Below are 55,763 nucleotides of genomic sequence, written 5' to 3' on the forward strand. Positions count from 1 at the left end.
AAGGCCTTGAACAGGATCACCGCGCCCAGCAGGAACAGCAGGCCCGACAGCACGATCGGGAAATAGCCCGGCCCCATGCGGATCGAGGTTCCCATCTCCAGCCCCAGGGCCTGCCAGCCGAAAAAGGCCGCAAGCGCCATGAAGAACAGGCCCGCGACAATGTCGGTGTCGTCTTTCGGTTTGGTGGACATGGTGCCTCCCGCAGGTCAGATTGCCCGCCGCCAGAAACGGCGGCGGGCGCATGGATCAGTCGGCGTAGACGCCCGCAGCCTCGATCACCGGCTTCCAGCGGGCGATCTCGGATTCCAGCTTGGCCTTCAGCGCCTCGGGCGTCGCGTCCTCGGCCGCAACTGGCGTGGTTCCCAGGTCTGCCATGGCCTTGGCCACGCTCTCGCCGGCAAGCGCCTTTTGCAGCGATTGCGACAGCCGCTGGTTGATCTCGGCCGGGGTGCCCTTGGGGGTATAGATGCCGTGCCAGATGCCGAACTGCATGGACTCCAGCCCGGATTCAGCCGCGGTGGGCAGGTCGGGGAACAGGTCCAGCCGCTCGGGCGTGGTCACGGCATAGGCCTTGATCGTGCCGCCCTTGATCTGCTGGGTGGTGTTGGTGGTCTGGTCGCACATGATATCGACCTGGCCACCCAGAAGGTCGGTCATCGCGGGGCCGGTCCCCTTGTAGGGAACGGTCACCAGCGGCGCCTCCAGGGCCTGCATCAGCAGCATTCCGCAAAGGTGGCTGGCAGCCCCGATCCCGGCATTAGCCAGCGTCAGCGAATCGGCGTTCGACTTGACGTATTCGATGAAGGCCGGGAAATCCGCGGGCTCGAAATCCTGCCGGGCGGTGATGACCATCGGCACCTCGGTCACGAGGCCCACATAGTCAAAGGCGTTCAGCGTGTCATAGGCAAGGTGGCGATACAGCGTGGCCGAGGTCGCCATGCCGATGTGATGCAGCAGCACCGTGTAGCCGTCGGCTTCGGCCTTGGCGACCTGGCCCGCGCCAAGCGTGCCGCCGGCGCCGCCCACGTTCTCCACCACGATCTGCTGGCCCAGATCCTCGGACATGCGTTCGGCCACAAGGCGGGCCACGGTATCGGTCGGACCGCCAGCCGAGAAGGGCACCACCATGGTGATCTGGCGTTCGGGATAGTCCTGGGCAAGGGCGGGCGCGGTCAGGATGGTGGCCGCGAAAAGCCCGGCCATCAACTTGGATAGGGTCATGTGTCCTCCCAGACTGGTTATGCGGCGCTTCCCGGCGCCGTCATTCTGTCTACAGATTGCGTCAGCCTGCGGACCTCATACAAACCCTTTTTGCCTAAGTGGTTATCTTTTTTTCATCATCCGCTGGACGATGCCGCGAGCGGGCCCACCCGCGCCGCGTCGCAGACCGGCACGGCCTGGATCAGGACTGCTCCAGGCTGGTGCTGCCAGTATCAGGCTGGACCGGGTGATGGTCCCCGGAGGGCCCACGAGGCGGCGGTGCCCGTTCAGCGGATCACTGGATCCCGCGGATCGCCGGATAGGCTGCACGGAAAGCCTCATAGGCGGCGTTGAACCGCTCGCGCAGGGCTGCTTCGGGGGCGATCTCCTCGACCACGTCGGGCGAGGCCATGATGTCTTCGACCCCGCCGGCGCCTGCCGCCACCATGCCCAGGCGGGCCGCGCCCAGGGCTGCGCCGAATTCGCCGTCGACGGGCAGGGTCAGGGTCACGTCCAGCGTTGTCGCGATGACCTTCAGCCAGTAGCGGGACCGCGCGCCGCCGCCGATGGCCATCATTCGGTCCAGACGCGCGCCGGTGGCCTTCAGCGCCTCGTGGCTGTCGCGCAACCCGAAGGCCACGCCTTCCAGCACGGCGCGGGTCAGGTCGTCGCGGCTCGTCCCCGATCCAAGCCCCGTGAAGGCGCCCCGGATGACAGCGTCGTTATGCGGCGTCCGTTCACCGGCCAGATAGGGCAGGAAACGCACCGCGCCGGGCTTTTGCAAGGTATCGCCCAGGGTCGCGGTCAGGTCTGCCGGGCGCGCCCCGGTGATCTGCGCCAGCCAGTTGAGGCTGTCCGTCGCCGACAGCATCACCCCCATCTGGTACCAGGTGCCGGGCACCGCGTGGCAGAAGGTGTGCAGCGCCGTCGCGGGCGCCGGGTGGTATCCGTCCCGCGCCGCCAGCAGCACGCCCGAGGTTCCCAGCGAGACGAAGCCCTGGCCTTCCGCCATCGCCCCGATCCCGCAGGCCGCGGCGGCATTGTCGCCCGCGCCGCCTGCGACCACGACCGGATGCGACAGCCCCCAGGCCCGCGCCAGATCCTCGCGCAGCTGACCGGCGGGGGCAGAGCCCTCGACCAGCCTCGGCATCTGGTCGCGGCGCATGTGGCCCGCCTCCAGCAGGGCGTCGGACCAGTCGCGTGCGCCCGTATCCAGCCAGGACGTGCCTGCCGCATCCGACATGTCGGACACATGGTCGCCCGTCAGATACAGGTTCAGGAAGGCCGCGGGCAGCAGCACGCGGGCAATGCGGGCGTGGTTCTCGGGTTCGTGTTCGCGGACCCATTCCAGCTTGGGCGCGGTGAAGCCCGGAAAGACGATGTTGCCGGACAGGTCGCGGACGCCGGGCATGGCATCCAGCCGGGCTGCCTCGGCATGGCTGCGGGTGTCGTTCCACAGGATGCAGGGCCGGATCACCCGGTCATCTGCGTCCAGCAGCGTCGCGCCATGCATGTGGCCCGCGACCCCGATGCCGCGCAGGTCCAGGAATTCAGGGTGACGGTCGCGCAGTTCCGCGACCGCGCCGTCCAGCGCCGCGACCCAGTCAGCCGGATCCTGTTCCGACCAGCCGGAATGGGGATGGCTGACGGGATAATGCGCCTCGGTCGAACCGATGGGCCTGCCGCCGCCGTCCACCAGAAGCGCCCGCAGGCCCGAGGTGCCAAGATCGATTCCCAGAAAACTCATTGATGCCTCCCACGTCCGCCAGCCTTTCTTGGCCGAAAGACGGGGATCCGTCAAACGCCCGTGGTCTGCCGGTCAAGCAGCGCGTCAAGCATTCCGGCCAGGTCGGGCAGCACGGTGGCCGCCCCGGCATCACGCAACCGGCGGGCATGGTCGTCGCGCATCCCCTCCAGGTGGGTGCCGCCGGTGAAGCCCACGGCACGCGTCCCGGCGGCCACGGCGCCCGCGATGCCATGGGGCGAATCCTCCATCACCGCGCAGGCCTCGGGCGGGATGCCCAGCCGTTCGGCGGCCAGCAGGAACAGGTCGGGCGCGGGCTTGCCGCGCTTGACCTGGTCGGCGCTGAAGATGTTGGCCCCGAAACGGTCCGCCAGCCCTGCCACCTCCAGCGTGACGCCCAGCCGGCGCACGGAACTGCCGGTCGCGATCGCCACCGCGACGCCGTCCGAGGCGAGATCGTCCAGCAGGCCCGGAATGCCGGGAATCACCCGCAGTTCTGCGGGATAGCGCGCCAGCAGGCGTGCCTCGAAATCGCGCGCGAAGTCGGGCAGGTCGGGACGGTCGAGCGCCTGGCTGATCTGGCGCACGATGGCCTGGATCGACATGCCCAGGAACTTCCTTCGCAACTCGTCGGTGGTGGCGTGCAGCCCCTCGGCCGCCATCAGTTCGGCCAAGGTTTCCAGCGACATCGGCTCGCTGTCCACAAGGCAGCCGTCCATGTCGAAGATCACGGCGCGGATATCGGTCATGCGCGGCCCCCTGATTGTGCTGGCCGTCCCCTACACGCATCGGGCGCGGATGACAAATGCCGAGGCGTCGGATAGGCAGGACCCATGACCCACTCCCACCACATGCCCTTGCGAGAGCTTTACGTTTCGGACGATGCCGCCAGTGCCCTGCGGGCCGAGGCGCTGAAGCTGCCGGGCTGGAGGCTGGACGCAAGCCAGACCGGCGCGTTGACGCTGCTGATGAACGGCGGCTTCGCGCCCCTTCGCGGCTACATGTCCGAGGCAGATCATCGTGCCGCGCAGGATCGTGAGGATGGCCCTTGGCCGGTTCCGCTGGCCTTGCAGGTCGGCGCCGATTTTGCCGGCGACGTGCAGCCCGGCTGTGACATCGCCCTGCGGGACGCGGACGAAGAGGTGCTGGCGGTGATGTCCGTGACCGACAAATGGGGGGACCCCGTCCTGCTTGGCGGCAAGGTCAAGGGCCTGCGCCGCCCGGCAGGGGGCGAGACGCCCAACAGCCTGCGCGCGCTGTTCCGCGAGCGTGGCTGCACCCGTGTCCTGGCCGTCCAGCCCGACCACGCGGACCGGGTCGCGCCCGCCGCCCGGCTTGCGCGGCAGATGGATGCCGCATTGCTGATCCAGCCCCTGCCGGGCGTCGCAGTCGACCTGCCCGCAGGGGCGGTTCTGGCGCCGCTGCCGGTGATTCCGCCGCCGGGGCCGCGTTCGGTGCTGTGGCAGGGGCTTGTCGCGCGGAACCACGGGGCGACGCATGTCGTTCCGGGGGGCGATCCGGAGGCATGGGACCTGTACCGCAGGCATCAGGACAGGATCGGGGCGCAGATGGTGGTTCCCGAGGGAACCCTGTAGACGGGTCCGCAACCTTCACGATCTGCAAAGAGGCAGGCCCATGACCCCGATGCGCACAGGCGATGCCGGCTTCAACCCTTGGCTGGCGACGGTGCTGCTGCTGCTGGGCAACTTCATGAACCTGATCGATGTCAGCATCGTGAACGTGGCGCTGCCCTCGATCCAGCAGAACCTGAACGCGACCGCCGCGCAGATCGAGTGGGTCTCGGCCGCCTATGTGCTGGCCTTCGCGGCGGGGCTGCTGCCCTTTGGCCGCTTCGGCGACAAGTTCGGGCGCAAGCGGCTGTTCCTGCAGGGCATCGGGTTGTTCACGCTGGCCTCGGCGCTGTGCGGTTTCGCGCAGGACATGTCGATGCTGATCTGGTCGCGTGCCCTGCAGGGGATCGGAGGCGCGATGATGGTGCCGCAGGTCCTGGCGATCATGCATGTGATGTTTGCGCCCGAACAGAAGGCGCGCGCCTTTGCGCTGGCCGGAGTCGTGGCAAGCCTGGGCGCGGTCACGGGGCCGCTTCTGGGCGGGGCGCTGATCACCGGCAACATCGCGGGGCTGGACTGGCGGCCGATCTTCCTGGTCAACCTGCCGGTCGGGCTGTTCGTGATCGCGGCCGGGCTGCGCTGGATCCCGGTCATGTCATCCGACCGCAGGATGCGGATCGACTGGATCGGCATCGCGCTGTTTTCGCTGGCGGTGCTGCTGATCGTGCTGCCGGTGATCGAGGGCGCGCTGCTGGGCTGGCCCTGGTGGTGCGTGGCCATGCTGGCCGCGGCCCTGCCGGTGGGCGCGCTGTTCGTCTGGCGGCAGGCCTGGCTGGCGCGGCGCAAGCGGGCGCAACTGCTGCCGGTCGCGCTGATGCGCAACGGCGGCTTCCTGTCCGGCGTGGCGATGGTGATGCTGCATTTCTCGGCCATACCGGGGATGTTCCTGGTGCTGGCGCTCTATCTGCAGACCGGCTTCGGGCTTGACCCGATGCAGTCGGGGATTGCCACGGCGCCCTTTCCGCTGGGCATCATGCTGGGCAGCTATGTCACCGGGCGCTTCGGCACCAGGGTCATGTCGTGGCGGATGGCCGCCGGCGTGTCGATCATGCTGGCGGGGATGATCTTCCTGCGCCATGTCTCGGGGCACCCGCCGCAGGCCCTCACCGCCGCCACGCTGGCCGCCCCGCTTGCCGTCTGCGGCTTCGGCATGGGGCTGACGATCTCTCCGCTGTTCCAGACGGTGCTGAAGTCGGTGCCGGCGCAGGATGCAGGCGCGGGGTCGGGTGCGATGCAGGCCTTTCAGCAGGTCGGCGCGGCGACCGGCATCGCGATCGTGTCCAGCCTGTTCTTCGTGCGTCTGCATGGGCAGGGCGGCGACTATGCCGCGGCCATGTCCCACGCGCTGATCTATCAGATCTGCGCCTTTTCGGCGATCCTGGTGATCCTTGCCGCCAGAGGCGTGATGCGCGGCAGGGCAGAGCCGCCCCGCCGCGAAGCGGTCAGTGGGCGCTGACGGGCGTCAGTTCGTTCTGGCGGGCCAGCATGAAGGCCAGCGAGCGTTCCTTCACAAGCGCCAGACGCTCGCCATCGGCATCGTGGACGGCATACATGCTGACCACGCCCGGCAGTTGCTGGCGAATCTCCTGGGGCAGGGTGCTGGTCTCGACCTGCCGGATATAGACGATGTTCTCGGCGTCGATGCCGCCGAAGTCGAATTTGGTATCCATGATGATCCCCTTATTTTCGGCTGATCGGAATGGTCTGGACGACCTGCTGGGGCTGGATGCGCTTCAGGTCCACATGCAGCAGGCCGTTTTCGATCTGGGCGCCCTCGACCTCGACCCCGTCGGCCAGCACGAAGCTGCGCTGGAACGCGCGCGAGGCGATGCCCCGGTGCAGGAACACGCGGTCCGTGTCAGGCTCGGCCAGGCGGCCGCGGATGACAAGCTGGCGATCCTCGGTCGTGACCGACAGGTCTGCGTCGGAAAAGCCCGCTACCGCCAGCGTGATGCGAAAGCCATCGGGCGCGATATGTTCGATGTTGTAGGGGGGATAGCCCTCGGCGCCCTTCGCGGCCCGTTCGGCCAGACGCTCCAGCTGGTCGAAGCCCAGCAGATAGGGATGCGCCCCCAGCGAAATCTTGGTCATGATCAGCCCTCGGACGGTTAAGCGACTGTTTGGCGGGTCCCTGTCCGGCAACCCGTTGGCATTTATATGTGTCGCGGCGCCGCCCGGCGCAAGATGCGGGACGCAGCGCCACGGGGGCGGCCCGTATTTGCGTCCCTTGGTCGCGGCTGCCTGTTAACAGTGCCTGAAAGACGCGCTATGATGCTGGAAAATCAACGGTCAAACGTCCAGCCGGGCCAAACCAGATGAACATGCACCACGAAATGTCCCATGACGAGATCGCCCGCGCGCGGCTGGTGGCCCTGCGCTGCGAGCATCGCGACCTGGACGAGGCGATTGCGGCGCTGTCGGCGCAGCAGCTGACCTCGTCCCTGGCGCTGCAGCGGCTGAAGAAGCAGAAGCTGCTGCTCAAGGACCAGATCGCCCGGCTGGAGGATGAGATCACGCCAGACATCATCGCCTGATTGCGGCCCGATGCCCTGCGCGCTATTGCGGGCGCAGAAAATCGGTGGCCGGGATCGGGACGAATGATGGACAAACCTGTCGGGATCATCATGGGCAGCCAGTCGGACTGGCCGACCATGAAAGAGGCTGCAACGATCCTGGACGAACTTGGCGTCGGATACGAGGCCCGGATCGTCAGCGCGCATCGCACGCCCGACCGGCTGTGGGACTATGGCAAGACGGCGGTAGAGCGCGGGTTGAAGGTGATCATCGCAGGCGCGGGCGGCGCGGCCCATCTGCCGGGCATGATGGCCTCCAAGACCCGCGTCCCGGTGATCGGCGTGCCGGTGCAGACAAAGGCCCTGTCGGGGGTCGATTCGCTTTATTCCATCCTGCAGATGCCCAAGGGCTATCCGGTGGCCACCATGGCCATCGGCGCTGCGGGGGCGGCCAATGCCGGGCTGATGGCGGCGGGGATCCTGGCCGTCAGCGACCCCGCCCTGGCCGAACGCCTGGACGCCTGGCGTCAGGCCCTGTCCGATTCGATCCCCGAGGAGCCGCGCGATGAATGACGTCCAGACCATCGGCATCCTGGGGGGCGGCCAGCTGGGCCGGATGCTGTCTGTCGCTGCCAGCCGCCTTGGCCTGCGTTGCCACATCTATGAACCGGGCGCCGCGCCGGCAGGCGACGTGGCCCATGCGGTGACGAACGCATCCTACGAGGACGAGGCCGCCCTTCGCGCCTTCGCCGAAAGCGTGGACGTGATCACCTATGAATTCGAGAATGTCCCGACCTCGGCGCTGGACCTGCTGGAATCGATCCGCCCGATCCGCCCGAACCGGCGCGCCCTTGCCGTGTCGCAGGATCGCCTGACCGAGAAGACCTTCCTGAACGAGATCGGCCTGGCAACCGCGCCTTTCGCCGATGTGCCGACGGAAGGCGACTTGGGCGGAGCCATTGACCGCATCGGCCGCCCCTCGATCCTCAAGACGCGCCGCATGGGCTATGACGGCAAGGGGCAGGTGCGCGTCGGGGACGGCCCCGCCGAATGGACCGGCGCGCCCTCGGTCCTGGAGGGCTTTGTCGATTTCTCGGCCGAGATCAGCGTGATCGTCGCGCGCGGTGCGGACGGGCAGGTCGCTGCCTTTGATCCCGGGCTGAACGTCCATCGCGAAGGCATCCTGCGCACCACCACCGTTCCCTGCGGCTTGGCCGGCGCTGTCACGACCGATGCGGTTCTGATTGCCGCGCGCATCGTCAGCGCGCTGGACTACATCGGCGTCATGGGGGTCGAGCTGTTCGTGACCCCGCGGGGCCTGATCGTGAACGAGATCGCGCCGCGTGTCCATAATTCGGGGCACTGGACGCAGGCGGGCTGCGCGGTGGACCAGTTCGAACAGCATATCCGCGCGGTGGCGGGCCTGCCTCTGGGCGACGGCAAGCGCTACGCGGACGTGGTGATGGAGAACCTGATCGGCGACGACCTTGGCCGGGTGCCCGATCTGCTCAGGGCGCCGAACACGCAGGTCCACCTTTATGGCAAGGGCGCGCCGCGTCCTGGGCGCAAGATGGGCCATGTGAACCGGATCACCGGATGAAACCGCCCCGGCTGGCCGTCCGCGCGGCAATCCTGCGCGACGACCGTCTGCTGCTTGTCAATGCCTATCCGGGCCAGCAATCCGACCTGTGGTGCCTGCCCGGCGGCGGGGTCGAACCCGGACAGTCGCTGCCCGAAAACCTGATCCGCGAAGTGGCCGAGGAAACCGGCCTCGCCATCGCCGTCAGCGCCCCGATCCTGGTGAACGAATTCCACGACCCCGAGCGAGGCTTCCACCAGGTCGAGATCATCTTCCGCGCCTCTCTGAACGGCGATGCCGGGATCATCCTCGAAGACCCCGAAAAGGTGGTCAACCGCTTCTGCTGGGCCACCCGCCCCGAACTGTCGAAGCTGCGCCACAAGCCCGAAATGCTGGCCCGCGCGGTCTGGGGCCAGCACGCCGCCTGGTACGACCCGCTGGAGCGGATCGTCCGCTAGTTCTTCTTCGCCGAAAGATCCTCGGGGCTTCCGAGCGCCCGGGAAAAGGTCCAGTGGACCTTTTTCAGCGAAGAAGGGGCCGGCAGGCCCAACCGGGGGCAGACAGCCCCCGGCTTACTCCGCCGCCTCGTTTATCGCCGTCTCGGATCCCGCCTTCATGCGGAAGCCGCGCTCCAGCTGGTCGAAGGGTGCCACCGGGTAATCGCCCGAGAAGCAGGCGTCGCAATATTGCGGGCAAGCCTTGTTGCGGCCCTCGGCCTCGCCCACGGCGCGATAAAGGCCGTCCAGCGACACGAAGGCCAGGCTGTCGACGCCGATCCAATCGCGCATTTCCTCGGGGGTCATGTTGGCGGCCAGCAATTTGTCGCGGTCGGGCGTATCCACGCCATAGAAGCAGGGCCAAGCGGTGGGGGGGGATGCGATGCGGAAATGCACCTCGGCCGCGCCCGCGTCCAGGATCATGTCCTTGATCTTGCGGCTGGTGGTGCCGCGCACCACGCTGTCGTCGACCAGCACCACGCGCTTGCCCGCGATCAGCGACCGGTTCACGTTCAGCTTCAGCCGCACGCCCATGTTGCGGATCTGCTCGGTCGGCTCGATGAAGGTCCGGCCCATGTACTGGTTGCGGATGATCCCCATGCCATAGGGGATGCCAGATTCCTGGGCGAACCCGATGGCCGCGGGCGTGCCACTGTCGGGGACGGGGCAGACCAGGTCGGCCTCGATCGGCGCCTCGCGGGCCAGTTCCACGCCGATCTGGCGGCGGGTTTCATAGACCGACCGGCCGCCGATGATCGAATCGGGGCGCGAGAAATAGACATGCTCGAAGATGCAGAACCGGCCTTTGGAGGGTCCGAACGGGCGCGACGACTCGACCTCGCCTTTCGTGATCACCACCATCTCGCCGGGCTCGATCTCGCGGATGAAATCGGCGCCAATGATGTCCAGCGCGCAGGTTTCCGAGGCCAGCACGAAGCCGTCCTCGCCCACCTTGCCCAGGACCAGCGGGCGCACGCCCAACGGGTCGCGCACGCCGATCAGCTTGGTCCGCGTCATGGCGATGACGGAAAACGCACCCTCGACCCGGCGCAGGGCGTCCTTCATGCGTTCGGGAATGTTGCGCTGGATCGACCGCGCCATCAGGTGGATGATGCATTCGCTGTCGCTGGAAGACTGGAAGATCGAGCCGCGCTCGATCAACTCGCGCCGCAGGGCGGCGGCATTGGTGATGTTGCCGTTATGGGCGATGGCGCAGCCGCCCATGTGGAATTCGCCGAAGAAGGGCTGCACATCGCGGATCGCGGTCGCGGCCTTGGTCCCGGCGGTGGAATAGCGCACATGCCCGATGGCCAGCGGCCCCGGCAGGGTCGACATCACGTCGGCCTTGGTGAAGTTGTCGCGGACATAGCCGAAGCGATGGGCGCTGTTGAAGCCGCTTTCCGGGTCATGGGCGACGATGCCGCCGGCTTCCTGCCCGCGATGCTGCAGCGCGTGCAGCCCCAGGGCCACGAAATTCGAGGCATCGGAGACCCCGATGGCCCCGAAGATGCCGCATTCTTCGTGCAGGCGGTCCGAATCGAACGGATGGGCCAGGAATGGTTGCATCGCGGCGGTCCTGAATGGCTTTGGGCTGTCCCGCGCTATGTAGTGCGGACGGGCCGTAAAGTCACGCCCCCGCAAGGCAACGGGGGCGGTTTTTCGTCACGGAAGCGTCATGACAAGGCAGTCATGCGGCCCCTGCCATGTCGCGCGCCTCAGTTCGCGGCGGGGGGCGTTTCCTGGGCCGAGGGGGCCGCGGTCGCCGTGCAGCCCGCCACCATCTGCTCGTAGCGGCCGACGATCCAGCCCGGCGCATCGTCGGGGACCTGCTGGTCCAGTTGGCCGCGCATCCGCTCGAACACCTGTGCGCTGCGGCTGTTTTCCACGACCGCGACCTGCTGGCTTGTCATCACGCGGTCATAGACGATGAAGGCGATGGCAACCAGCAGGATCCCGCGCGCCACCCCGAACAGGAAGCCCATGCCCTGATCGACCCCACCCAGGGCCGAGCGCTGCACGACCGAGGAAAACAGCGGCGTGATGATCGAGAAGACCACAAGGGCCAGCGCGAAGACCACGGCAAAGCCCGCGATCGTGGCCAGTTCGCAACTGTCGCCCAGGAAGCGGTCCAGCACGGGAAGCTGCGCGATCAGCGGGCGCATGGCGGCGGCGAAGATGAAGGCCAGGATGGCCGCGCCGATCCAGCCCAGGATCGCCAGCGATTCGCGCACGAAGCCGCGCGACCAGGCCAGGATGGCCGAAAGGATGATGACTGCCGCCACCACCGCGTCGATGATCGTGAATCCGTCCATGGTTCTTGCCCTCGCGCCGGTTATATTTTCAAGTCAAGCACTTCAGCCGGCGCCGAAGACCTCGCCCACGAATCCTGTCAGGTCGGCGATGCGGCTTACGCCCATGCCACCCGCGCCCTCGACCTTCTGGCTGTCGGGCAAAATCGCTTGTGAAAAACCAAGTTTCTGCGCCTCTTTCAACCTGTTTTCCGCCTGCGCGACAGGACGCAGCGCACCGGACAGGCTGATTTCGCCAAACAGCACCGCCTCGGGGGGCAGGGCGCTGTCCTCGCGGGCAGACAGCAGCGCCCCGGCGATGGCCAGATCCGCCGCCGGTTCGTTGACCCGCATCCCGCCCGCGACGTTCAGGAACACATCCAGCCCCGCGAACGGAATGCCGCAGCGCGCCTCGAGCACCGCCAGGATCGTGCTGACCCGGCCGCTGTCCAGGCCCACCACGGTCCGGCGCGGCGATGCCAGCGTCGAAGGCGCCACAAGCGCCTGCACCTCGGTCAGCACTGGACGCGTGCCCTCGATCCCGGCGAAGACCGCGCTGCCGGGAACCGGCTGGCCACGTTCGGAAAGGAACAAGGCCGACGGGTTCGCCACCTCGGCCAAGCCTGCGCCGGTCATCTCGAAGACGCCGATCTCATCCGCCGGGCCGAAGCGGTTCTTGACCGACCGCAGGATGCGGAACTGGTGGCCGCGCTCGCCTTCGAAATAGATGACGGTATCGACCATGTGCTCGACCACCCGCGGACCCGCGATCTGGCCTTCCTTGGTCACGTGGCCCACCAGGAAGATCGCCACGCCCTTGCGCTTGGCAAAGGTCACCAGCTCGTGCGCGGCGGCCCGCACCTGGGCCACGCTGCCGGGCGCGGCCTCGACCTGGTCGGACCACAGCGTCTGGATGGAATCGATGATCGCCAGGTCGGGACGTTCAGCGTCCAGCGTGGTCAGGATGTCGCGCAGGTTCGTCTCGGCGCCCAGCCGGACCGGCGCATCCGCCAGCCCCAGCCGCTGGGCGCGCATCCGCACCTGGGCACTGGCTTCCTCGCCGCTGATATAGACCGCGCTCGCCCCGCGCCGGGCAAAGGCCGCGGCGCCCTGCAACAGCAGCGTCGATTTACCGATGCCGGGGTCGCCGCCGACCAGCACCGCGCTGCCGGGCACAAGACCGCCGCCCAGCACACGGTCCAGCTCCTCCATCCCCGACAGGCTGCGGGGGGGCGGGGCCTCGGTCGTGGCCAGGCTGGACAGCGGCACGGTGCGGCCCTTGTGGGCCCCAAGGCCGCGACCCGGACCCTGGGACAGGGGCGCTTCCTCGACAATGGTGTTCCAGGCCCCGCAGGCGTCGCAGCGCCCGGCCCATTTCTTGTGGGAGGCACCGCAGGCGGTGCAGGTGAAAGCATTGGTGGATTTTGCCATGCCCTTCATGTGGCATCTGCGGCCAGCCGCCGCAAGTTGGCGCGGTCACGCCATTGTCGGCTTGATCTTTGGGGGCAGCGGGGTCAGGTTCCCCGCGCAAATCCAAGGCATCCCGCATGGCAAGTCCACGACCGTTCTCCCGCTATGAATTCACCATCGCCTGGCGATACCTGCGCGCCCGCAGGGCCGAGGGCGGGGTCAGCGTCATGACCTGGATCAGCCTGATCGGCATCGCGCTTGGCGTGATGGCGCTGATCGCGACACTGGCGGTGCGGGCGGGTTTTCGCGCCGAATTCGTGGACACGATCCTGGGCGCCAATGCCCACACGACCGTCTACATGGCCCCGCAGCGGATCGAGAACGAGTTCACCGAGGATGTTTATGTCGTCCCCGGCCGGATCGCCGATTACGACGCCAAGGCGGCCACGCTGGCGGAGGTTCCGGGCGTCACTCGGACCGCGCCGGTCATTCGCGGGCAGGTCATGGCCACCGCCAACGACAGTTCGAACGTGGCCGAGGTTTTCGGCGTAAGCCTTGACGATCTCAAGGCAATGCCCCGGATCGTGGACCCGGAAACCTCGACCGGCAACCTTGAGGATTTCGACCGCGGCATCGCCATCGGCTCGGGCATCGCGCGCGAACTGGCCGTGGGCCTGGGCGACAGGATCCGCCTGATCGCGCCCGAAGGCGCGCGCACCGCGATCGGCACCACGCCGCGCGTCAAGGCCTACGAGGTCACCTATATCTTCAGCGCCGGGCGCTACGACATCGACCGGACGCGCATCTACATGCCCATGGCCGAGGCGCAGTCCTATTTCAACCGCGAGGGTGTCGCCGACGAGATCGAGGTCTTTGTCGCCGACCCCGAGAAGGTGGACGACTGGACGGTGCCGCTGCTGCAGGCGGCGGGCGAGGGGGCGCAGGTCTGGAACTGGCGCGACTCCTCCGGCAGCTTCCTGGCCGCGCTGGACATGGAGGACGACGTGATGTTCGTCATCCTGTCGGTGCTGGTCCTGATCGCGTCCATGAACATCACATCGGGCCTCATCATGCTGGTCAAGAACAAGGGGCGCGACATCGGCATCCTGCGCACCATGGGCCTGACCGAAGGCGCGGTGCTGCGGGTCTTCTTCCTGTGCGGGGCCTTCACGGGCGTCATCGGCACCATCGCCGGCGTGATCCTGGGCGTGTTGCTGGCGCTGAACGTGGACAACATCATGGCGGCGCTGAACGCGCTGACCGGCGGCGGCGCCTGGCAGCCCGAGGTGCGCGGCATCTATCGCCTGCCCGCCGAATTGCGGGCCTGGGACATCTTCCGCGCCGTGGCGCTGTCTCTGTTCCTGTCCTTCGTGGTCACCATCTTTCCCGCGCGCCGCGCCGCGCGCATGAACCCGGTCGAGGCGCTGCGCTATGAATGACGTGTTGCGCCTGGAAGGGGTCGGCAAGACCTATGGCAAGGACGGCCCGGCACCCGTGCCGGTGCTGCGCGGGTTCGATCTGGCGGTGGCGCGGGGCGAGGTGGTGGCCCTGGTCGCGCCCTCCGGCGCGGGGAAATCGACGCTGCTGCATATCGCCGGGCTGCTGGACACGCCCGATGCCGGACGGGTGATCCTGCAAGGCCGGGACATGACGGGCCTGCCCGACAAGCCCCGGACCGAGGCGCGGCGGGCGGACCTGGGCTTCGTCTACCAGTTCCACCACCTGCTGCCCGAATTCAGCGCGGCGGAAAACATAATCCTGCCGCAGCTGGCCAACGGCGCTCCGCAACGCGACGCCGCCGCGCGTGCCGCCGACCTGCTGGGCCGCGTAGGCCTGTCAGCCCGCGCGGATCATCGCCCTGCGGAGCTGTCGGGGGGCGAACAGCAGCGCGTCGCCTTCTGCCGCGCGCTTGCCAACCAGCCCGCGCTTCTGCTGGCGGACGAACCGACCGGCAACCTCGATCCCGAAACCTCGGACCGGGTCTTCGACATGCTGATGGCGCTTGTCCGTGACACCGGGCTTTCGGCGCTGATCGCCACGCATAACCACGATCTCGCCCGGCGCATGGACCGGATCATCCGCCTTGATCGGACGGTTGCGTGACCCGGGCAGCCGGGGCAAACTTGGGCAAACTTGGGCAAACCATCAGGAGGGGCAGCGATGAAGGCAACATATGGGGCGGTCCTGACCGGGCTGGCGATGGCGGGCCTGATCGCCGCCTGCGCGCCGCAGGCGTCCGACCGGGCGCAGGCGCGCAACGACTTTAACGCGCTCTGCGTCGATTGCCACGGCGCGGATGGCCGGGGCGGCGGGGCAGCGGCTGCGGGGATGACGCCCGCGCCGGTCGATCTGACCCAGGTCGCCGCCAGGAACGGCGGGGTTTTCCCGCGCCTTCAGGTGATGGGCCATATCTATGGCTTCACGCCGGGGCGCAGCGAATCGCCGATGCCGGAATTCGGGGATCTGCTGGACGGCCCGACCATCCCCTATGACGCGGGCGACGGTGTTCCCACGCCGACGCCCGTGCGGCTGGTCGCCCTGATGGAATATGTCGAGGCGATGCAGCAGTAAGCGATGGCCAGGACGATCCTGTCGGCTGCGGCCCTTGCCGCGGCCCTGGCGCAGCCCGCCGCGGCCGATCCCTTCGAGGATTTCGGCACGGCGATGAAATACGGCCTGCCCGTGGCCGCAGCCGTCTGCGCCGCCCGCGACGACCGGCTGGAGGATTTCGCGGTCCGCGGGGCGCTGCAGGCGGCCGTCGTTCTGGGCCTGAAAACCTGGCTGGACGGTGCCCCCGTATCGGTCCGCCCCAGCGGAGAGGGCAGGGGCTTTCCGTCCGGCCATTCCGCCGCGGCGGCCTTTGGCGCGGCGGACCTTGCGGGCAAGTGCTTTCCCGATGACCGCGCGGCGGGGATCGGACTTTACGGCGCGGCGGGTCTGACGGCGGCCAGCCGCGTCCATGCGGGCGAACACACGATGCAGCAGGCGCTGACGGGGGCGCTGATCGGCTTCAGCTTCGGCGCCGCCGATTTCGGCATCGGGACCGAGGGCGCGAGCTTCAGCGTCGGGATGCGCTTCTGAGCCGCCCGCAACGGTCCAGCCAGGCATTGATCGCAGCCAGCGATTCCGGCTCGTCCAGCCAGGGCACATGGGCACGGTCCGGGACCTCGGCAAAGATCGCATCGGGACGGCGGCGCAGCATCTCGGCGGCGGCGCCAGCCGACAGAAGGTCCGAATTCGCGCCCCGGATCAGCGCGACCGGCAAGCCCGCAGTCGCATCCCACAAGGGCCAAAGGTCGGGCGCATCGCCCTTGAAGGCTGCCAGGAAAGCCTCGCGCAGGGCAGGGTCATACCTGATCCGCAGCCCCTCGGGGGTTTCCTCGTAGTGCTTCCGGGCGTCGGCCAGCCAGCGGCCCTGGGGCACATCGGCAAACCCCGCCATCGCGGCATCCAGCCGCCTGGCCAGCAGGTCATGGGTCCGCGCCGCGGGATTGCGTCCGACATAGTCGAAGATCCGCTCCAGCCCCGTCTGCTCGATCACCGGCCCCACATCGTTGAGGCACAGCCCCAGCAACCGGTCATGCGCGACGGCGGCCAGCAACAGCCCGATCAACCCGCCCCGCGAGGTCCCAAGCACCGCCGCCTGGCCGATCCCCAGGTGATCCAGCAGCGCCAGCGCATCCTTGCCCTCCTGCGGGACGGTATAGGTGGCGGCCCCGGTCCAGTCCGACTGCGCCCGCCCGCGGTAATCCATGCGGATCAGACGCACCCCAGCCAGATGCGGCGCGACATAGTCGAAATCGCCCATGTTCCGCGTCAGTCCCGCAAGGCACAGGACCGGCAGCCCCTCGCCCTCGTCGGAATAGGCCAGCCGCGCGCCGTCATTCGCCGTGAAGAACTCGACCATGTCCTGCCTTGGACCTCAAATATCCCACAGGGGGTCCGGGGGACGTGAAGTCCCCCGGCGCGACATCACAGATTCTCGCTCTGCGGCATTCCCAGCACGTGATAGCCGCCATCGACCAGCACGACCTCTCCGGTGGTGCAGGCGCCCCAGTCGGACAGCAGCCAGACGGCGGTGCCGCCGATCGCCTCCAGCGTGGCATTGGCACGCAGGGGAGCATTGGCCTCGGTATGGCGGAAGGTCTTGCGCGCGCCGCCGATGGCAGCACCCGCCAGCGTCTTCATCGGGCCGGGGCTGATCGCATTGACGCGGATCCCGTCGGGGCCAAGGTCATTGGCCAGATAGCGCACGGTGGATTCCAGCGCCGCCTTGGCGACACCCATGACGTTGTAGAAGGGCGTCACCCGGTTCGACCCGCCATAGGTCAGCGTGACCACCGACCCGCCCTCCGCCATCAGCGGATGGGCGCGCCGCGCCACCTCGATCAGCGAATAGCACGAAATCTCCAGGCTGTGCTTGAAGTTCGCGCGGCTGGTGTTCACGAACCGCCCGGTCAGTTCGTTCTTGTTGGAAAAGGCGATGGCGTGGATCACGAAGTCCAGCCTGCCCCAGCGTTCGGTGATCGACGCGAAGGCCGCGTCCAGCGACGCATCGTCGGTCACGTCCACGTCCAGCAGGAAGTCCGACCCCACCGAGGCGGCCAGCGGCTGGACCCGCCTGCCGAAGGCATCCCCCTGATAGGAAAACGCCAGTTCGGCACCCTGGTCGGCCACCGCCCTTGCGATGCCCCAGGCGATGGAATGGTCATTGGCGACCCCCATCACAAGCCCGCGCTTGCCCTTCAGAAGATCGCCCATTACTGCCCCCGTTCTTATTCTTTGTAACGCGACATCAGCAGGGTGGCGTTGGTGCCCCCGAACCCGAAGCTGTTCGACAGCACCGAGTCGAGCCCGGCATTGTCCACCCGGCTGGTGGCAATCTCGCCCGGCTGGATTTCGGGATCCAGTGTCGTCACGTTTGCAGAGGCTGCAATGAAGTCATTTTGCAACATAAGCAGGCTGTAGATCGCCTCGTGCACGCCCGTCGCGCCCAGGGAATGCCCGGTCAGCGACTTGGTGGAGCTGATCGGCGGCGTGTTGCCCTCGCCCCAGATGCGGCGGATCGCCTTGACCTCGCCGATGTCGCCCACCGGGGTCGAGGTGCCATGCGCGTTGATATAGCTGACGGTGCGCCCTTCGGGCAGCGTCGAAAGCGCCAGCCGCATCGACCGCTCGCCACCCTCGCCCGAGGGGGCGACCATGTCATAGCCGTCGCTGGTCGCGCCATAGCCGGTGACCTCGGCGTAAATCTTGGCGCCGCGGGCCAGTGCATGGCTCAGTTCCTCCAGCACCACGACCCCGCCGCCACCGGCGATCACGAAACCGTCCCGGGTCGCGTCATAGGGGCGCGACGCGGTCTGCGGCGCGTCGTTGTATTTCGACGACATGGCGCCCATGGCGTCGAACAGGCAGGACAGAGTCCAGTCCAGTTCCTCGCCGCCGCCGGCGAAGACGATGTCCTGCTTGCCCATCTGGATCTGCTCGACCCCGTTGCCGATGCAATGGGCCGATGTCGAGCAGGCCGAGGTGATGGAATAGTTCACGCCCTTGATCTTGAAGGGCGTGGCCAGCGTGGCCGAGTTGGTCGACGACATGCAGCGCGTCACCATGAAGGGCCCCATGCGCTTGGGGCTGCCCTTCTCGATGACGGTCTGGTGCGCCTCGAAGAAGTTCGACGTGGACGGCCCGCCCGATCCCATGATCAGGCCGGTGCGCGGGTTCGACACGTCACCTTCCTCAAGGCCGGAATCCTTGATCGCCTGTTCCATGGCGATGAAGTTGTAGGCCGCGCCCGGACCCATGAAGCGCAGGTTGCGCTTGTCGATGTGATCCTCCAGCTTGATCTGCGGCATGCCGTGGATTTGGCTGCGGAAGCCGTGTTCGGCATATTCCGGCGCGAAAACGATGCCCGAACGGCTTTGCTTCAGGCTTTCCGTCACCTCCTCGGCGTTGTTGCCGATGGGCGAGACGATGCCAAGGCCGGTGATGACGACGCGTCGCATGGGCCTTCTCCTTTGTATCAGTTGGCCGACAGGGCGACCTTCATGTCCTTGACTTGATAGATGGTCTCGCCATCCGCCTCGACCCGGCCATCGGCCACGCCCATGGTGAGGCGCCGGGTTTGCACGGCCTTGGTGAAATCGACATGGTAACGCAACAGCTTGCGGTCGGGGCGGACCATGCCGGTCAGCTTGACCTCGCCCACGCCCAGGGCATAGCCGCGCCCCTGCCAGCCGCGCCAGCCCAGGTTGAAGCCGGTCAGCTGCCACAGCCCGTCAAGGCCAAGGCAGCCCGGCATGATCGGATTGCCGGGGAAATGGCAGGCGAAGAACCACAGATCGGGCGTGATGTCGAACTCGGCCACCACATGACCCTTGCCATGGGCGCCGCCATCCTCGGAAATGTCCGTGATGCGGTCCATCATCAGCATCGGCGGTTCGGGCAACTGCGCATTGCCGGGGCCGAACAGCTCGCCCCGCGCGCAGGCCAGAAGGTCGTCGCGGTCGAAGCTTGTCTTGTCCATCGCCATGCGGTCTTGCCTTTCCTGCAGGCCATCCGGCCCCGTCCAAATCGACGCTTCGTCTATCACTTGGGGCGACGCGCGTGCAAGTCAATGCGACGGGGCGGCTTGCATCCCGCAAGGCAGCGGGCGACAAGCGTCCCAAATCCGATGGAGGATCCCCATGAGCCTGTATGTCGCCCTGCAGATGGACCCGATCGAGGATGTCTCGGTCATCGCCGACAGCACCTTCCGCATCGGGCTCGAGGCCGAGGCGCGTGGCCACAGGCTGTTCCAGTACACCGTTGACCAGCTGCGCTATGACGAGGGCCGGGTGATCGCCCGCGGCCGCCCCGTGACCCTGCGCCGCGAGCAGGGCAACCACGTCACCTTCGGGGACTGGGCCGAGGCGGACCTGTCCGACTTCGATGTGGTCTGGCTGCGCCAGGATCCGCCCTTCGACATGGCCTATGTCACCTCGACGCATCTTCTGGACCGGGTGCATCCCGGCACGCTGGTGGTCAACGATCCGTTCTGGGTTAGGAACTGCCCGGAAAAGCTGATGGTGCTGGACTTTCCCGACCTGACGCCGCCCACCATGATCGCCCGCGACCCCGCCGCGATCAGGGCCTTCCGCGACCGGCACGGCGACATCATTGTGAAGCCGCTTTACGGCAACGGCGGCGCAGGGGTCTTCCACCTGGACCCCGAGGATCGCAATCTCTCGGCGCTCCTGGAGCTGTTCTCGGGCATCAGCCGTGAGCCGATGATCGCGCAGAAATACATCCACGCGGTCAGCAAGGGCGACAAGCGCATCATCCTGGTCGATGGCGAACCCGTGGGCGCGATCAACCGCGTGCCGCAGACCGGCGAGGCGCGGTCGAACATGCATGTCGGCGGCCGGGCCGAGAAGATCGGTCTGACCGAACGCGAATACGAGATCTGCAAGCGCATCGGGCCGACCCTGCGCGAAAAGGGCCTGATCTTCACCGGCATCGACGTGATCGACGGCTGGCTGACCGAGATCAACGTGACCTCGCCCACGGGCATCCAGGAACTGGAACGCTTCGACGGCATCAACGCCGCCGAAGCGATCTGGCAGGCGATCGAGCGACGCGTCGCCGCCGCCTGATCTTCTTCATCCAAATATCCTCGGGGGTCCGGGGGGCGAAGCGTCCCCGGTCCTTATCCCGCCTCGCGGACGCGTTCCTCGACGATCTCGAAGGGCACCCCCGGCTGATCCTTCGCCGCCCGGATCACCAGAGAGGTCTTGACGCTGGCGACATTCGGCGCGGCGGTCAGCGATTGCGTCAGGAAGCGCTGGAAGGTTGACAGGTCGGGCGAGACGCATTTCAGGATGAAGTCGATCTCGCCGTTCAGCATGTGGCATTCGCGGACCAGGGGCCAGCCCTGCACCAGCGCTTCAAAGGCCGAAAGGTCGCGCTCGGACTGGCTCGCCAGGCGGACCATGGCAAAGACCTGCACCTCGAAGCCCAGTTCGCGCGCGTCGATATCGGCGTGATAGCCGCGGATGAAGCCCGTCTCCTCCAGCGCGCGGACGCGGCGCAGGCAGGGCGGGGCCGAGATGCCCACCCGGCGGGCCAGTTCGACATTCGTCATCCTGCCATCGGCTTGAAGTTCGGCCAGGATCTTGCGGTCAATGTCGTCCAGTTTTGCGCCGGCCATGCTGCTCTTTCTTGATCGGGTATTTGGCGTTTCCGGAAACTACAACGCAGCACCCTTCCGCGCAATATTCTTTCCGGGCGCGTGTTGCGTTGCAGAGTCCGACGGGAAGGACTACCTCATGCACAAACACGGAATGGGACGCAAGATGATGGAGCAAAAGTTGACGGGCAGCACGCATGTGAAACTTCTGATCGTGGGATCCGGCCCCGCGGGCTATACCGCTGCCGTCTATGCCTCTCGCGCCATGCTGAAGCCGATGCTGATCCAGGGGATGCAGCCCGGCGGACAGCTGACCATCACCACCGAGGTCGAGAACTGGCCGGGCGAGACCGAGATCCAGGGTCCCGAGCTGATGGTCAAGATGGAGGAGCACGCCCGCGCGATGGGCGCCGACATCGTGGTCGACCTGGTCACGAAGTTGGACTTGCAGCAGCGCCCCTTCGTCGCCACCTGCGACAGCGGGCGCGTTGTGACGGCCGACGCCGTGATCCTGGCCACCGGCGCGCAGGCCCGCTGGTTGGGCCTTCCGTCCGAGGAGAAGTTCAAGGGCTTCGGTGTTTCCGCCTGCGCGACCTGCGACGGCTTCTTCTATCGGGGCCGCGAGGTCCTGGTGATCGGCGGCGGAAACACTGCGGTCGAGGAGGCGCTGTTCCTGACAAAGTTCGCCAGCAAGGTGACGCTGGTCCACCGCCGCGACGCCCTGCGGGCCGAGAAGATCCTGCAGCAGCGCCTGTTCAAAAACCCCAAGGTCGAGGTGATCTGGGATCATGAACTGACCGAGGTTCAGGGCACCGACACTCCGGCGGGCGTCACGGACGCGGTCCTGACCTCGACCAAGGACGGCAGCACGCGCACCGTCCCGGCGGATGGCGTCTTCGTCGCCATCGGCCATGCCCCCGCCAGCGAGCTGGTCAAGGACCAGTTGGAGCTGCACAACGGCGGCTATGTGAAGGTGGAACCCGGCAGCACGCGCACCTCGATCCCCGGCGTCTTCGCGGCCGGCGACCTGACGGACCACATCTATCGCCAGGCGGTGACCAGCGCGGGCATGGGCTGCATGGCGGCGCTGGACGCCGAACACTGGCTGGCGGAACATGACGCCGCGGGCGAGCCCGACCCGTCGCATGGCGAACTGCCCGAGGTCGCGGCGGTCTGAACGAAAAAGGGGCGCGGTGATCCGCGCCCCTTCTTCCTGTCGGCCCGTGATTACTGCGACAGCGTGAACGGCGCGGTCATCTGGTTCACGTTGTCCTTGTTGATCAGCACGCAGTCGAAGAGCTGCTTTTCGGTATCCACGCCGGTCGAGCCGTTCTTGATGAAGTTGTCGGCCTGGCGCACGGCTTCTTCGGCAAAGACGGCGACGGGCTGCAGGACGGTGTATTGCAGTTCACCGGCCTTCACCGCCTCGACCGCGTCGGGCGAACCGTCGAAGCCGCCGACCTTCACCTGCTCCAGCTTGCCGGCCTCTTTCAGCGCGGCGATCGCGCCCAGGGCCATCTCGTCATTGCCCGAGATCACGCCGATGATGTCGGGATTGGCCTGCAGCAGCGACTGCATCTTCTGGTAGCCCTGGGTGCGGTCCCAGTTGGCGACTTCCTGGCCCGCCTTCACCAGATCCGGATATTGCGACAGCACGGTCTCGTAGCCGTTCGAGCGGGTCTGGGCGTTGTTGTCCGACGGCGCGCCGAACAGTTCGACATAGTTGCCGGTATCGCCCACGGCCTCGACCCAGGCCTGCGCGCCAAGGGCCGCGCCCTGGGCATTGTTCGACACCAGCTGCGCCTTGGCCAGGCCTTCCTGGTTGATCTCGGCGTTGACCAGGAAGACCGGGATGCCCGCATCGACGGCCTTCTGCACCGCGCCCACGGAACCGTCGGCATTGGCCGGATCCAGGATCAGCGCCACCGACTTGTTGGTGATCGCCGTATCGACCAGGGTGCTTTCGGTGTTGGTGTCGCCCCGGTGCGCGGCCACGTTGGCGGTATAGCCCAGCTCCTCGGCGGTCTTCTTGGCGACCTCGCCCTCGGTGAACCAGTAGGGGTTCGCCGGGTCGTTGACGATGATGGTGATCAGCCCCTCGGCCTGGGCCGCGGCCGCCATCAGCGGCAGCGAGGCAGCGGCGGCAAGCAGCGCGCGGCGGGTCATCTTGAACATAGTCTCTCTCCCTTGGGGTTGGTAAAGCTGCCGCGAATTGGCAGGGTTGCCGCCCGGGCCCCCCGGCCCGGACGGAAAGGAATGGCCGTCAGGACTTGCGCCCGCCGCGCCCGTATTGGATCGAGTTCATCAGCACGGCCAGCACGATCACCGCGCCGGTGAAGACCGTCTGCCAGTAGGAACTGACGCCGATGATCACCAGGCCCGCCGACAGAAAGCCGATCACGAAGGCGCCCAGCATGGTGCCGCGCACGCCGCCGCGTCCGCCGGTCAGCGCCGCGCCGCCGATCACGACAGCGGCGATGGCCGTCAGTTCATAGGTCGTGCCCGCCGTGGGCCCCGCCGAGGTCAGCTGAGAGGATAGCACCAGCCCGGCAACCGCCGCCAGCGCGCCCGAGATCGTGTAGACGGTGATCTTCACCCGCCGCACCGGCACGCCCGACAGTTCCGCCGCGCGCTCGTTTCCGCCCGAGGCGTAGAGCCAGCGCCCGAAGGCCGACCGCGACAGCATCAGCCCGGCCAGGACCGCCACCACCGCCAGCACGATGACGCTGATCGGGATCCCGCCCAGCCGGTTGAAGCCCAGCCAGTTGAAGCCGGTGTTGCCCAGGGCTTCCTGTCCGCGCAGGTTGTTGTAGGTCAGACCGTTCGTCATCAGCAGCGCGACGCCGCGGGCGACATACATCACGCCAAGGGTGGCCACGAAGGGCGGCACCTTGAAGAAGGCGATCAGCACGCCGTTCAGCGCGCCCACCAGGGCACCGATGGCGATGGTCAGGACCACCACGGCCCAGACCGGCGGATAAAGGATCACCCCCGCCCAGTCCAGCGTGACGCCCTGCATCATCGCGCCCGCGCAAACCCCGCACAGCGCGAGGATCGAGCCCACCGAAAGGTCGATCCCGCCGTTCAGGATCACCAGCAGCATCCCGATCGACAGGATGCCATAGATCGCCACCTGCGACGACATGATCAGGAAGTTCGAGACCGTGAAATAGTTCGGCGACAGGAACGAGAAGACCGCGATGATCGCGATCAGCGCAAAGAAGGCGCGGCCTTCCAGCAGCAGCCGGCCCAGGCTGAAGCCGCCGGACTTGGGCGCGTTGGTGGTGGTGGCAGACATGGGGTTTCCTCCCTCACTTGGGTCCGTCAGGCAGCCACGGACTCGCCCGAGGCGGCCATGATCTTTTCCTTGGTGACGGTGGAATCGAATTCGGCCGAGATCCGGCCCTTGTGCATGACGATGATCCGATGGGCGATGGACAGGCATTCGCTGACTTCGGACGTGGAATAGACGACGGCAAGGCCCTGGCGCGCGCCTTCCGCCAGCAGCCGGAAGACCTCGGCCTTGGCGCCGATGTCGATGCCGCGCGACGGTTCGTCCAGCATGATGACGCGGGGCTTCGTCGCCAGCATCTTGCCGATCACGACCTTCTGCTGGTTGCCGCCCGACAGCGACCCGATGGCCGCGCCCCCGCCCGAGGTCTTGACCGTCACGTCGCGGATGCTGTCCTCGATCAGCTTCCTTTCGGCCCGCGTGCTGGTGAACAGCCCCCGCGTGAAGTTGCGGATGGAGGCCAGCGACAGGTTCTGCCCCACGCTCATGGTCTGGACCAGGCCGTCGCGCTGCCGGTCCTCGGGGACCAGGGCCAGGCCCCGGGCGATGCGCTCGCCTATGGATAGGTGGGAAATTTCCTGGCCTTCCAGCACGATTTCGCCGCCAGTGGCGCGCAGGCGTCCCGCGCAGGTTTCCAGCAGTTCCGTGCGCCCCGCGCCCATCAGGCCATAGATGCAGACGATCTCGCCCGCCTTCACGTCCAGGGACAGGTCGCGGACCAGATCCTTGCCCGTCGAATCGGGCACCGACAGGTTGCGGATCGACAGGGCGACCTCTCGCTTGTCGCTGTCGGGCGGGCTGCCCAGGTCGTAGTTCTCGCCCACCATGTTGCGCACGATCCAGTCGAGGTCGATGTCCGCGCGCGGCGCATAGGCCGTCATGGTGCCGTCGCGCAGCACCACCGCGTGGTCGGTGATCGTCAGCGCCTCTTCCAGGTGGTGAGAGATATAGACGATGGACACGCCCCGCGCCGTCAGGTCGCGGATGACCTTGAACAGCACCTCGACCTCGCTGGCGGACAGGGCGCTGGTGGGTTCGTCCATGATCAGGATGCGGCTGTCCACCGACAGGGCGCGGGCGATCTCGACGATCTGCTGCTGGCCGAGGCGCAGTTCCTCGACGGGGGTGAGGGGGTCGATCTCCTCCTCCAGCTCCTCCATCAACCGGCGGACCTGGCGTTCCTCCTCGGCGAAGTCGACGCCCATGGGCCCGCGCAACTCGCGGCCCATGAAGATGTTGTCGCGCACCGACAGGTTCGGGGCCAGCGACAGTTCCTGGTGGATGATCGAGATGCCACGGTCGCGCGCCTCGTTCGCATTGGCGAAATTGACCGGCTGGCCGTCCAGGATGATCTCGCCCGAGGTGGGCTGGATCACGCCGGACAGGATCTTCATCAGCGTGGACTTGCCCGCGCCGTTCTCGCCGAACAGCGTCGTGACCTGGCCGCGATGGATGTCGAAGTTCACGCCCTTCAGCGCGTGGACATTGCCATAGGACTTGGAGACGTTGCGCGCCGCCAGCACGACTTCGCGCACGTCGGGATTGCCTTCGGTCTGGCGCGTCATTGGACCGCGACCTCGACCGGAGTGATCATCCAGTTCTTGGGGTTGATCAGGCGGAAGGCGCCGGTGACGGTGACGGTCTTGCCGGACAGGTTGGCCGTGTCGATCCCGTCCAGCACGGCGGCCTTCATGGCGCGGTTGATGCCCGATCCCGCGTCCTGGTATTCGATCTGGTTCTTGAAGCTGCCGAAGGCGATATCGCCCGGCGCGTCGCGCAGGTCCGTGCCGTTGATCGCGGGGCCAGTCTGGACGCGAACGGTGATGTCTTCGGGCACGCCCTGGGCCTGGAGGGGATAGACGCCCGACTTCGCCTCGCCCGCCACCCCGGTCACGGTCACGAACATGATCGCGCCGGTCGAGGATGCGGTGCCATATTTCTCGGCCGCCTCGTTCTTGTCGGCCAGCACCTCGGGCGCGAGCGTCGCGGCATCCACGGCCTTTTCCTTCACGAACGCCTGGATGCGCGGGAATTCGGCCTGGCCATAGGTGTCCGGCGAGAATGCCTGCGCGCGCACATCGGATTCGGATCCGATGGGGACAACGGTCGTATCGAACGCGATGGCGCCGACAAGAAGAACGGCCGCCGCCACGCCGATCAGGATGCCGCGCCGCGACGGTGCAGCGGCCTTGGGCGCGGGAGAGGTCGGGGCGATGCTTTGCGTCATGGATGAGGGCCCTGGCAGATGTGAAGGGGGTCGGCGGTCGTCAGGCTGCCGCATGGAACCTTGCACCATCGCCACGCATTGGCGGCTTGCTTGTCCGGCATGGCCGATCCCCCCGTTACGTTCCTTTCGCCAGGCCGCGATCATTGACCACACGGACCCGGCGGCAGGGTGCCTCCTCTGACAATCCCTGCTCTGGCTCCGACCTTATCTGAAATTAATTTCTATGTCTGCAAAAAAATGCATTCACGATCCCTGTTCTTTCGTGTATGGATTTTCGGACGGGGCGTGGTGCTGCAGTGACCATGCAGGAGGATACGGAAATGACTGCCGACGCATTCGGCCCAACGCATGGGGGCCTTGGCCATGTCCGGCCGTGACATCCTGATCGGCATCGACGCGGGCACTTCGGTCATCAAGGCGGTGGCCTTCGACCTGGGCGGCCGGCAGATCGCGGCGGCATCCGTGCCCAATTGCTATCATTCGGGCGCCAATGGCGTGGCCACGCAATCGCTGGCGCAGACCTGGGACGATTGCGCGGCGGCGCTGCGCGGCCTTGGCGCCAAGGTCGAGGGGCTGGCGCGCCGGACGGCGGCGCTGTCGGTGACGGCGCAGGGCGACGGAACCTGGCTGGTCGGCCGCGACGGGCCGGTGGGGGATGCCTGGCTGTGGCTGGACGCCCGCGCCGCGCCGACGGTCGCGCGGCTGGCGGGCGGTCATGCGAACCGCGCGAGGTTCGAGGCCACGGGTACGGGGCTGAACACCTGCCAGCAGGGCAGCCAGATGGCGCATATGGACGCGCATGCGCCCGAACTTCTGGACGGCGCGCAGGTCGCGCTGCATTGCAAGGACTGGCTGTATCTGAACCTGACCGGCGTTCGGGCGACCGACCCGTCCGAAGCCAGCTTCACCTTCGGCAATTTCCGCACCCGCCAATACGACGACGCCGTGATCGAAGCGCTTGGCCTGACGCATCGCCGTTCCCTGCTGCCTGACATCATCGACGGGACCCAGGTCACGCATCCTTTGACGGAGGAGGCCGCACGCCAGACCGGGATTCTGGCGGGGACGCCGGTGAGCCTCGGCTATGTGGACATGGTGATGACCGCGCTGGGTGCGGGCGTCTATGGCGGGGCTGCGGGCGACGTGGCCTGCTCGACCGTGGGTTCGACCGGCGTGCATCTGCGGGCCGTGCGCGCGGAAGACGTGCATCTGAACGACGAAGGCACCGGCTATGTGATCTGCCTGCCGATCCCCGGCATCGTCACGCAGGTCCAGACGAACATGGCCGCGACATTGAACCTGGACTGGGTTCTGGGGATCGCGGCGGGCATCATGTCCGACATGGGCCAGTCGGTCACGCATCGCGACCTGGTGGCCCATATCGAGGGCTGGCTGGCGCAGGCGAAGCCCGGCCAGATCGTCTATCACCCCTATATCTCGGACGCGGGGGAACGCGGGCCGTTCGTCAATGCCGATGCGCGGGCGGGCCTCATCGGTCTGTCGGCGGGCCACCGATACCCCGACCTGATCCGCGCCGTGGCCGAGGGCCTGGGGATGGCCATGCGCGATTGTTATGCCGCGATGGGCCCGCTGCCGGGCGAACTGCGCCTGACAGGCGGCGCGGCGAGGTCGCGTGGCTTGCGCGGGATCCTGTCCGCCAGCCTGAACGCGCCTGTCCGCGTGTCCGGGCGCGACGAGGCCGGTGCCGCCGGCGCCGCCATGATGGCCGCCGTCGCCATCGGCGCCTATCCGGACATGGAGGCGTGCATTTCCGAATGGGTGACGCCGCTTCTGGGGCAGGCAGAATCGCCCGACCCGGCGCTGGTTGCCGCCTATGACGCGCTGTTTCCCGCCTTTGCCGCTTCACGCCGGGCCTTGACGCCCGCATGGGACGCCCTGGCCGCGGCCCGTTCCCTGAAAGGACATTGAGATGACCCCTGAACCCGACATGATAGACCTTTTCGTCATTGGCGGCGGCATCAACGGCGCGGGCGTGGCCCGCGACGCCGCAGGGCGGGGTCTGAAGGTCGTCCTGTGCGAAAAGGACGACCTGGCGCAGGGCACCTCGTCACGGTCGGGCAAGCTGGTCCACGGGGGCCTGCGCTATCTGGAATATTACGAATTCCGTTTGGTCCGCGAGGCGCTGATCGAGCGAGAGGTCCTGCTGGCGGCCGCCCCGCACATCATCTGGCCGATGCGCTTCGTGCTGCCCCATTCGCCCGAGGATCGGCCCGCCTGGCTGGTCCGCCTTGGCCTGTTCCTTTACGACCACCTGGGCGGCAGGAAGAAGCTGCCCGGCACCCGCACTCTGGATCTGCGCCGCGACCCGGAAGGCGCGCCGCTGCTGGACCAGTATCACAAGGGCTTCGAATACAGCGACTGCTGGGTCGATGACGCCCGCCTTGTCGTGCTGAACGCCGTGGGCGCCGCCGAGAAGGGCGCCGAGGTCCTGACCCGCAGCCCCTGCATCTCGGCCCGGCGCGAGAACGGCGCCTGGACCGTCCAGACCCGCAGCAGTGTGACGGGCGAAATCCGCACCTTCCGCGCCCGCTGCATCGTCAACTGCGCGGGACCCTGGGTTTCGCAGGTGATCAACAACGTCGCGGGCTCGAACTCCAGCCGCCAGGTCCGGCTGGTCAAGGGTAGCCATATCATCGTGCCGAAATGGTGGTCGGGCCAGCAGGCCTATCTGGTCCAGAACAAGGACAAGCGGGTCATCTTCATCAACCCCTATGAAGGCGACAAGGCGCTGATCGGCACCACCGACATCCCGTGGGAGGACCGGGCCGAGGACGTGGCCGTCTCGGACGAAGAAATCGACTATCTGCTGGCCGCCGTGAACCGCTACTTCAAGGAAAAGCTGCGCCGGTCCGATGTGCTGCACGCATTCTCCGGCGTGCGGCCGCTGTTCGACGATGGCGCGGGCAACCCTTCGGCGGTGACGCGGGACTATGTCTTCGACCTGGACACGACCGGCGGGGCGCCGCTGCTCAATGTCTTCGGCGGCAAGATCACCACCTTCCGCGAACTGGCCGAGCGCGGGATGCACAAGCTGCGCGACATCTTCCCGAAGATGGGTCCCGACTGGACCGAGACCGCGCCCCTGCCGGGCGGCGAGATCGCCAATGCCGACTTCGAATCCTTCCTGAACCTGCTGCGCGAGTTGCACCCCTGGATGCCGCGCAAGCTGGTCGTCCATTACGCCCGCCTTTATGGCGCGCGGACCAAGGACGTGGTGGCCGGGGCCATGAGCCTCGACGGCCTTGGCCGTCACTTCGGCGGCAACCTTTACGAGGCCGAGGTCCGCTATCTGGTCGCCAGGGAATGGGCGCAGCAGCCCGAGGATGTCCTCTGGCGGCGCACCAAGCATTACCTGCACCTGACGCCGCAGGAACGCGACGCCTTTGCCGACTGGTTCCACCAATCCGATCTGGCGCAGGCCGCCTGAAGGACAAGCCGATGCCCTTGACGCTTTCGCTGAACACCAATCCGCTGGTCAACCGCTTCGCCGATCCCGACGATCTGATCGACACGGTCGCGCGCGACCTGCGCATCCGCGACCTGCAACTGACGCACGAGTTCATCAACCCAAGCTGGCCCGCGCCGGTGATCCGCCGCCTGACGCGCCAGATGGCTGCTGCGCTGGAGCGCACCGGCGTGCGCGTCACCAGCGGCATGACCGGGCCTTACGGGCGGCTCAACCACTTCGGCCATCCCGACCGCGACGTGCGGCGCTATTACGTCGATTGGTTCAAGACCTTTGCCGACATCATCGGCGACCTAGGGGGCACTTCGGTCGGCACGCAGTTCGCGATCTTTACCTATCGGGACTATGACAACCCGACACGGCGCGAGGAGCTGATCCAGATCGCCATCGACGCTTGGGCCGAGGTCGCGGACCACGCCAAGGCCGCCGGGTTGTCCTATGTCTTCTGGGAACCGATGAGCGTGAGCCGCGAGTTCGGCGAGACGATCCAGGCCTGCATGGATTTGCAGGACCGGCTGACGGCGGCGAACATGGCCGTGCCGATGTGGATGATGGCGGATATCGACCACGGCGACGTGACCAGCCCCAATCCTGACGACACCGACCCTTATGCCTGGGCGCGCGCGGTACCGAAGGTCAGCCCCATCATCCACATCAAGCAGTCGATGATGGACAAGTCCGGCCACCGCCCCTTCACCGCCGAATACAACGCCAAGGGCGCCGTCCAGCCCGAACCGCTGCTGGCGGCCTTTGCCGAAGGGGGCGCGGTGGACAACGAGATCTGCCTGGAGCTGTCCTTCAAGGAACGCGAGCCGAACGACCGCCAGGTGATCGCCCATATCGCCGAAAGCGTGGCCTTCTGGGCGCCGCATATCGACAGCGGCGCGGACAGCCTGCGGGTCTGACATGGTCCAGCCCTTCGCCTTTGCCACGGCCACCGAGATCCTGTTCGGCAGGGGCCAGGCGGGCCTGGCGGTGGCCCGGGTGGTGGGCCTGGGGCGGCGGGTCCTGCTGGTCCATGGCCGCGACAGCGCCCGCGCGGCATGGCTGGCCGATGGACTGGCCGGGCAGGGCTGCGCGGTCGCGGGCTTCGCCGTCCCCCGGGAACCGGACATCGCGCTGATCGAGGACGGCATTGCCGCGGCAGGGGGTGCCGAGGTTATCGTCGCCATTGGCGGCGGGGCGGTCATCGACGCCGGCAAGGCCATTGCCGCGCTGGTCCCGGCTACGCGGCCCATGCTGGATCATCTCGAGGTGGTGGGGCAGGGCCTGGCCCTGGATCATCCGCCGCTGCCTTTTGTCGCCATCCCCACCACCGCAGGCACCGGGGCCGAGGTCACGCGCAACGCCGTCATCGGCGTCCCGGAACACCGCCGCAAGGTCAGCCTGCGCGACGCCCGGATGCTGCCCCGCCTTGCCATCGTGGATCCGGCGCTGACACAGGGTTGCCCGCGCGCGGTGACGCTGGCCTCGGGGCTGGACGCCATCACGCAGGTGATCGAGCCTTACGTTTGCACCCGCGCCAATCCCCTGACGGATGCGCTGTGCCGCGATGCGATCCCGCGCGGGCTGGCGGCGATCCGCCAGCTGATGGAGGGCGAGGACGCCGATGCCCGCGACGACATGGCCTGGGTGTCGCTCTGCGGCGGGCTGGCCCTTGCCAATGCGGGGCTGGGGGCGGTCCACGGCCTTGCCGGGCCGCTTGGCGGATTGACCGGCGCCCCGCATGGCGCGATCTGCGGCGCGCTGTTGCCCCCGGTGCTGCTGGCCAATCGCCGCGCGGCGACCGACCCGGACACTGTCGAGCGTCTCGACCAGGTGGCGCGCTGGATCGGCGCGGCCTTTGATACGCCCATGGCCTCGATGGCCGAGGCTGCGCGCGTCCTGGCCGATTGGTCCCATGGCGCGGGCCTGCCTGCCCTGTCGGCCCTGGGCATCGGGCCGGAGGCGCAGGCGGCAGCGGCCGAAGCCGCCGCAAGCTCGTCCTCGATGAAGGCCAATCCTGCAGCGCTGACCCCCGGAAGCCTGCGGCGCATCATGGAGGACGCGGGCTGATGGCGCGGCGAGGCGGAATCGACCCGGAACAAAGCCTCGCCCTCCGCGCGGCCTGGCTGCACTACGCGGGCGGGCTAACCCAGGCGGCGGTGGCCAAGCGGCTGGGCGTCACCGGCGTCAAGGCGCATCGGCTGATTGCGCGCGCCGTGGCCGAGGGCGTCGTCAAGGTTTCCATCGACGGCGAGATCGTCGAATGCGCCGTGCTGGAGGACAGGCTGTGCCAGCGTTACGGCCTTGCCTTCTGCGAGGTGGCCCCCGACCTGGGCGAAGAGGGAATGCCCCTGCGCGCCCTGGGCCTGGCAGGGGCCAGCTTCCTGCGCCGCGAAATCGAGCGCGGTGAATACAAGGTTATCGGCCTGGGCCACGGGCGCACGCTGGCGGCGGCGGTCAACGAGTTGCCGCGTTTCGATGCGAACGGCACCCGCTTCGTGTCCCTGCTGGGCGGGCTGACGCGCAACTATTCGGCCAATCGTCACGACGTGATGCACCGCCTGGCCGAAAAGACCGGCGCGCAGGCCTATGTCCTGCCGGTGCCGTTCTTCGCCAATTCCGAATCGGACCGCGCGGTGCTGCTGGCCCAGCCCGGCGTGCGCGAGATCTTCGATCTGGCCAATGGCGCCGGTTTGAAGATCGTGGGCATGGGCACGGTCGATCCCGGAGCGCAGCTTGTCGCCTCTGGCATGATCGAGCCGCGGGAGATCGATGAAATCCGCGCCGCGGGCGGCGTCGGCGAGATGATGGGGCATTTCTTCGATGCCCAGGGCCATGTGCTGGACACGACCCTGACCGCGCGCACCCTGTCGGCATCGCTGGACGAACCGGGCGACAGCCGCCTGGTGCTGATCGCGGGGGGCGCCGACAAGGTCGAGGCAATCCGCGCCGCCCTGCGCAGCGGTCGGCTGAAGGGCCTGATCACGGACGAGATCACGGCACGCGCCCTGGCCGAGTAGCCGGAACGCAAAACGGGTCGGGCAAGGCCCGACCCGGTCGCTGTCGCTGGACCCCGCGCGCGCTGACGCGCGCAGGCCTGTGGCTATTTCCCCGTCAGCGCCTTGGCCCGCGCGACGATGGCGTCGGTGGTGATGCCGAACTCCTGATACAGGCGGTCGATGGGGGCGGATGCGCCAAAGCCGTTCATGCCGATCACGTCGTCTTCGCTCGCGACATAGCGCGTCCAGCCGAACTTGCCCGCGGCCTCGACCGCGATGCGCGGCGCGTCGCCCAGGGTCGCCTTGCGATACTCCTCGGGCTGGGCGTCGAACAGCTCCCAGGAGGGCATGGATACGACGGCGACGTTCAGCCCATCGGCGTGCAGGGCCTCGGCGGCCTGGACGGCCAGTTGCACCTCGGTCCCCGTGGCGATCAGGGTCACGTCGCGGCCCTCACCGAACTGGCGGATCACATAGGCGCCTTTCGCGGTCAGGTTCTCGTCGCCCGCTTCCAGCCGCAGTTGCGGCACGTCCTGGCGCGACAAGGCCAGCAGCGACGGCACGTGGCGGTTGCGGATCGCGATGTCCCAGGCTTCCAGCGTTTCCACCGTATCCGCCGGGCGCAGCACCGTCAGGTTCGGGATGGCGCGCAGGGATGCCAGATGCTCGATCGGCTGGTGGGTCGGGCCGTCCTCGCCCAGGCCGATGCTGTCATGGGTCATGACATAGATCGTGCCGACCCCCATCAGCGCCGACAGGCGGATCGCGTTGCGGGCATAGTCGGAAAACACCAGGAACGTCCCGCCGTAGGCGATGAAGCCGCCATGCAGGTTGATGCCGTTCATCGCGGCGCACATGCCGAATTCGCGCACGCCATAGCCGATATAGCGGCCCGGCGCCTGGCGCGTGTACTGGCTGTCCACGGCCTTCACGCGGGTCAGGTTCGACCCGGTCAGGTCGGCGGACCCCCCGATCATCTCGGGCAGGGCGGCGGTCAGCGGTTCCAGCGCCATCTGGCTGGCCTTGCGGGTCGCGGCCTTCTTGGGTTCCGCGAACAGCGCGTCGCGCGCGGCCTTGACGGCAGCGTCATAGCCCTCGGGCAGGGTGCCCGCCTGGCGGCGGTTGAACTCGTCCCGGACCTCGGCCGGCTTCGCGGCAAGGCGCGCTTCCCAGGCTTGGCGGTCCGCGGCGCCGCGCGTGCCGATGGAGCGCCATTCGGCGGCCAGATCCTCGGGGATCACGAAAGGATCATGGGCCCAGCCGATGGCCTCGCGGGTCAGCAGCGCCTCGTCCTTGCCCAGGGGCGAGCCGTGGACCGAATAGGTGCCCGCCTTGTTGGGCGAGCCGAAGCCGATCACCGTCTTCATCGCGATCAGCGAGGGCTTGCCGGTTTCCGCCTTGGCCGCCGCGATCGCTGCATCCAGGGCCTTGCCGTCATGGCCGTCGCATTTCTGCACATGCCAGCCGCAGGCCTGAAAGCGGGCCGGAACGTCCTCGGAAAAGCTGATCGAGGTCGGGCCGTCGATGGTGATGTCGTTGTCGTCGTAAAGCACGATCATCTTGCCCAGGCCCAGATGGCCCGCGAGGCTGATGGCTTCCTGCCCGATGCCCTCCTGCAGGCAGCCGTCGCCCACGAAGACATAGGTGTGATGATCGACCAGATCGTCCCCGAATTCAGCCGCCAGGGCCCGTTCCGCAAGCGCCATGCCCACGGCGGTGGCAATGCCCTGGCCCAACGGCCCCGTGGTAGTTTCCACGCCCTTGGCATGGCCGTATTCCGGGTGGCCCGCGGTGATGGAGCCCCACTGGCGGAAGTTCTTCACCTGCTCAAGCGTCATGTCCTCGTAGCCGGTCAGGTGCAGCAGGCTGTAGAGCAGCATCGAGGCATGGCCGTTCGACAGCACGAACCGGTCGCGGTTCGGCCAGTCGGGGTTCTTTGCATCGAATTTCAGGTGGTTGCGGAACAGCACGGTGGCCGCGTCCGCCATGCCCATGGGCGCGCCCGGGTGGCCCGAATTCGCGGCGTTCACCGCGTCGATGGACAGCGCCCGGATGCAGTTGGCCAGGGCGAAGTTCTGCGGGTCCAGTTCGGCCTTTGCGGCGATCTTGGGGTCTTTGGGCGAATCTAGGGGCATGTGGTCCTCCGACGGGTTTGGGGGTGAATAACCCGGCATGGGGCAGATCACAACAATAATCACAAATGGACATCACAATGTCACATATTTCATGTTGATAAATCTGCTGCCGATGTTACATATGGCTTGGAAAGCGGAGGATCAGGTGAAGCGCGAGGAACGCAGGCAGGCGATCATGGATCTTCTGGTCGGCGCGCGTGCCGTGGACCTGGACGATCTGGCCGACCGCTTTGCCGTGTCGCGCATGACCATCCACCGCGACCTGGACGACCTGGAGCAGGCGGGCCTTTTGCGAAAGGTTCGCGGCGGCGCCACCATCGAGGCAGGCACCCAGTTCGAAAGCGACTTCCGCATCCGCGCCCTGCAGGACAGCGACGCCAAGGCCCGCATGGCCCGCGCGGCGCTGGATCTGGTGGAACCCGGCATGACGGTCATGGTCAATGACGGATCCATGGCGGCGCTGCTGGGCGCCAACTTGGTCAACAAGGCGCCGCTGACGGTCATCACCAACAACGCCGCCGTCATCGAGCGGCTGAAGGATGCGCCGCGCGTCACGCTGATCGCGCTTGGCGGCACCTACAGCGCCAAGTTCAACGGCTTCTTCGGCGTCGTGACCGAGGATGCGCTGTCGCGGCTGCGGGCCGATCTGGCCTTTATCTCGACCCCCGCCGTGGCCGGGCTGCGCGCCTTTCACATGGACGACGCGGCGGTCCGCGCCAAGCGCGCCATGATCGCCGCCGCGGACCGCGCCGTGCTGCTGGTCAACCACACCCGCTTTGGCCGGTCGGCGCTGCACGCGCTGGCCGACCTGGCCGACTTCGATGCCATCATCACCGATGCCGCCCCCGCGCCCGAAGATCGCGCCGCGATCGACCGCGCCGGGCTGCGGCTGACCATTGCCCGCGACTGAACTGAGGACTGACATGACGGATTTCTGGATCGGCACAAGCTGGAAGATGAACAAGACGCTGGCCGAGGCGCGCGTCTTTGCCGAAGGGCTGGCCGCTGTGGACAGCGACCGCGACCCGCGCATCCAGCGCTTCGTGATCCCGCCCTTCACCGCCGTGCGGCAGGTCAAGGAATGGCTGGCCGGGACCAGCGTCAAGGTCGGCGCGCAGAACATGCACTGGGCCGACGAGGGCGCCTGGACGGGCGAGGTTTCGCCGGTGATGCTTAAGGATTGCAACCTCGACATCGTGGAACTGGGCCACAGCGAACGCCGCGAGCATTTCGGCGAAACGGACGAGACCGTCGGCCTCAAGACCGAGGCCGCCGTCCGCCACGGGCTGATCCCGCTGATCTGCATCGGCGAAACACTGGCCGAACGCGAGGCGGGTCGCGCGCAGGACGTCCTGGAAACCCAGGTGCGGGGCGCGCTTGGCAAGCTGTCCGGCGACCAGAAGGCCGCTGAAATCCTGCTGGCATACGAACCCGTCTGGGCCATCGGGGTCAACGGGATCCCCGCGACCTCGGACTATGCCGATGCGCGCCAGGCCGAGATCATCGCGGTGGCCGGCGATGTGCTGGGGCGCAAGCTGCCCTGCCTTTACGGCGGCTCGGTCAATCCGGGCAACTGCGAGGAACTGATTTCCTGCCCGCATATTGACGGGCTGTTCATCGGCCGGTCCGCCTGGAACGTCGAAGGCTATCTCAACATCCTGGCGCTTTGCGCCGCCAAAATCTGAAGGAGAAGACATCATGAAACTGGCAATCGCAGGCGACAGCGCGGGCGAGGGTCTGGCCAAGGTCCTGGCCGATCACCTGAAGGACAAGCACGAGGTGTCGGAAATCAGCCGCACCGACGCCGGCGCGGACGCGTTCTATGCCAACCTGTCCGACCGGGTGGCAAGCCAGGTCAAGGACGGCACCTTTGACCGTGCCATCCTGGTCTGCGGGACCGGCATCGGCGTCTGCATCGCGGCCAACAAGGTTCCCGGCATCCGCGCCGCGCTGACCCATGACACCTACTCCGCCGAACGCGCCGCGCTGTCGAACGACGCGCATATCATCACCATGGGCGCCCGCGTCATCGGCCCGGAACTGGCCAAGGCCATCGCCGACAAGTGGCTGGCCGAAACCGACAACTTCGACAAGGCGGGCAAGTCGGCAGGCAACGTGAACGCCATCGACGCGGTCGATGCGAAATACAACAAGGCCTGAGATGCTGAAACTGCCGAACGACGGCCCGGCAACGGGCCGCCTGCTGTCGCAGGTGCTGACGGGGGATGGCCCTGCCGCGATTGTCCACGCGATTGCGCGGGCGCAGGCGCCTTTGATGCAGCGCCTTGCCGCGGGCCGCCTGCATGGCGATCCGACCGAGATCGTCGGTCTGAACGACACCGGCGACAAGCAGAAGGCGCTGGACGTGGGCGCGCATCACCACATGATCGCGGCCCTGCGCGATGCGGGCGTCCGCCAGGTGCTGTCCGAGGAAGCCGAGGCGGTCATCGAGCTGAACCCCGACGGGGCCTGGGACGTGGCGATGGACCCCATCGACGGGTCGGGCAGCATCGGCATCGGCGCGCCGCTGGGAATGCTGTTCAGCGTCCTGCCCGCCGCGCCGGAAGGCTTCCTGCGCACGGGTGAGTCGGTCGTGGCGGCGGGCTATACCTCGTTCGGCCATTCGATGGACTTCGGCTGGTCCCTGGGCGACGGCACCCATATCGCGGGCTGGGACGCCGAAGCGGGCGAGTTCCGCCTGGTGCGCGAGAATGTCACGCTGAAGCCGACCGCCTCGACCATCGCCTATAACGCGTCCAACGAGCGCCACTGGGAGCCGGGCCTGCAACGCTGGGTCGCGGATCTCCGGGCGGGCAGGGATGGGCCGCGCGGGCGCGACTTCAACATGCGCTGGCTGGCCGCCGCGGTGGGCGAATTGCACCGCATCCTGCTGAACGGCGGCGCTTTCCTGTATCCCGCCGACCGGCGCAAGGGTTACGAGAACGGGCGGCTGCGGCTGGTCTATGAATGCATGCCTATCGCCTTCCTGGTCGAACAGGCGGGCGGGCTGGCATCGGATGGCACCCAGCCGATCCGTTACCGCAAACCGTTTGCGCTACACGACATGACGCCCCTGATATTCGGCGCTAAGGACGAGGTCGAGACGATCCTCGGCTATCTTGCCGGGCCAAGCAAAGGATAAGATTTCATGGCTATGATTACCCTGCGCCAGCTTCTCGACCACGCGGCCGAGAATGGCTACGCAGTCCCCGCCTTCAACATCAACAACATGGAGCAGGGCCTGGCGATCATGACCGCGGCTGCGGCGACGAAATCGCCGGTGATCCTGCAGGCCAGCCGGGGCGCGCGCGCATACGCCAACGATCTGGTCCTGGCCGGGCTGATCCAGGGCTTTGCCAAGGCCTTCCCGGACATCCCGCTGTGCATGCATCTGGACCACGGCAACGGCCTGGCCACCTGCGCCACCGCCATCCAGAACGGCTTCACCAGCGTGATGATGGACGGCAGCCTGAAGGCCGACGGCAAGACGCCCGCCGATTACGACTATAACCGCGACATCACCGCCAAGGTGGTCGAGATGGCCCATGCCTGCGGTGTCTCGGTCGAGGGCGAACTGGGCGTGCTGGGCAGCCTGGAAACCGGCATGGGTGACCAGGAGGACGGCCACGGCGCGACCGAGAAGCTGGGCCACGACCAGCTGCTGACCGACCCCGACGAGGCCGTGCGCTTCGTCAACGACACCAAGGTGGACGCGCTGGCGATCGCCATGGGCACCTCGCACGGGGCCTATAAGTTCTCGCGCAAGCCCGACGGCGACATCCTGGCGATGAACGTGATCGAGGAAATCCACACCCGTCTGCCCAACACCCACCTGGTGATGCACGGGTCGTCCTCGGTCCCCGAGGATCTGCAGCAGATCATCAACAGCTATGGCGGCGACATCAAGCCGACCTGGGGCGTCCCGGTCGAGGAGATCCAGCGCGGCATCAAGCACGGCGTGCGCAAGGTCAACATCGACACCGACAACCGCTTGGCCATGACCGCCGCGATCCGCAAGGTCTTTGCCGAGGAACCCTCCGAGTTCGACCCGCGCAAATACCTCAAGCCCGCGATGCAGATGATGTCGCAGGTCTGCAAGGACCGCTTCGAGGCTTTCGGGACGGCCGGCAATGCCGACAAGATCGTGCCGCTGCCGTTGTCGGTGATGGCCGCGCGGTACTGACCGACCCCGCTGAGCGAAAGAACGGCCACCCCTGGCGGGTGGCCGTTTTTCGTTCAGCCTGACGCGGGCGCGTTATCCCCGTGCCGGTCAGGCCAGCGGCCGCGCCGCCTTAGCCCGCCTGCTTCGCCAGCGCCGCCTCGCGCATCTGCGACAGGGTCTGGCGCGGCGTCAGCGCCTCGGGCGAGATGTCCAGGTCCAGCAGCGCGCCGGTTTTCGACCGCACGGCCCGGTCAAAGGCCGCCGCGAAATCGGCGGTCGTGGCGACCCGTTCGGCATGGAAGCCATAGGCCTGCGCCAGCATGACGAAGTCGGGGTTCTGCATCGTCGTGCCGGACACGCGCGTCGGATAATGGCGTTCCTGATGCGCGCGGATCGTGCCGTAGATGCCGTTGTTAAGCACCAGCACGATGGGCTGCGCGCCTGCCTGCATGGCGGTCGCGAGTTCCGCGCAGGTCATCTGGAAATCGCCGTCGCCCGCGAAGCAGACGGCCATCCGCGACGGATGCGCGACCTTGGCGGCGATGGCGGCAGGCAGGCCATAGCCCATGGCGCCGGATTGCGGGGTCAGCAGCCGGGCGCGGGGGCCATAGGCAAGGAACTTGTCGGGCCAGACGGCGAAATTGCCCGCGCCATGGGTGATGATCGCATCTTCGGGCAGCACCGCCCGCAGGTGGTCCATCACCGCCACCATGTCCACGGGCGAGGGTTGGGCTGGCGCCTGCATCGAGGCCAGATAGCCCGCCCGCGCGGCCTTGCGCCAGTCGGACCAGGGGCCGGATACGGGCCGCAGCCCTTCCGCGAAGGCATTTGGCCCCGCCTGGATGCCAAGGCGCGGCTGATAGATCTTTCCGATCTCCAGATCCGAGGCGTGGACATGGATCAGCGCCTGTTCCGGCTGCGGCACCGACAGCAGGCTGTAGCCATCGGTCGTCATCTCTCCGAAGCGGACATTGACGGCCAGCAGCAGGTCGCATTCCGCAATCAGGCGGCGGACATGGGGCGGCATCCCGACGCCCGCCTCGCCCGCATAGACGGGTGAATGGTTGTCGAAGCAGTCCTGAAAGCGGAAGGCGGCAAGGACGGGGATGTCCGACGCCTCGGCAAAGCCCTGCAGCGCGGCCTTGCCCTGCGCTGTCCAGGTGCAGCCGCCCGTCAGGATCAGGGGGCGCCGCGCGGCGGCCAGCATTGCCAGCGCCTTGTCCAGCGCGGCGGGCAGGGGACCGGGCTCGGCGATCTCGGCCGGGGCGGACAGGGGCGGGGTGTCGGTCAGGGCGGTCAGCACATCCTCGGGCAGGGCGATGACCACCGGGCCCGGGCGCCCGGTGGTGGCAGTCTTCCAGGCCCGGGCGATGATCTCGGGGATCCGCTCGACCCGCTCGATCTCGACCGCCCATTTCGCCATGCTGCCGAAGACGGCCGCATAGTCGAGTTCCTGGAACGCCTCGCGCCCCGTCATGTCTGTGCCGATCTGGCCCACGAAGACCAGCATCGGCGCGCTGTCCTGCATGGCCGTGTGGATGCCGATCGCGGCATTGGTCGCGCCGGGGCCGCGCGTCACCAGGCAGATGCCAGGCGCGCCAGTCAGCTTGCCCCAGGCGGCCGCCATGAAGGCTGCGCCGCCCTCGTGCCGGCACAGCACGAAATCCAGCCTGCCTTGCGTGTCGTGCAGCGCGTCCAGCACTGCCAGATAGCTTTCGCCGGGAATGCCGAATGCCTTGGTCGCGCCAAGCGCCATCAGGCAATCCACCAGAAGAACCCCGCCATTCCGTGCCATGCCGCCCCCTCGGATCGTTTCGGAAAACCTAGCCGGCATTTGCCCCGCTCGCCAGCTTGGAGCCCTTAACATAAAGCGATTTAAGGCAAACACCCTACGTCGCGGCTTGCGGGTTTCGCCGTCCATGCCTAGGTTCCGGCGATCTTTCTGACCGGCGCGGTGTGACATGACGACAGAGCAGCTTTCCCGTTCGTGGCCCGTGGGCGGCGGCCTCTGCGGCGAGCTGGTGCGGAAATTCGACTGGTCGCGGACGTCGCTGGGGCCGATCGAGGAATGGCCGCGGCATTTGCGGATCAAGGTCAATTCGCTGGTCAACTCGCCCATCCCGCAGGTGCTGATGTGGGGGCCGGATCATGTGATGATCTACAATGACGGCTACCGCGAGATCGCGGGGAACTATCATCCCCAGGCCCTGGGCGGCACCGTGCCGGCCGTCTGGCCCGAGATCTGGGACTGGAACCGCCAGATCCTGGAACGCGGCTTCCGGGGCGAGGTGCAGGCCTACCGCGAGCAGCCGCTGGTCTTGAACCGCAACGGCATTCCGGAAAGCGTCGTCATGGACCTGTTCTACACCCCGATCCATGACGAAGCGGGCAGCCGGGTCGATGGCGTCCTGTGCACCGTCCTGGAAATCACCCACACCGTCCGCGCGCGCGAGGAACTGGCCGAAAGCCGGGCCGAGCTTTACCACCTGTCCGACGCCCTGCCGATCCTGGTCGGGTTCATGGACCGGTCGCTGACCTTCCGCTTTGCCAACCAGTGCTACCTGGAGGTGTTCGGCGTCACGCATGACCAGGTGATCGGCAAGCGGATCACCGACATCTTGGGGGCCGAGCAGGGCGCCCTGACCGAGGAAATGCTGAACCGCGCCCTGGCGGGCGAGACGGTGAACGTCGATGCGACCGTCCGCCTGCCCGGCGACCGTCCCCGCGCGTTCGAGATGCGCTGCCTTCCCCGTAAGTCGGGCGATGACCGGATCGACGGCGTCTACATGATCCTGATCGATATCGAGGATCGCAAGCAGACCGAAATCCAGTTGCGCGAAAGCAACGACCGCTTCCGCGCGGCGGTGGATGCGATCCACAGCGTCCTGTGGACCAACAATGCCGATGGCCGGATGATCGGCGAGCAGCGGGGCTGGGCGGCGCTGACGGGCCAGAGTTTCGCCGACTATCAGGGCTATGGATGGACCGATGCCGTCCATCCCGACGACCGCGCAGGCACGATCAAGGCCTGGCGGCAGGCGCTTGCGGCGCAATCGACCTATGAATGGGAACACCGGCTGCGCTGCGCGGACGGCGAATACCGCATCTTTGCGATCCGCGCCGTGCCCACGCGAGATGCCGATGGCGCAATAGCCGAATGGGTGGGCGTCCATACCGACATCACCGAGCAGCGCATGACCGAGGCGCAGCTGCTGGCCCAGGCCGAGGACCTGCAGCGCCAGATCGGCCACAGGCAGCGCGCCGAGGATCAGCTGCGCCAGCTGAACGAAACGCTGGAAGCCCGCGTCCGCGACGAGATCGAGCGCCACCGCAAGACCGAGCAGGCGCTGCACCAGTCGCAGAAGATGGAATCCATGGGCCAGCTGACCGGCGGCGTGGCGCATGACTTCAACAATCTTCTGCAGGTGATAGCCGGCAATCTTCAGATGCTGTCGAAGGATGTCGAGGGCAATGACCATGCGGGCCAGCGTGTCGAAAACGCGCTGTCGGCTGTCGCCCGCGGCGCCAAGCTTGCCAGCCAGCTTCTGGCCTTTGGCCGCCGCCAGCCGCTGGAGCCGCGGGTCGTCAAGCCCTGCCGCCTGGTGAACGAGATGGACGAGCTGCTGCGCCGCTCGCTGGGCGAGGCGATCGAGGTCGAGGTGATCGTGCCTTCGAACCTGTGGAACATCTGCGTGGACCAGGCGCAGCTGGAAAGCGCGTTGCTGAACCTGGCCATCAACGCGCGGGACGCCATGGACGGTCCCGGCCGCCTGACCATCGAGATGAGCAATGCGCAGCTGGACAATGTCTATGCCGAGGCCGCAGGCGATGTCGCGGCGGGGGATTACGTCATGCTGGCCGTGACCGACACCGGCTGCGGCATGACGCCCGAGGTGCTGGCGAGGATTTTCGACCCGTTCTTTTCCACCAAGCCCGAGGGGCGCGGCACCGGCCTGGGCATGTCGATGGTTTACGGCTTCGTCAAGCAGTCCGGCGGCCATGTGTCGGTCTACAGCGAACCGGGCGAGGGGACGACCGTGCGCATCTATCTGCCGCGATCCGAAAGCGAGGAAGAAGCTCAGGCGCCGGTCCATGACGGCCCCATCGTTGGCGGCACCGAAACCATCCTGGTGGTCGAGGACGACGAGGCCGTGCGCACGACCGTGGTCGATCTGCTGACCTCGCTTGGCTACAAGGTTCTGACCGCGCGCGATGCGCAGGCGGGGCTGGCGGTTGTGGAAAGCGGTCTGCATATCGACGTGCTGTTCACCGACGTGGTGATGCCCGGCACGCTGTCCAGCCGAGAGATGGCGCGGCGCGCGCAGGAGATCCTGCCGGGGCTGGGGGTGCTGTTCACCTCCGGCTATACCGAGAACTCCATCGTTCACGGCGGCAGGCTGGATCCCGGGGTGGAGCTTTTGTCGAAACCCTATCCGCGCGAGGCTCTGGCCCGCCGCTTGCGCCATGTCATCGCCAATGCCCGGCAGGCAGCCCAGGCGGCCGAGGCCCTGCGCGCCGCACAGCCCGCGCCGCAGCCGGTGCCTGCCAGGGACCGGCCTGTGTCGATCCTGCTGGTCGAGGACAACGCCCTGATCCGCGCCGACACCGCCATCATGCTGGAGGAGATGGGTCACACCGTCACCCAGGCCGGCAAGGCGGCTCCGGCGCTGGAAAGCCTGCAGGGCCAAAGCTTCGACCTGCTGCTGACCGACCTGGGCCTGCCCGACATGAACGGCAACGATCTTGCGCAGCGCGCGGTCGAAATCCAGCCGGGGCTGGCCGTGGTCTATGCGACGGGCGACAGCAGCCTGCCTGCCGGCCACCCCGCGCAGACGGTCCTGCTCTGCAAGCCCTATGGCGAGGATCAGCTGCGCGGCGCCGTCGAGGATGCGCTGGCCAGGATCGGCTAAGGCCCCTTGGCGAAAGGGGTATCGCGTGCTATCTAGGGATCGTTCTCAGGGCGGGGTGCAATTCCCCACCGGCGGTCACAGCCCGCGAGCGCCCTTCGGCAACGAAGGGGTCAGCAGATCCGGTGAAACTCCGGGGCCGACAGTATAGTCTGGATGAAAGAGAACCGTGGCCGCGTCCGCCCAGGGCACGGTCATGGCTCGTGCTCTGGGACCGTACGCAAGCTAACGTAAGGTTCCTCAACAGATGACTCACAAGACCCCCCGTATCGCCTTTATCAAGGCCCGCTGGCATTCCGATGTCGTGGATCGCGCTTATGACGGCTTTCTGGCCGAACAGCAGCGCCTGATCCCCGGCGCAGAGGTCGTGGCCTATGACGTGCCCGGCGCCTTCGAGATGCCGCTGCTGGCCAAGAAGCTGGCCCAGACCGGCAAGTATGACGCCGTGGTCGCCGCCGCCCTGGTCGTGGATGGCGGCATCTACCGCCACGATTTCGTTGCGACCGCCGTTGTCACCGGCCTGATGAATGCCGGACTGGAAACCGGCGTGCCCTGCTTCTCGGTTTCGCTGACGCCGCACAACTATCAGGAAACCGAGCTGCTGACCGGATTCTATCGCGACCACTTCGTCAAGAAGGGCGCCGAGGCTGCGCAAGCCGTCCACCAGATGCTGGAACTGGACGCCCGCATCGCCGCCGAGGGCCGCGCCGAGGTGGCATAAGGAAAAAGGCGCGCGGGGCAAGCTCGCGCGCCTTTTGTCATTCCACCGTGACCGATTTCGCCAGGTTGCGGGGCTGGTCCACGTCGGTGCCCTTTGCGACTGCCGTGTGATAGGCCAGATACTGCATCGGGATGGCGTAAAGGATGGACTGGAACAGCCCGCCGCCGGACGGCATCCGCAGCGTGGCCTGCACCCCGTGGCTGGCGGCGGCAAGCCCGCCCTCGTCCGACAAGAGCAGGATCTGGCCGTGGCGGGCCATCACCTCCTGCATGTTCGACACGGTCTTTTCGAACAGCGCGTCATGCGGGGCCAGCACGATCACCGGCACATCGCGGTCGATCAGCGCGATCGGCCCGTGCTTGAGTTCCCCCGAGGCATAGCCTTCCGCGTGGATATAGCTCAGTTCCTTCAGCTTCAGCGCGCCTTCGAGCGCCACCGGATACAGCGCGCCCCGGCCCAGGAACAGCACGTCGCGCGCCTGAGCCAGCCATTCCGACAATTCCCGGCAATCATCCGAAAGCGCCAGGGTCTGCTGCATCAGCCCCGGGATCGACCGCAGGTCGGCCAGATGCGCGGCCAGCGCCGCATCGTCGATGCGCCCGCGGTCATGCGCGGCCTTCAGCGCCAGGATCGCCAGAACCGTCAACTGGCAGGTAAAGGCCTTGCTTGACGCCACGCTGACCTCGATCCCCGCGCGGGTCGGCAGGGCGATGTCGGAATCCCGCGCGATGGCCGAGGTGCCGACATTCACCAGCCCCACGGTGCGGGCCACGTGGTCCTTGGCGTAATGCAGCGCCGCCAGCGTGTCGGCCGTTTCGCCCGACTGGCTGACCGCGATGAACCAGCTGCGCGGCGACAACGGCGGCTCGCGATAGCGGAACTCGGACGCCACATCAATGTCGCAGGGCAGGCCCGCCAGCTGTTCGAACCAGTATTTCGCGACATGGCCCGCCAGATGCGCGGTGCCGCAGCCGACCAGGCTGATGCGGTCCACGTCGCGAAAATCCAGCCCGTCGGGCAGGATGATCCGGTCGTCCTTGACATAGTGGCTGAGCACGTCGCCGATCACCACCGGCTGCTCGGCGATTTCCTTGGCCATGAAGTGGCGATAGCCGCCCTTGTCGATGGCGGTCGCGCCGGTGTCGATGCGCGCCTCGATGCGGTTGGTCTGGTTGCCCGCCGCATCGAAGATCTGAGCGCCCGCGCGGGTCAGGACCGCATGGTCGCCGTCCTCCAGATAGGTGATGCGGTCGGTAAAGGGCGCCAGCGCCACCGCGTCGGACCCCAGGAACATCTCTCCGTCGCCATGGCCGATGGCAAGCGGGCTGCCCTTGCGGGCGGCGATCATCAGGTCCTGTTCGCCGTCGAACAGGAAGGCCAGGGCAAAGGCCCCCTTCAGCCGCGACAGCGTCTTGCGGGCGGCCTCGACCGGCGAGGCGCCCTCGTCCATGTAATGCGCGGCCCACAGCGCCACGGTCTCGGTGTCTGTCTGCGATTGCGGCTGGATGCCAAAGCTTGCCAACTCCTGGCGCAATTCGCGGAAGTTCTCGATGATGCCGTTATGCACGACCGCGACCGGGCCGGAGCGGTGGGGATGGGCGTTCACCTCGGTCGCGGCACCATGGGTGGCCCAACGGGTATGACCGATCCCGGCATGGCCGGGCAGGGGCTCGTGGACCAGCTTGTCCGACAGGTTGACCAGCTTGCCCACGGCCCGGCGCCGGTCCAGCCGGCCTTGGGCATCGACCGTCGCCACCCCGGCGCTGTCATAGCCGCGATATTCCAGCCGCCGCAGCGCATCGACTAGCTGGGGCGAAACCTCGTGCGACCCGAGGATACCGATAATGCCGCACATCAGCGGGCCTCCTTCTTCGCGCGCAGGGCCGCCATCAGGCGGGTGGCAAGGCCGGGCTTCGTTGTCTGGCGTGCCCGGCCCAGGGCCAGGGCGCCGTCGGGCACATCCTCGGTGATCACGGACCCCGATCCGGTCATGGCGTCATCGCCCACGCGCACGGGGGCCACCAGCATGGTGTCGCTGCCGATGAAGGCGCGGGCGCCGATTTCCGTGCGGTGCTTCATCACGCCGTCATAGTTGCAGGTGACGGTGCCCGCGCCGATATTCGTGCGCTCGCCCACATGGGCGTCGCCCAGATAGGTCAGGTGGCCGACCTTCACGCCTTCGTCCAGAACGGCGTTCTTGATCTCCACGAAGTTGCCGACATGCACGTCGCCCCCCAGCTCCGTGCCGGGGCGCAGGCGGGCAAAGGGACCGACCGTCGCGCCGGACGAGATGTGGCAGCCTTCCAGATGGCAGAAGGGCAGGATCTCGGCCCCCGATTCGACGGTCACGCCGGGACCGAAGACCACGTTCTGGCCGATCACCGCTTCGCGGCCGATCACCGTGTCCAGCGCGAACCAGGTGGTCGAGGGATCGCACAGCGTCACGCCGTTCTCCATCGCCTGCCTGCGCGCGCGGTCCTGGAAGGTGGCCTCGGCAGCGGCCAGTTCTGCGCGGGTGTTGATGCCAAGCGTCTCGGATTCGTCGCAGGTGACGACATCGGTGCTGCGGCCCTCGGCGCGGGCCAGGGCCACGAGGTCGGTCAGGTAGTATTCGCCGGATGCGTTCTGGTTCGTCAGCCGCCCGATCAGCTGGCGCAGCAGCGAGGCGTCCAGCGCCATGACGCCGGAATTGCACAGGGCGATGTTGCGCACCGCCGCATCGGCGTCCTTGAATTCGACGATCCGTTCCAGCCCCCGGTTGGTCACGATCAGCCGGCCATAGCGGCCGGGATCCTCGGCCTCGAAGCCCAGGACCACGACCTCGGACGGGTGCGAGGCAAGTGCCGCCAGCGTGTCCTCGCCGATGAAGGGGGTGTCGCCGTAAAGGACGACCACCTTGCCCTCGAAGCCTTCCAGTTCAGGCAGGGCCTGGCGAACCGCATGGCCGGTTCCCAGCTGTTCGGGCTGCAGGACGATCCGCGCTTCGGGATCCATCTTGCCCACCGCCTTTGTCACCTTGTCCGCGCCATGGCCCGCGACAACGATGACCTGTTCGGGTTCCAGCGTGCGGGCGACCGCCAGCGCATGGCCCACCAGAGGCACGCCGCCCAATCGGTGCAGCACCTTGGGAAGGTCGGATTGCATCCGGCTGCCCTGACCCGCCGCCAGAACCACGATCGCCACCGGCTTGTCCGTCATGCCTGCCCCTCATTACCTGTTCAAATTCGTTGACAGGCGTTCTAATCGGGTCAGCGCGCGTGGGAAAGCCCCGCGCGTTCACCTTTGGTGTCGGATCGTTACGGGAAAAGGGCAAGGGGCATGGCGGGAACGGTGGTCTTCGATCTGGACGGCACGCTGGCCGATACCTCGGCCGACCTGATCGCGGCGGCGAATGCCTGCTTCAGGGCGCGCGGGATCGATGTCGCGCTGGACCCGGTCGCGGATGCGCTGACGGCCTTCCACGGCGGGCGGGCGATGCTGCGGGCGGGCTATGGACGGATGGGGGCGGACCTGCTGCTGCCGCCGGGGGCCGAGGATGAGGATTATCCGCGCCTGCTGGATCATTACGGCGAAAACATCGCCGTCCACACCAGGCTCTATCCGGGGGTCGAGGAGGCGCTGGACCGGCTGCAGGCCCAGGGCCATGTGCTGGCCGTCTGCACCAACAAGCCCGAGGCCCTGGCCGAGACGCTGCTGCACGCCCTTGGCGTGCGCGACAGGTTCGCCTCGATGATTGCGGCGGATACACTGCCGGTCAGGAAGCCCGACCCGCGCCCCTATAGGGCGGCGGTCGAACGGGCAGGGGGCAGCATCGCCGCGTCCTTCCTGGTGGGCGATACCGAAACCGACCGCAAGACCGCGACGGCGGCGGGGGTCAGGGTGGCGCTTGTGTCCTTCGGGCCCGAAGGCGAGGCGATCTCCCGTCTCGCCCCTGACGCGCTGATCGGGCATTTCGACGAATTGCCCGATCTCGCGCGCCGCTGGCTGGAATAGGCTATTTCGCCTCGTCGGCGGGTTTGGCGTTCAGGTGGCCATAGTTCTGCGCGCCGATCGTCTCGTAAAGCTGGATCTGGGTTTCCAGGAAGTCGATATGGCCTTCCTCGTCCTCGATCAGGTCATCGAACAGCGCCTTGGACACCTGGTCGTTGATGCTGGAGCAATATTCGCGCGCTTCCAGATACAGGGTCCGGGCATCGTATTCGGCCGCCAGGTCGGCATCCAGCGTTTCCCGCAGGTTCTGGCCGATCCGCAGCGGATCCAGCTTCTGCAGGTTCGGATGGCCTTCCAGGAAAATGATTCGCTGGATCAGCCGGTCTGCGTGGTGCATCTCCTCGATGGATTCGGCACGCGACTTGTCGGCGATGCGGCCATAGCCCCAATCTTCCTGCAGCCGGTAATGCAGCCAGTACTGGCTGACCGCGGTCAGTTCAGACCGCAGCGCCGCGTTGAGATACTCGATGACCTTTGCGTCGCCCTTCATGATGGGTGTCCTTTGCGATATCTGACTTTGCCCGCAAGATCGGCGGGGCCACGCCCAGATTATCGCAGTGACGCATCGTGTCCAGAAAGAGCGGCATGCACCCGCCGCAATCGGCGCGCTTGCCCAATGCGTGGTAGATCTTGCCCGGCGTGATGATTGTCTGAGGGTCTGCCGTTCTCATCCAGTCAATGGCCGCCTTGATCTCATGATCCGAGATTTGCGTGCAGTGGCAGACAATCATTGCATGGCTCCTGTTGGGCGGAAACATAGCGAATCCGTCGGAATTGTAAAGGCGACTTTTTTGCTTGGAGATCTCTGTCGCTTGACCACGCGGCTGGGTGGGCGCAGAAGCGCGGCCATGAAGCTGTCCGACTTTGATTTCGACCTGCCCCCGTCGCTGATCGCCACGCGCCCGGCCCGCCCCCGCACGTCGGCGCGCCTGCTGCTGGCCGAAGGCGGCGGGATCGCCGACCGGCGCGTCAGCGACCTGCCGGAGATCCTGTGGCCCGGCGACGTGCTGGTCCTGAACGACACGAAGGTCATCCCGGCGCGGCTGACCGGAACCCGGACGCGCGCCACGCCGCAGGGCGAGGCTGTCGCACGGATCGAGGTCACGCTGCTGGAACCCGCCGCCGATGGCTGGCGCGCGATGGCCAAGCCCCTGCGCAAGCTGCGCGAGGGCGAGGTGATCCGCTTTGGCGACGCCCTGTCCGCCGAGGTGGCCGAGATCGCGGAAGGCGAGTTGCGCCTGCGCTTCGACGCGCAAGGCGACGCCTTCGACCGCGCGCTGGCGCAGGTGGGCGCGATGCCGCTGCCGCCCTATATCGCGGCGCTGCGGGCGCCCGATGCGCAGGACAACCAGGACTACCAGACCGTCTGGGCCGCCCGCCAGGGCGCTGTGGCCGCCCCGACCGCCAGCCTGCATTTCGACACCGCGCTGCTGGAGGCGCTGGAGGCAAGGGGGGTCGAGTTCGTCCATGTCACGCTGCATGTCGGCGCGGGCACCTTTCTGCCGGTCAAGGTCGACGACGTGACCACCCACCGGATGCACGCCGAATGGGGCGAGGTCAGCGCAGAGGCCGCCGCGGCCATCAACCGCGCCAGGGCGGACGGCCGCCGCGTGATCCCGGTCGGCACGACCGCGCTGCGGCTGATCGAATCGGCGGCCGGGACCGATGGCACGGTGCGGGCCTTCGAGGGGACGACCGACATCTTCATCTATCCCGGCTATCGCTTCCGGGTGACGGATGGGCTGATGACCAACTTCCACCTGCCGAAATCGACGCTGCTGATGCTTGTCTCGGCGCTGATGGGGCAGGACCGGATCCGGGACATCTATGCCCATGCGGTCCGGACGGGCTATCGCTTCTTCAGCTATGGCGATGCGTCGTTGCTGATCCCCTGAGGTCGCTTTACGGGTGGCCCCTGCCTGCCAGATGGGCCACAGATGGGGGCGGATCGCGACTCCCTGAACGAGACCCTCCCGATGCTTTCCGTGCTGCGAACGACATGGCCGCTGTTCCTGGGCATCCTGCTGCTGATGGTCGGCAACGGGATGCAGGGCACGCTGCTGGGCATCCGCGGCGGGCTGGAGGGGATCCCGACGCTGCAGATGTCGGTGGTCATGTCGGGCTATTTCGCGGGTTTCCTGCTGGGCAGCCTGACCGTGCCCGGCCTGATCAAGAACGTGGGCCATGTGCGCGTCTTCGCGGCGCTTGGCTCGATGATCTCGTCCGTGCTGGTGCTTTATGCCGTCGAGCCCGGCTGGATCTGGTGGACGCTGCTGCGCGGCATCATCGGGTTCTGCTTCTGCGGGGTCTACATCACCTCGGAAAGCTGGCTGAACGCCGGTTCCACCAACGAAAACCGCGGCCAGACGCTGTCGGCCTACATGATCGTGCAACTGCTGGGCATCGTGTCGGCGCAGGCGCTGCTGAACACCAGCGATCCGGGCGGCTATACGCTGTTCATCGTCGCATCCGTGCTGGTGTCCTTCGCCTTCATGCCGATCCTGCTGTCGGCCCGGCCCGCGCCGCAGTTCCAGACGATCAAGCGCATGACCTTCAGGCAGCTTTACCGCGCCTCGCCGCTGGGCTGCGTGGGGATCTTCCTGATGGGCGGCGTGTTCGCGGTGCTGTCGGGCATGTCCTCGGTCTGGGGGGCGACGATCGGGCTGTCGGTCGCGCAGATCTCGCTGTTCGTGGCGGCCAGCTATGCGGGCGGGCTGGTGCTGCAATATCCGATCGGCTGGATTTCCGACCGCTACGACCGGCGCAAGCTGGTGCTGATGCTGGCCGCCGTAGGCGCAGCCACGGGCCTTGTCGTGATCGCCGCGCAGCCGGGCACGCTGGGGCTGGTCATCGCGGGCGCGATGATGGGCGGGATCGCCAATCCGATCTATGCGCTGCTTCTGGCCTATACCAACGACTACCTGGATCAGTCGGACATGGCGGCCGCCTCGGCCGGGCTGCTGTTCATCTATGGCATCGGGTCGATGGGGGGGCCGGTCATCACCGGCTGGCTGATGGAAGTCATCGGGCCGGACGGGTTCTGGGTCTACATGGGCGTGTTGCTGGCGATGCTGACCGTCTATGCCGGGTGGCGCACGACGCAGCGCCGCGCGCTGACGCCCGAGGAGCAGGGCAACTTTGCCGTCATCACGCCGAACGCCACCACCATCGCGGTCGAGGCGGCACTGGACGAGAAGCAGTCCGACCCTGCCGACCGGCGGTCTTCCGACGCGGCATAGCCGGGCTGCTTGTCCCCTCTTCACGATTGGTTTAACGCTGAACTATCGTGACCTGACAGGGGAAACCTATGGCCCAGAATTTCGACATGGTGGTGATTGGTGCCGGGCCGGGCGGCTATGTCGCCGCGATCCGGGGCGCTCAGCTGGGCCTGAAGGTGGCCTGTATCGAGCGCGAGCATCTGGGCGGCATCTGCCTCAACTGGGGCTGCATCCCCACCAAGGCGCTGCTGCGATCGGCCGAGGTGTTCCACCTGATGCACCGTGCCAAGGACTTCGGGCTGTCGGCGCAGGGCATCGGCTTCGACCTGGAAAAGGTCGTGCAGCGGTCGCGCGGCGTCGCCAAGCAGCTGACCGGCGGCATCGGCCATCTGTTCAAGAAGAACAAGGTCACCACCATCATGGGCGAGGCGCGGCTGGTTGCCCCCGGCAAGGTCAGCGTCAAGACCGACAAGGGGACCGAGGAGGTCACCGCCAAGAGCATCGTGCTGGCGACCGGCGCGCGCGCCCGCGAACTGCCGGGGCTGGAGCCTGACGGCAAGCTGGTCTGGAACTACAAGCACGCGCTGGTGCCGCCGCACATGCCCAAGAAGCTGCTGGTCATCGGATCGGGCGCCATCGGAATTGAATTCGCCAGCTTCTTCAAAACGTTGGGCGCAGACACCACAGTGGTCGAGGTGATGGACCGCGTCCTGCCCGTCGAGGACGCCGAGATCAGCGCCTTCGCCAAGAAGCAGTTCGTCAAGCAGGGCATGAAGATCCTGGAAAAGGCCACGGTCAAGAAGCTGGACCGCAAGGGTTCGACCGTGACCGCGCATATCGAAAGCGGCGGCAAGACCGAGACGCAGGACTTCGACACGGTGATTTCCGCCGTGGGGATCGTCGGCAATGTGGAGAACCTTGGCCTTGAGGAGTTGGGCGTCAAGATCGACCGCACCCATGTCCTGACTGACGAATACTGCCGGACCGGCGTCGAGGGGCTTTATGCCATCGGCGACGTGGCGGGCGCGCCCTGGCTGGCGCACAAGGCCAGCCACGAAGGCGTCATGGTGGCCGAACTGATCGCGGGCGGGCACCCGCACCCGGTCAAGCCCAGCAGCATCGCGGGCTGCACCTATTGCCATCCGCAGGTCGCATCCGTCGGCCTGACCGAGGCCAAGGCCAAGGAACTGGGGCATCAGGTCAAGGTCGGCAAGTTCCCCTTTGTCGGCAACGGCAAGGCCATCGCCCTGGGCGAGCCAGAGGGCATGATCAAGACCGTCTTCGACGCCAGGACCGGCGAATTGCTGGGCGCGCACATGGTCGGGGCCGAGGTGACGGAACTGATCCAGGGCTATGTCATCGGCCGCCAGCTTGAAACCACCGAGCAGGACCTGATGGAAACCGTCTTCCCCCATCCGACGCTCTCCGAGATGATGCACGAGGCGGTGCTGGACGCCTATGGCCGGGCGATCCATTTCTGATCCGCGTTGCGCGGGGCGGGGCTGCAACGCCCGCCCCGTCAAGGCTGCGTTAACCGTTTGGTAACTATCCCTTCACCCATGCGCCTGCCGCGGCTGAAGGAGATAGGTCATGAACATCGCGATCACCAACGGGCTTCTGCTGATGCCGCCTGCCTTCCGGGGCGGGCTGAACGCCTGGTCCCGGGCGGACGGCACGCCGGGCAGCGCCACCTGGGCCACGGCCGACAATGGCGGGCTGGTGCCGGCGGACCAGGACTTCGGCACCTGCCTGGAGGTGATGAAGCAGCAGACCACCACCAGTATCCGCTTCATGGGCGAGACGCCGATGATCCCCGGCGTCTATCTGCGCGTCTCGGCGCGCATCAAGGCGGTGGCGGGCGCGCTGTGCAGCGCGCGCATCGCCGGATGGGCGGGCAATGGGTCGCGCGCGCATGTGAACGGCCTGGTCGAGGTCGGGCCGACCGTTCCGCTGACCACCTATGGCGAGGTGGTCGAGATCAGTGCCATTGTCGGCGTCGGATCGCGGCGGGGCGTGGACATGGCCTGGGGCACCGCCCCCGTCTATGGCCATTTCGGGCTGGATCTGGTCGGCGCCAACGGCGGAGCCTTCCGCATCGAGTCGATCCGGATCGATGATGTGACGGCGGCCTTCATCCCCTCGCTGATCGACTGGGTGGACGTGCGCGACTATGGCGCCAGGGGGGACAACGTCACCAACGACCGCGCGGCCTTTGTCGCCGCCGACCAGGCGGCCAATGGCGGCTGGATCCTGGTGCCCGAGGGAACCTTCTTCATCAGCGGCGACCTGGGCATCAACAGCCGGATCCGCTTCAAGGGCACCATCCGCACGCCCGCGAATACCAGCGTCTCATTCCTGCAAAGCTTCAACTTCCCGACTTATGCCGATGCTTTCGGGAATGAAACGCTGGGCATGAAGAAGGCGCTGCAGGCGCTGTTCGGCTATACGGACCATGTCTCGCTCGATCTGTGCGGCCGTCGCGTGGATCTGGAGGAACCGCTGGTCGTGGGTGAACTGGCCCCCGATCTGACCGGGTTTTCCAATCGCCGCGTGATCTGCAACGGCAGCCTCTGCGCCAAGGCTGGCACCGCCTGGGACACCGGCAGATGGACCAGCACCGCCACCTATGACCCCGACCAGCCCCTGCGTCTGTCCAACGTGATCAACGTCGCCGCAATCGAGATCGGCAGCCGCGTCATGGGCCCCGGCGTCGGCCGCGAGGTCTATGTGAACGCCAGGGATGTCGCGGCCAGGACGCTGACCCTGTCGCAGCCGCTTCACGGCGGGGCGGGGACGCGCAGCTACAGCTTCGAACGCTATCGCTATCTGTTCGACTTCTCGGGCGTCGAGCAGGTGGCGCGGCTGAATTTCGTCGATCTGGACCTGAACTGCGAAGGCGTCGCCAGCGGCATCATGCTGCCGCCGAAGGGCGAGATGATCGCCCTTCGCGACTGCTACATGACCAAGCCCCGGGATCGCGGCATCACCTCGATCGGGCGGGGCTGCCAGGACCTGCTGGTGGACCGCTGCCAGTTCCTGTCGAACGAGATGGACCTGCCCGCGCAGCGACGGACCACCATCGCCATCAACGTCAACGCCAACGACGTGAAGATCCGTGACAACCGCTTCGTGCGATTCGCTCATTTCATGGTCGCGAACGGCGGCGGGCACATCATCTCGGGCAACCACTGGTTCCAGGGCGACGGCTCGGGCGAGGGGCTGCGCTATGCCGGGCTGGTGCTGACGCGCCCGAACGTGCAGACGACCATCAACGGCAACTATATCGACAATGCTTCCATCGAGTGGACGAACGAGCACAGCGCCCAGCCAGATTACACCGGCAGCGAATACAGTTTCGGCGGGCTGACTATCAACGGCAACACCTGCCTGTGTTCCAACACTGCCCCGTGGTTCACCTGGTTGACGGTCAAGCCCTTTGGCACGGGCCATTTCATCCACGGACTGACCGTGACCAGCAACGTCTTCAAGGCGCTTTACGGCGAGATCGACCGGATCGAGCGTGTCGATACCTCGATCGCGGACCTGAACTACAACAACATGCGCAACCTGCAGTTCGAGGGGAACACCTTCAACGGCATCAACAACTATGT

The 55,763-nt window shown here is 67.0% G+C and carries 53 protein-coding genes and 1 riboswitch (1 of these 54 running past the window's edge); of the genes, 29 read left to right on the forward strand and 24 right to left on the reverse strand.

Going from position 1 to position 55,763, the window contains the following annotated elements:
- The 4 genes from OU682_RS14350 to OU682_RS14365 all read right to left on the reverse strand — a co-directional run.
- The coding region (locus OU682_RS14350; RefSeq protein WP_268942847.1) for a tripartite tricarboxylate transporter TctB family protein at positions 1 to 191 on the reverse strand (191 nt) is incomplete at its 3' end.
- 55 nt (positions 192 to 246) lie between these two features.
- Complete coding sequence (locus tag OU682_RS14355) at positions 247 to 1,221, reverse strand: tripartite tricarboxylate transporter substrate-binding protein (RefSeq protein WP_268942848.1); 975 nt, start codon at positions 1,219 to 1,221, stop codon at positions 247 to 249.
- A gap of 274 nt (positions 1,222 to 1,495) precedes the next feature.
- Positions 1,496 to 2,947 (reverse strand): xylulokinase, encoded by a 1,452-nt coding sequence (gene xylB / locus OU682_RS14360; RefSeq protein WP_268942849.1) that lies wholly within the window; start codon positions 2,945 to 2,947, stop codon positions 1,496 to 1,498.
- A gap of 50 nt (positions 2,948 to 2,997) precedes the next feature.
- Positions 2,998 to 3,693, reverse strand: coding sequence for an HAD family hydrolase (locus OU682_RS14365; RefSeq protein WP_268942850.1), 696 nt, complete (start codon positions 3,691 to 3,693; stop codon positions 2,998 to 3,000).
- Positions 3,694 to 3,777: 84 nt separating this feature from the next.
- Between OU682_RS14365 and OU682_RS14370 the strand changes: the two genes are divergently transcribed.
- Together OU682_RS14370 and OU682_RS14375 are read left to right on the forward strand one after the other, a co-directional pair.
- On the forward strand, positions 3,778 to 4,539 hold the full coding sequence (locus OU682_RS14370; RefSeq protein WP_268942851.1) for a bifunctional sulfate adenylyltransferase/adenylylsulfate kinase: 762 nt from the start codon (positions 3,778 to 3,780) through the stop codon (positions 4,537 to 4,539).
- Between the two features lie 40 nt (positions 4,540 to 4,579).
- Positions 4,580 to 6,031, forward strand: a complete 1,452-nt coding sequence (locus tag OU682_RS14375) for an MFS transporter (protein ID WP_268942852.1) — start codon at positions 4,580 to 4,582, stop codon at positions 6,029 to 6,031.
- On the opposite strand, the gene OU682_RS14380 is transcribed toward OU682_RS14375, so the two are convergent.
- Positions 6,018 to 6,245 (reverse strand): DUF1150 family protein, encoded by a 228-nt coding sequence (locus OU682_RS14380; RefSeq protein WP_268942853.1) that lies wholly within the window; start codon positions 6,243 to 6,245, stop codon positions 6,018 to 6,020. The genes OU682_RS14375 and OU682_RS14380 overlap by 14 nt on opposite strands.
- 10 nt (positions 6,246 to 6,255) lie before the next feature.
- The gene (locus OU682_RS14385; RefSeq protein ID WP_268942854.1) at positions 6,256 to 6,666 is read right to left on the reverse strand and encodes an Hsp20 family protein; all 411 of its coding nucleotides are present in this window, start codon (positions 6,664 to 6,666) and stop codon (positions 6,256 to 6,258) included.
- A gap of 224 nt (positions 6,667 to 6,890) precedes the next feature.
- On the opposite strand from OU682_RS14385, the gene OU682_RS14390 reads away from it, so the two are divergent.
- The 4 genes from OU682_RS14390 to OU682_RS14405 all read left to right on the forward strand — a co-directional run bounded on the left by OU682_RS14390 (position 6,891) and on the right by OU682_RS14405 (position 9,125).
- Positions 6,891 to 7,109 carry a YdcH family protein gene (locus tag OU682_RS14390; protein ID WP_268942855.1) on the forward strand — a complete coding sequence of 73 codons (219 nt, stop codon included), beginning with the start codon at positions 6,891 to 6,893 and terminating at the stop codon, positions 7,107 to 7,109.
- Positions 7,110 to 7,172: 63 nt separating this feature from the next.
- Complete coding sequence (purE, locus tag OU682_RS14395; protein ID WP_268942856.1) at positions 7,173 to 7,661, forward strand: 5-(carboxyamino)imidazole ribonucleotide mutase; 489 nt, start codon at positions 7,173 to 7,175, stop codon at positions 7,659 to 7,661.
- Positions 7,654 to 8,688, forward strand: a complete 1,035-nt coding sequence (locus tag OU682_RS14400; RefSeq protein ID WP_268942857.1) for a 5-(carboxyamino)imidazole ribonucleotide synthase — start codon at positions 7,654 to 7,656, stop codon at positions 8,686 to 8,688. Before purE ends, OU682_RS14400 begins: the two co-directional genes overlap by 8 nt.
- A complete protein-coding gene (locus OU682_RS14405) occupies positions 8,685 to 9,125 on the forward strand; it encodes an NUDIX domain-containing protein (RefSeq protein ID WP_268942858.1) in 441 nt (146 codons plus the stop codon). The genes OU682_RS14400 and OU682_RS14405 overlap by 4 nt, the downstream gene beginning before the upstream one ends.
- Before the next feature lie 114 nt (positions 9,126 to 9,239).
- Here OU682_RS14405 and purF read toward each other — a convergent pair whose 3' ends face one another.
- The 3 genes from purF to radA form a co-directional block, all read right to left on the reverse strand.
- Entirely contained in the window at positions 9,240 to 10,730 is a 1,491-nt protein-coding gene (gene purF, locus OU682_RS14410) for an amidophosphoribosyltransferase (protein ID WP_268942859.1), read from the reverse strand.
- A gap of 149 nt (positions 10,731 to 10,879) precedes the next feature.
- Positions 10,880 to 11,476 carry a CvpA family protein gene (locus OU682_RS14415; RefSeq protein ID WP_268942860.1) on the reverse strand — a complete coding sequence of 199 codons (597 nt, stop codon included), beginning with the start codon at positions 11,474 to 11,476 and terminating at the stop codon, positions 10,880 to 10,882.
- A gap of 42 nt (positions 11,477 to 11,518) precedes the next feature.
- Entirely contained in the window at positions 11,519 to 12,883 is a 1,365-nt protein-coding gene (gene radA / locus OU682_RS14420; protein WP_268942861.1) for a DNA repair protein RadA, read from the reverse strand.
- Between the two features lie 116 nt (positions 12,884 to 12,999).
- Here radA and OU682_RS14425 point away from each other — a divergent pair, with 116 nt between their 5' ends.
- Genes OU682_RS14425 through OU682_RS14440 form a run of 4 tightly spaced genes read left to right on the forward strand, consistent with a single transcriptional unit; the run spans position 13,000 to position 15,943 of the window.
- The gene (locus OU682_RS14425) at positions 13,000 to 14,301 is read left to right on the forward strand and encodes a lipoprotein-releasing ABC transporter permease subunit (protein ID WP_268942862.1); all 1,302 of its coding nucleotides are present in this window, start codon (positions 13,000 to 13,002) and stop codon (positions 14,299 to 14,301) included.
- Entirely contained in the window at positions 14,294 to 14,965 is a 672-nt protein-coding gene (locus OU682_RS14430; RefSeq protein WP_268942863.1) for an ABC transporter ATP-binding protein, read from the forward strand. The genes OU682_RS14425 and OU682_RS14430 overlap by 8 nt, the downstream gene beginning before the upstream one ends.
- 57 nt (positions 14,966 to 15,022) lie before the next feature.
- Positions 15,023 to 15,433: a cytochrome C gene (locus OU682_RS14435; RefSeq protein ID WP_268942864.1), complete on the forward strand. Its 411-nt coding sequence runs from the start codon at positions 15,023 to 15,025 to the stop codon at positions 15,431 to 15,433.
- A 3-nt stretch (positions 15,434 to 15,436) separates the two neighbouring features.
- Entirely contained in the window at positions 15,437 to 15,943 is a 507-nt protein-coding gene (locus tag OU682_RS14440; RefSeq protein WP_268942865.1) for a phosphatase PAP2 family protein, read from the forward strand.
- Here OU682_RS14440 and OU682_RS14445 read toward each other — a convergent pair.
- From OU682_RS14445 to fabA, 4 genes are all read right to left on the reverse strand, one after another.
- On the reverse strand, positions 15,921 to 16,769 hold the full coding sequence (locus OU682_RS14445; RefSeq protein WP_268942866.1) for an alpha/beta fold hydrolase: 849 nt from the start codon (positions 16,767 to 16,769) through the stop codon (positions 15,921 to 15,923). The genes OU682_RS14440 and OU682_RS14445 overlap by 23 nt on opposite strands.
- Positions 16,770 to 16,834: 65 nt before the next feature.
- Positions 16,835 to 17,623 (reverse strand): enoyl-ACP reductase FabI, encoded by a 789-nt coding sequence (locus OU682_RS14450; RefSeq protein WP_268942867.1) that lies wholly within the window; start codon positions 17,621 to 17,623, stop codon positions 16,835 to 16,837.
- Positions 17,624 to 17,637: 14 nt separating this feature from the next.
- A complete protein-coding gene (fabB, locus tag OU682_RS14455; protein WP_268942868.1) occupies positions 17,638 to 18,867 on the reverse strand; it encodes a beta-ketoacyl-ACP synthase I in 1,230 nt (409 codons plus the stop codon).
- Between the two features lie 17 nt (positions 18,868 to 18,884).
- The gene (fabA, locus tag OU682_RS14460; protein WP_268942869.1) at positions 18,885 to 19,394 is read right to left on the reverse strand and encodes a bifunctional 3-hydroxydecanoyl-ACP dehydratase/trans-2-decenoyl-ACP isomerase; all 510 of its coding nucleotides are present in this window, start codon (positions 19,392 to 19,394) and stop codon (positions 18,885 to 18,887) included.
- 154 nt (positions 19,395 to 19,548) lie between these two features.
- On the opposite strand from fabA, the gene gshB reads away from it, so the two are divergent.
- Positions 19,549 to 20,496 (forward strand): glutathione synthase, encoded by a 948-nt coding sequence (gene gshB, locus OU682_RS14465; protein ID WP_268942870.1) that lies wholly within the window; start codon positions 19,549 to 19,551, stop codon positions 20,494 to 20,496.
- Positions 20,497 to 20,549: 53 nt separating this feature from the next.
- Here gshB and OU682_RS14470 read toward each other — a convergent pair whose 3' ends face one another.
- Positions 20,550 to 21,050, reverse strand: a complete 501-nt coding sequence (locus OU682_RS14470; protein ID WP_268942871.1) for an Lrp/AsnC family transcriptional regulator — start codon at positions 21,048 to 21,050, stop codon at positions 20,550 to 20,552.
- A 145-nt stretch (positions 21,051 to 21,195) separates the two neighbouring features.
- Between OU682_RS14470 and trxB the strand changes: the two genes are divergently transcribed.
- The gene (trxB, locus tag OU682_RS14475) at positions 21,196 to 22,206 is read left to right on the forward strand and encodes a thioredoxin-disulfide reductase (protein ID WP_268942902.1); all 1,011 of its coding nucleotides are present in this window, start codon (positions 21,196 to 21,198) and stop codon (positions 22,204 to 22,206) included.
- Between the two features lie 50 nt (positions 22,207 to 22,256).
- On the opposite strand, the gene OU682_RS14480 is transcribed toward trxB, so the two are convergent.
- From OU682_RS14480 to OU682_RS14495, 4 genes are all read right to left on the reverse strand, one after another.
- The gene (locus tag OU682_RS14480) at positions 22,257 to 23,204 is read right to left on the reverse strand and encodes a D-ribose ABC transporter substrate-binding protein (protein ID WP_268942872.1); all 948 of its coding nucleotides are present in this window, start codon (positions 23,202 to 23,204) and stop codon (positions 22,257 to 22,259) included.
- An 88-nt stretch (positions 23,205 to 23,292) separates the two neighbouring features.
- Positions 23,293 to 24,327, reverse strand: coding sequence for an ABC transporter permease (locus OU682_RS14485; RefSeq protein ID WP_268942873.1), 1,035 nt, complete (start codon positions 24,325 to 24,327; stop codon positions 23,293 to 23,295).
- 26 nt (positions 24,328 to 24,353) lie between these two features.
- Positions 24,354 to 25,886 (reverse strand): sugar ABC transporter ATP-binding protein, encoded by a 1,533-nt coding sequence (locus OU682_RS14490; RefSeq protein WP_268942874.1) that lies wholly within the window; start codon positions 25,884 to 25,886, stop codon positions 24,354 to 24,356.
- Complete coding sequence (locus OU682_RS14495) at positions 25,883 to 26,548, reverse strand: DUF2291 family protein (RefSeq protein WP_268942875.1); 666 nt, start codon at positions 26,546 to 26,548, stop codon at positions 25,883 to 25,885. Before OU682_RS14495 ends, OU682_RS14490 begins: the two co-directional genes overlap by 4 nt.
- A 363-nt stretch (positions 26,549 to 26,911) precedes the next feature.
- Here OU682_RS14495 and OU682_RS14500 point away from each other — a divergent pair, with 363 nt between their 5' ends.
- From OU682_RS14500 to OU682_RS14520, 5 genes are read left to right on the forward strand one after another with little or no spacing between them, the layout of a single operon-like run.
- On the forward strand, positions 26,912 to 28,477 hold the full coding sequence (locus tag OU682_RS14500) for an FGGY-family carbohydrate kinase (RefSeq protein ID WP_268942876.1): 1,566 nt from the start codon (positions 26,912 to 26,914) through the stop codon (positions 28,475 to 28,477).
- Position 28,478: 1 nt separating this feature from the next.
- Entirely contained in the window at positions 28,479 to 29,996 is a 1,518-nt protein-coding gene (locus tag OU682_RS14505; RefSeq protein WP_268942877.1) for a glycerol-3-phosphate dehydrogenase, read from the forward strand.
- 11 nt (positions 29,997 to 30,007) lie between these two features.
- Positions 30,008 to 30,940, forward strand: coding sequence for a sugar phosphate isomerase/epimerase family protein (locus tag OU682_RS14510; RefSeq protein ID WP_268942878.1), 933 nt, complete (start codon positions 30,008 to 30,010; stop codon positions 30,938 to 30,940).
- 1 nt (position 30,941) lies between these two features.
- A complete protein-coding gene (locus OU682_RS14515; protein WP_268942879.1) occupies positions 30,942 to 32,090 on the forward strand; it encodes an iron-containing alcohol dehydrogenase in 1,149 nt (382 codons plus the stop codon).
- Positions 32,090 to 33,040, forward strand: a complete 951-nt coding sequence (locus OU682_RS14520; RefSeq protein WP_268942880.1) for a sugar-binding transcriptional regulator — start codon at positions 32,090 to 32,092, stop codon at positions 33,038 to 33,040. The genes OU682_RS14515 and OU682_RS14520 overlap by 1 nt, the downstream gene beginning before the upstream one ends.
- Before the next feature lie 83 nt (positions 33,041 to 33,123).
- Here OU682_RS14520 and tkt read toward each other — a convergent pair whose 3' ends face one another.
- Positions 33,124 to 35,154 (reverse strand): transketolase, encoded by a 2,031-nt coding sequence (gene tkt / locus OU682_RS14525; RefSeq protein WP_268942881.1) that lies wholly within the window; start codon positions 35,152 to 35,154, stop codon positions 33,124 to 33,126.
- Between the two features lie 121 nt (positions 35,155 to 35,275).
- Between tkt and OU682_RS14530 the strand changes: the two genes are divergently transcribed.
- The 5 genes from OU682_RS14530 to fba are packed head-to-tail and all read left to right on the forward strand — an operon-like array spanning position 35,276 to position 39,337.
- Complete coding sequence (locus tag OU682_RS14530; protein ID WP_268942882.1) at positions 35,276 to 36,064, forward strand: DeoR/GlpR family DNA-binding transcription regulator; 789 nt, start codon at positions 35,276 to 35,278, stop codon at positions 36,062 to 36,064.
- 13 nt (positions 36,065 to 36,077) lie between these two features.
- Positions 36,078 to 36,839: a triose-phosphate isomerase gene (locus OU682_RS14535; RefSeq protein ID WP_268942883.1), complete on the forward strand. Its 762-nt coding sequence runs from the start codon at positions 36,078 to 36,080 to the stop codon at positions 36,837 to 36,839.
- Positions 36,840 to 36,852: 13 nt separating this feature from the next.
- Complete coding sequence (gene derI / locus OU682_RS14540) at positions 36,853 to 37,314, forward strand: D-erythrulose-4-phosphate isomerase (protein ID WP_268942884.1); 462 nt, start codon at positions 36,853 to 36,855, stop codon at positions 37,312 to 37,314.
- Position 37,315: 1 nt separating this feature from the next.
- Positions 37,316 to 38,296, forward strand: a complete 981-nt coding sequence (locus tag OU682_RS14545) for a class 1 fructose-bisphosphatase (protein ID WP_268942885.1) — start codon at positions 37,316 to 37,318, stop codon at positions 38,294 to 38,296.
- Positions 38,297 to 38,302: 6 nt separating this feature from the next.
- Positions 38,303 to 39,337, forward strand: a complete 1,035-nt coding sequence (fba, locus tag OU682_RS14550) for a class II fructose-bisphosphate aldolase (RefSeq protein WP_268942886.1) — start codon at positions 38,303 to 38,305, stop codon at positions 39,335 to 39,337.
- A gap of 109 nt (positions 39,338 to 39,446) precedes the next feature.
- On the opposite strand, the gene OU682_RS14555 is transcribed toward fba, so the two are convergent.
- The gene (locus OU682_RS14555) at positions 39,447 to 41,111 is read right to left on the reverse strand and encodes a thiamine pyrophosphate-dependent enzyme (protein ID WP_268942887.1); all 1,665 of its coding nucleotides are present in this window, start codon (positions 41,109 to 41,111) and stop codon (positions 39,447 to 39,449) included.
- A gap of 166 nt (positions 41,112 to 41,277) precedes the next feature.
- Between OU682_RS14555 and OU682_RS14560 the strand changes: the two genes are divergently transcribed.
- Together OU682_RS14560 and OU682_RS14565 are read left to right on the forward strand one after the other, a co-directional pair.
- Positions 41,278 to 44,226, forward strand: a complete 2,949-nt coding sequence (locus tag OU682_RS14560) for a PAS domain-containing protein (protein WP_268942888.1) — start codon at positions 41,278 to 41,280, stop codon at positions 44,224 to 44,226.
- Positions 44,227 to 44,263: 37 nt separating this feature from the next.
- A riboswitch (FMN riboswitch) is annotated at positions 44,264 to 44,395 on the forward strand.
- Positions 44,396 to 44,470: 75 nt separating this feature from the next.
- A complete protein-coding gene (locus OU682_RS14565; RefSeq protein ID WP_268942889.1) occupies positions 44,471 to 44,944 on the forward strand; it encodes a 6,7-dimethyl-8-ribityllumazine synthase in 474 nt (157 codons plus the stop codon).
- A gap of 37 nt (positions 44,945 to 44,981) precedes the next feature.
- On the opposite strand, the gene glmS is transcribed toward OU682_RS14565, so the two are convergent.
- Positions 44,982 to 46,799: a glutamine--fructose-6-phosphate transaminase (isomerizing) gene (gene glmS / locus OU682_RS14570; RefSeq protein ID WP_268942890.1), complete on the reverse strand. Its 1,818-nt coding sequence runs from the start codon at positions 46,797 to 46,799 to the stop codon at positions 44,982 to 44,984.
- Positions 46,799 to 48,142, reverse strand: a complete 1,344-nt coding sequence (gene glmU, locus OU682_RS14575; RefSeq protein WP_268942891.1) for a bifunctional UDP-N-acetylglucosamine diphosphorylase/glucosamine-1-phosphate N-acetyltransferase GlmU — start codon at positions 48,140 to 48,142, stop codon at positions 46,799 to 46,801. Before glmU ends, glmS begins: the two co-directional genes overlap by 1 nt.
- 120 nt (positions 48,143 to 48,262) lie before the next feature.
- On the opposite strand from glmU, the gene OU682_RS14580 reads away from it, so the two are divergent.
- Positions 48,263 to 48,937: an HAD hydrolase-like protein gene (locus OU682_RS14580; protein WP_268942892.1), complete on the forward strand. Its 675-nt coding sequence runs from the start codon at positions 48,263 to 48,265 to the stop codon at positions 48,935 to 48,937.
- A gap of 1 nt (position 48,938) precedes the next feature.
- Here OU682_RS14580 and bfr read toward each other — a convergent pair whose 3' ends face one another.
- Together bfr and OU682_RS14590 are read right to left on the reverse strand one after the other, a co-directional pair.
- On the reverse strand, positions 48,939 to 49,424 hold the full coding sequence (gene bfr / locus OU682_RS14585) for a bacterioferritin (RefSeq protein WP_268942894.1): 486 nt from the start codon (positions 49,422 to 49,424) through the stop codon (positions 48,939 to 48,941).
- Positions 49,372 to 49,665, reverse strand: coding sequence for a (2Fe-2S)-binding protein (locus OU682_RS14590; RefSeq protein WP_268942896.1), 294 nt, complete (start codon positions 49,663 to 49,665; stop codon positions 49,372 to 49,374). Before OU682_RS14590 ends, bfr begins: the two co-directional genes overlap by 53 nt.
- A gap of 117 nt (positions 49,666 to 49,782) precedes the next feature.
- Here OU682_RS14590 and queA point away from each other — a divergent pair, with 117 nt between their 5' ends.
- From queA to OU682_RS14610, 4 genes are all read left to right on the forward strand, one after another.
- Positions 49,783 to 50,829, forward strand: a complete 1,047-nt coding sequence (gene queA / locus OU682_RS14595; protein WP_268942897.1) for a tRNA preQ1(34) S-adenosylmethionine ribosyltransferase-isomerase QueA — start codon at positions 49,783 to 49,785, stop codon at positions 50,827 to 50,829.
- Between the two features lie 81 nt (positions 50,830 to 50,910).
- Entirely contained in the window at positions 50,911 to 52,173 is a 1,263-nt protein-coding gene (locus tag OU682_RS14600) for an MFS transporter (RefSeq protein WP_268942898.1), read from the forward strand.
- 68 nt (positions 52,174 to 52,241) lie between these two features.
- The gene (gene lpdA, locus OU682_RS14605) at positions 52,242 to 53,633 is read left to right on the forward strand and encodes a dihydrolipoyl dehydrogenase (protein WP_268942899.1); all 1,392 of its coding nucleotides are present in this window, start codon (positions 52,242 to 52,244) and stop codon (positions 53,631 to 53,633) included.
- 109 nt (positions 53,634 to 53,742) lie between these two features.
- On the forward strand, positions 53,743 to 55,763 hold the 5' portion of the coding sequence (locus OU682_RS14610) for a glycosyl hydrolase family 28-related protein (RefSeq protein WP_268942900.1). Its footprint extends 274 nt past the window's final position; 2,021 of the gene's 2,295 nt are visible here — the first part of the coding sequence; it begins with the start codon at positions 53,743 to 53,745; its stop codon lies beyond the right edge, outside the window.

The organism is Paracoccus benzoatiresistens (assembly GCF_026913015.1).
Taxonomy (GTDB): Bacteria; Pseudomonadota; Alphaproteobacteria; order Rhodobacterales; family Rhodobacteraceae; genus Paracoccus; species Paracoccus benzoatiresistens.

Bases quoted from the DNA above. Each gene is read 5' to 3' on its own strand.
- OU682_RS14580 (WP_268942892.1), top strand. From the start codon at position 48,263: ATGGCGGGAACGGTGGTCTTCGATCTGGACGGCACGCTGGCCGATACC.
- OU682_RS14495 (WP_268942875.1), bottom strand. From the start codon at position 26,548: ATGACGCAAAGCATCGCCCCGACCTCTCCCGCGCCCAAGGCCGCTGCA.
- OU682_RS14405 (WP_268942858.1), top strand. From the start codon at position 8,685: ATGAAACCGCCCCGGCTGGCCGTCCGCGCGGCAATCCTGCGCGACGAC.
- OU682_RS14370 (WP_268942851.1), top strand. From the start codon at position 3,778: ATGACCCACTCCCACCACATGCCCTTGCGAGAGCTTTACGTTTCGGAC.
- OU682_RS14450 (WP_268942867.1), bottom strand. From the start codon at position 17,623: ATGGGCGATCTTCTGAAGGGCAAGCGCGGGCTTGTGATGGGGGTCGCC.
- OU682_RS14535 (WP_268942883.1), top strand. From the start codon at position 36,078: ATGACGGATTTCTGGATCGGCACAAGCTGGAAGATGAACAAGACGCTG.
- OU682_RS14490 (WP_268942874.1), bottom strand. From the start codon at position 25,886: ATGACGCGCCAGACCGAAGGCAATCCCGACGTGCGCGAAGTCGTGCTG.
- lpdA (WP_268942899.1), top strand. From the start codon at position 52,242: ATGGCCCAGAATTTCGACATGGTGGTGATTGGTGCCGGGCCGGGCGGC.
- purE (WP_268942856.1), top strand. From the start codon at position 7,173: ATGATGGACAAACCTGTCGGGATCATCATGGGCAGCCAGTCGGACTGG.
- OU682_RS14520 (WP_268942880.1), top strand. From the start codon at position 32,090: ATGGCGCGGCGAGGCGGAATCGACCCGGAACAAAGCCTCGCCCTCCGC.
- OU682_RS14480 (WP_268942872.1), bottom strand. From the start codon at position 23,204: ATGTTCAAGATGACCCGCCGCGCGCTGCTTGCCGCCGCTGCCTCGCTG.
- fabB (WP_268942868.1), bottom strand. From the start codon at position 18,867: ATGCGACGCGTCGTCATCACCGGCCTTGGCATCGTCTCGCCCATCGGC.
- OU682_RS14435 (WP_268942864.1), top strand. From the start codon at position 15,023: ATGAAGGCAACATATGGGGCGGTCCTGACCGGGCTGGCGATGGCGGGC.
- OU682_RS14375 (WP_268942852.1), top strand. From the start codon at position 4,580: ATGACCCCGATGCGCACAGGCGATGCCGGCTTCAACCCTTGGCTGGCG.
- OU682_RS14555 (WP_268942887.1), bottom strand. From the start codon at position 41,111: ATGGCACGGAATGGCGGGGTTCTTCTGGTGGATTGCCTGATGGCGCTT.
- gshB (WP_268942870.1), top strand. From the start codon at position 19,549: ATGAGCCTGTATGTCGCCCTGCAGATGGACCCGATCGAGGATGTCTCG.
- OU682_RS14400 (WP_268942857.1), top strand. From the start codon at position 7,654: ATGAATGACGTCCAGACCATCGGCATCCTGGGGGGCGGCCAGCTGGGC.
- OU682_RS14470 (WP_268942871.1), bottom strand. From the start codon at position 21,050: ATGGCCGGCGCAAAACTGGACGACATTGACCGCAAGATCCTGGCCGAA.
- OU682_RS14430 (WP_268942863.1), top strand. From the start codon at position 14,294: ATGAATGACGTGTTGCGCCTGGAAGGGGTCGGCAAGACCTATGGCAAG.
- OU682_RS14385 (WP_268942854.1), bottom strand. From the start codon at position 6,666: ATGACCAAGATTTCGCTGGGGGCGCATCCCTATCTGCTGGGCTTCGAC.
- OU682_RS14530 (WP_268942882.1), top strand. From the start codon at position 35,276: ATGGCTTGGAAAGCGGAGGATCAGGTGAAGCGCGAGGAACGCAGGCAG.
- glmS (WP_268942890.1), bottom strand. From the start codon at position 46,799: ATGTGCGGCATTATCGGTATCCTCGGGTCGCACGAGGTTTCGCCCCAG.
- OU682_RS14380 (WP_268942853.1), bottom strand. From the start codon at position 6,245: ATGGATACCAAATTCGACTTCGGCGGCATCGACGCCGAGAACATCGTC.
- OU682_RS14425 (WP_268942862.1), top strand. From the start codon at position 13,000: ATGGCAAGTCCACGACCGTTCTCCCGCTATGAATTCACCATCGCCTGG.
- OU682_RS14440 (WP_268942865.1), top strand. From the start codon at position 15,437: ATGGCCAGGACGATCCTGTCGGCTGCGGCCCTTGCCGCGGCCCTGGCG.
- queA (WP_268942897.1), top strand. From the start codon at position 49,783: ATGAAGCTGTCCGACTTTGATTTCGACCTGCCCCCGTCGCTGATCGCC.
- OU682_RS14510 (WP_268942878.1), top strand. From the start codon at position 30,008: ATGCCCTTGACGCTTTCGCTGAACACCAATCCGCTGGTCAACCGCTTC.
- OU682_RS14600 (WP_268942898.1), top strand. From the start codon at position 50,911: ATGCTTTCCGTGCTGCGAACGACATGGCCGCTGTTCCTGGGCATCCTG.
- OU682_RS14590 (WP_268942896.1), bottom strand. From the start codon at position 49,665: ATGATTGTCTGCCACTGCACGCAAATCTCGGATCATGAGATCAAGGCG.
- OU682_RS14505 (WP_268942877.1), top strand. From the start codon at position 28,479: ATGACCCCTGAACCCGACATGATAGACCTTTTCGTCATTGGCGGCGGC.
- OU682_RS14560 (WP_268942888.1), top strand. From the start codon at position 41,278: ATGACGACAGAGCAGCTTTCCCGTTCGTGGCCCGTGGGCGGCGGCCTC.
- fba (WP_268942886.1), top strand. From the start codon at position 38,303: ATGGCTATGATTACCCTGCGCCAGCTTCTCGACCACGCGGCCGAGAAT.
- bfr (WP_268942894.1), bottom strand. From the start codon at position 49,424: ATGAAGGGCGACGCAAAGGTCATCGAGTATCTCAACGCGGCGCTGCGG.
- glmU (WP_268942891.1), bottom strand. From the start codon at position 48,142: ATGACGGACAAGCCGGTGGCGATCGTGGTTCTGGCGGCGGGTCAGGGC.
- OU682_RS14390 (WP_268942855.1), top strand. From the start codon at position 6,891: ATGAACATGCACCACGAAATGTCCCATGACGAGATCGCCCGCGCGCGG.
- OU682_RS14515 (WP_268942879.1), top strand. From the start codon at position 30,942: ATGGTCCAGCCCTTCGCCTTTGCCACGGCCACCGAGATCCTGTTCGGC.
- radA (WP_268942861.1), bottom strand. From the start codon at position 12,883: ATGGCAAAATCCACCAATGCTTTCACCTGCACCGCCTGCGGTGCCTCC.
- OU682_RS14545 (WP_268942885.1), top strand. From the start codon at position 37,316: ATGCTGAAACTGCCGAACGACGGCCCGGCAACGGGCCGCCTGCTGTCG.
- trxB (WP_268942902.1), top strand. From the start codon at position 21,196: ATGATGGAGCAAAAGTTGACGGGCAGCACGCATGTGAAACTTCTGATC.
- OU682_RS14365 (WP_268942850.1), bottom strand. From the start codon at position 3,693: ATGACCGATATCCGCGCCGTGATCTTCGACATGGACGGCTGCCTTGTG.
- OU682_RS14415 (WP_268942860.1), bottom strand. From the start codon at position 11,476: ATGGACGGATTCACGATCATCGACGCGGTGGTGGCGGCAGTCATCATC.
- OU682_RS14500 (WP_268942876.1), top strand. From the start codon at position 26,912: ATGTCCGGCCGTGACATCCTGATCGGCATCGACGCGGGCACTTCGGTC.
- derI (WP_268942884.1), top strand. From the start codon at position 36,853: ATGAAACTGGCAATCGCAGGCGACAGCGCGGGCGAGGGTCTGGCCAAG.
- xylB (WP_268942849.1), bottom strand. From the start codon at position 2,947: ATGAGTTTTCTGGGAATCGATCTTGGCACCTCGGGCCTGCGGGCGCTT.
- OU682_RS14485 (WP_268942873.1), bottom strand. From the start codon at position 24,327: ATGTCTGCCACCACCACCAACGCGCCCAAGTCCGGCGGCTTCAGCCTG.
- fabA (WP_268942869.1), bottom strand. From the start codon at position 19,394: ATGGCGATGGACAAGACAAGCTTCGACCGCGACGACCTTCTGGCCTGC.
- purF (WP_268942859.1), bottom strand. From the start codon at position 10,730: ATGCAACCATTCCTGGCCCATCCGTTCGATTCGGACCGCCTGCACGAA.
- OU682_RS14355 (WP_268942848.1), bottom strand. From the start codon at position 1,221: ATGACCCTATCCAAGTTGATGGCCGGGCTTTTCGCGGCCACCATCCTG.
- OU682_RS14565 (WP_268942889.1), top strand. From the start codon at position 44,471: ATGACTCACAAGACCCCCCGTATCGCCTTTATCAAGGCCCGCTGGCAT.
- tkt (WP_268942881.1), bottom strand. From the start codon at position 35,154: ATGCCCCTAGATTCGCCCAAAGACCCCAAGATCGCCGCAAAGGCCGAA.
- OU682_RS14445 (WP_268942866.1), bottom strand. From the start codon at position 16,769: ATGGTCGAGTTCTTCACGGCGAATGACGGCGCGCGGCTGGCCTATTCC.